The sequence below is a fragment of the Lysinibacillus sp. UBA6686 genome, assembly GCF_002455205.1.
Lineage (GTDB): Bacteria > Bacillota > Bacilli > Bacillales_A > Planococcaceae > Lysinibacillus > Lysinibacillus pakistanensis.
Genome location: NZ_DKJS01000045.1, coordinates 102,349 through 160,019 on the forward strand (window position 1 = coordinate 102,349; position 57,671 = coordinate 160,019).

The 57,671-nt window shown below is 36.3% G+C and carries 36 protein-coding genes (1 of these 36 running past the window's edge); 24 read left to right on the forward strand and 12 right to left on the reverse strand.

Annotated features, from left to right (window positions below; all coding sequences use genetic code 11):
• The first annotated feature begins 148 nt into the window (after positions 1-148).
• Positions 149-1,156, forward strand: a complete 1,008-nt coding sequence (locus B2R82_RS11830) for an acyltransferase family protein (RefSeq protein WP_286925044.1) — start codon at positions 149-151, stop codon at positions 1,154-1,156.
• Between the two features lie 154 nt (positions 1,157-1,310).
• Here the strand turns inward: B2R82_RS11830 and B2R82_RS11835 are convergent, their stop codons facing one another.
• Both B2R82_RS11835 and B2R82_RS11840 read right to left on the reverse strand, forming a co-directional pair.
• Entirely contained in the window at positions 1,311-2,492 is a 1,182-nt protein-coding gene (locus B2R82_RS11835; RefSeq protein WP_286925045.1) for a DHHW family protein, read from the reverse strand.
• A 10-nt stretch (positions 2,493-2,502) separates the two neighbouring features.
• Positions 2,503-3,927 carry an MBOAT family O-acyltransferase gene (locus tag B2R82_RS11840; protein ID WP_286925046.1) on the reverse strand — a complete coding sequence of 475 codons (1,425 nt, stop codon included), beginning with the start codon at positions 3,925-3,927 and terminating at the stop codon, positions 2,503-2,505.
• Between the two features lie 504 nt (positions 3,928-4,431).
• Here B2R82_RS11840 and B2R82_RS11845 point away from each other — a divergent pair.
• The 3 genes from B2R82_RS11845 (at position 4,432) to B2R82_RS11855 (ending at position 11,155) form a co-directional block, all read left to right on the forward strand.
• Positions 4,432-7,566: an S-layer homology domain-containing protein gene (locus tag B2R82_RS11845; RefSeq protein WP_286925047.1), complete on the forward strand. Its 3,135-nt coding sequence runs from the start codon at positions 4,432-4,434 to the stop codon at positions 7,564-7,566.
• A 177-nt stretch (positions 7,567-7,743) separates the two neighbouring features.
• Positions 7,744-9,237, forward strand: coding sequence for an S-layer homology domain-containing protein (locus tag B2R82_RS11850; RefSeq protein WP_286925048.1), 1,494 nt, complete (start codon positions 7,744-7,746; stop codon positions 9,235-9,237).
• Positions 9,238-9,778: 541 nt separating this feature from the next.
• Positions 9,779-11,155, forward strand: coding sequence for an IS4 family transposase (locus B2R82_RS11855; protein WP_286925049.1), 1,377 nt, complete (start codon positions 9,779-9,781; stop codon positions 11,153-11,155).
• A gap of 336 nt (positions 11,156-11,491) precedes the next feature.
• On the opposite strand, the gene B2R82_RS11860 is transcribed toward B2R82_RS11855, so the two are convergent.
• Both B2R82_RS11860 and B2R82_RS11865 read right to left on the reverse strand, forming a co-directional pair.
• A complete protein-coding gene (locus B2R82_RS11860) occupies positions 11,492-12,748 on the reverse strand; it encodes an HlyD family secretion protein (RefSeq protein WP_286925051.1) in 1,257 nt (418 codons plus the stop codon).
• Complete coding sequence (locus B2R82_RS11865) at positions 12,748-13,425, reverse strand: hypothetical protein (RefSeq protein WP_286925052.1); 678 nt, start codon at positions 13,423-13,425, stop codon at positions 12,748-12,750. The genes B2R82_RS11860 and B2R82_RS11865 overlap by 1 nt, the downstream gene beginning before the upstream one ends.
• Positions 13,426-13,833: 408 nt before the next feature.
• Here B2R82_RS11865 and B2R82_RS11870 point away from each other — a divergent pair, with 408 nt between their 5' ends.
• The 10 genes from B2R82_RS11870 (at position 13,834) to B2R82_RS11915 (ending at position 30,893) form a co-directional block, all read left to right on the forward strand.
• Complete coding sequence (locus B2R82_RS11870; protein ID WP_286925053.1) at positions 13,834-17,793, forward strand: cell wall-binding protein; 3,960 nt, start codon at positions 13,834-13,836, stop codon at positions 17,791-17,793.
• 208 nt (positions 17,794-18,001) lie between these two features.
• Positions 18,002-18,658 carry an S-layer homology domain-containing protein gene (locus B2R82_RS11875; RefSeq protein WP_286925054.1) on the forward strand — a complete coding sequence of 219 codons (657 nt, stop codon included), beginning with the start codon at positions 18,002-18,004 and terminating at the stop codon, positions 18,656-18,658.
• A 165-nt stretch (positions 18,659-18,823) separates the two neighbouring features.
• Positions 18,824-19,906 (forward strand): S-layer homology domain-containing protein, encoded by a 1,083-nt coding sequence (locus B2R82_RS11880; protein ID WP_286925056.1) that lies wholly within the window; start codon positions 18,824-18,826, stop codon positions 19,904-19,906.
• 349 nt (positions 19,907-20,255) lie between these two features.
• Positions 20,256-21,188, forward strand: coding sequence for a C40 family peptidase (locus B2R82_RS11885; RefSeq protein ID WP_286925057.1), 933 nt, complete (start codon positions 20,256-20,258; stop codon positions 21,186-21,188).
• A gap of 292 nt (positions 21,189-21,480) precedes the next feature.
• Entirely contained in the window at positions 21,481-23,328 is a 1,848-nt protein-coding gene (locus tag B2R82_RS11890; RefSeq protein WP_286925058.1) for an N-acetylmuramoyl-L-alanine amidase, read from the forward strand.
• Between the two features lie 200 nt (positions 23,329-23,528).
• Positions 23,529-25,454, forward strand: a complete 1,926-nt coding sequence (locus B2R82_RS11895; RefSeq protein WP_286925059.1) for an N-acetylmuramoyl-L-alanine amidase — start codon at positions 23,529-23,531, stop codon at positions 25,452-25,454.
• Positions 25,455-25,840: 386 nt separating this feature from the next.
• Positions 25,841-26,488, forward strand: a complete 648-nt coding sequence (locus B2R82_RS11900; RefSeq protein WP_286925061.1) for a response regulator transcription factor — start codon at positions 25,841-25,843, stop codon at positions 26,486-26,488.
• Between the two features lie 81 nt (positions 26,489-26,569).
• The gene (locus B2R82_RS11905) at positions 26,570-27,889 is read left to right on the forward strand and encodes a sensor histidine kinase (protein ID WP_286925062.1); all 1,320 of its coding nucleotides are present in this window, start codon (positions 26,570-26,572) and stop codon (positions 27,887-27,889) included.
• Between the two features lie 83 nt (positions 27,890-27,972).
• On the forward strand, positions 27,973-28,860 hold the full coding sequence (locus B2R82_RS11910; RefSeq protein WP_286925063.1) for a hypothetical protein: 888 nt from the start codon (positions 27,973-27,975) through the stop codon (positions 28,858-28,860).
• A 188-nt stretch (positions 28,861-29,048) separates the two neighbouring features.
• A complete protein-coding gene (locus B2R82_RS11915) occupies positions 29,049-30,893 on the forward strand; it encodes an N-acetylmuramoyl-L-alanine amidase (RefSeq protein ID WP_286925065.1) in 1,845 nt (614 codons plus the stop codon).
• 75 nt (positions 30,894-30,968) lie between these two features.
• On the opposite strand, the gene B2R82_RS11920 is transcribed toward B2R82_RS11915, so the two are convergent.
• On the reverse strand, positions 30,969-32,894 hold the full coding sequence (locus tag B2R82_RS11920; protein WP_286925066.1) for an S-layer homology domain-containing protein: 1,926 nt from the start codon (positions 32,892-32,894) through the stop codon (positions 30,969-30,971).
• Between the two features lie 346 nt (positions 32,895-33,240).
• On the opposite strand from B2R82_RS11920, the gene B2R82_RS11925 reads away from it, so the two are divergent.
• Positions 33,241-34,521, forward strand: coding sequence for an oligosaccharide repeat unit polymerase (locus tag B2R82_RS11925; protein WP_286925067.1), 1,281 nt, complete (start codon positions 33,241-33,243; stop codon positions 34,519-34,521).
• A gap of 393 nt (positions 34,522-34,914) precedes the next feature.
• Here the strand turns inward: B2R82_RS11925 and B2R82_RS11930 are convergent, their stop codons facing one another.
• Positions 34,915-36,876, reverse strand: a complete 1,962-nt coding sequence (locus tag B2R82_RS11930) for an S-layer homology domain-containing protein (protein WP_286925068.1) — start codon at positions 36,874-36,876, stop codon at positions 34,915-34,917.
• 754 nt (positions 36,877-37,630) lie between these two features.
• Between B2R82_RS11930 and B2R82_RS11935 the strand changes: the two genes are divergently transcribed.
• From B2R82_RS11935 to B2R82_RS11955, 5 genes are all read left to right on the forward strand, one after another.
• Positions 37,631-39,388 carry an S-layer homology domain-containing protein gene (locus tag B2R82_RS11935; protein WP_422655556.1) on the forward strand — a complete coding sequence of 586 codons (1,758 nt, stop codon included), beginning with the start codon at positions 37,631-37,633 and terminating at the stop codon, positions 39,386-39,388.
• Positions 39,389-39,887: 499 nt separating this feature from the next.
• Positions 39,888-41,033, forward strand: coding sequence for a polysaccharide pyruvyl transferase family protein (locus B2R82_RS11940; RefSeq protein WP_286925071.1), 1,146 nt, complete (start codon positions 39,888-39,890; stop codon positions 41,031-41,033).
• Positions 41,030-42,130: a glycosyltransferase gene (locus tag B2R82_RS11945; RefSeq protein WP_286925073.1), complete on the forward strand. Its 1,101-nt coding sequence runs from the start codon at positions 41,030-41,032 to the stop codon at positions 42,128-42,130. Before B2R82_RS11940 ends, B2R82_RS11945 begins: the two co-directional genes overlap by 4 nt.
• Positions 42,127-43,668: a murein biosynthesis integral membrane protein MurJ gene (murJ, locus tag B2R82_RS11950; RefSeq protein WP_286925074.1), complete on the forward strand. Its 1,542-nt coding sequence runs from the start codon at positions 42,127-42,129 to the stop codon at positions 43,666-43,668. Before B2R82_RS11945 ends, murJ begins: the two co-directional genes overlap by 4 nt.
• Positions 43,669-44,128: 460 nt before the next feature.
• On the forward strand, positions 44,129-44,728 hold the full coding sequence (locus B2R82_RS11955; protein ID WP_286925075.1) for a TetR/AcrR family transcriptional regulator: 600 nt from the start codon (positions 44,129-44,131) through the stop codon (positions 44,726-44,728).
• Positions 44,729-44,772: 44 nt separating this feature from the next.
• Here B2R82_RS11955 and B2R82_RS11960 read toward each other — a convergent pair whose 3' ends face one another.
• Positions 44,773-46,158: a S41 family peptidase gene (locus B2R82_RS11960; protein WP_286925076.1), complete on the reverse strand. Its 1,386-nt coding sequence runs from the start codon at positions 46,156-46,158 to the stop codon at positions 44,773-44,775.
• 90 nt (positions 46,159-46,248) lie between these two features.
• On the reverse strand, positions 46,249-47,568 hold the full coding sequence (brnQ, locus tag B2R82_RS11965) for a branched-chain amino acid transport system II carrier protein (protein ID WP_286925077.1): 1,320 nt from the start codon (positions 47,566-47,568) through the stop codon (positions 46,249-46,251).
• 250 nt (positions 47,569-47,818) lie between these two features.
• Here brnQ and B2R82_RS11970 point away from each other — a divergent pair, with 250 nt between their 5' ends.
• Positions 47,819-48,733 carry a LysM peptidoglycan-binding domain-containing protein gene (locus B2R82_RS11970; RefSeq protein ID WP_286925078.1) on the forward strand — a complete coding sequence of 305 codons (915 nt, stop codon included), beginning with the start codon at positions 47,819-47,821 and terminating at the stop codon, positions 48,731-48,733.
• Between the two features lie 47 nt (positions 48,734-48,780).
• Here the strand turns inward: B2R82_RS11970 and B2R82_RS11975 are convergent, their stop codons facing one another.
• Together B2R82_RS11975 and secA2 are read right to left on the reverse strand one after the other, a co-directional pair.
• Positions 48,781-49,683 carry an accessory Sec system S-layer assembly protein gene (locus B2R82_RS11975; RefSeq protein WP_054770184.1) on the reverse strand — a complete coding sequence of 301 codons (903 nt, stop codon included), beginning with the start codon at positions 49,681-49,683 and terminating at the stop codon, positions 48,781-48,783.
• Positions 49,683-52,049 carry an accessory Sec system translocase SecA2 gene (gene secA2, locus B2R82_RS11980; RefSeq protein ID WP_286925079.1) on the reverse strand — a complete coding sequence of 789 codons (2,367 nt, stop codon included), beginning with the start codon at positions 52,047-52,049 and terminating at the stop codon, positions 49,683-49,685. Before secA2 ends, B2R82_RS11975 begins: the two co-directional genes overlap by 1 nt.
• A 224-nt stretch (positions 52,050-52,273) precedes the next feature.
• Here secA2 and B2R82_RS11985 point away from each other — a divergent pair, with 224 nt between their 5' ends.
• Entirely contained in the window at positions 52,274-53,353 is a 1,080-nt protein-coding gene (locus B2R82_RS11985; RefSeq protein WP_286925080.1) for a glycosyltransferase family 4 protein, read from the forward strand.
• A 510-nt stretch (positions 53,354-53,863) separates the two neighbouring features.
• Here B2R82_RS11985 and B2R82_RS11990 read toward each other — a convergent pair.
• Both B2R82_RS11990 and B2R82_RS11995 read right to left on the reverse strand, forming a co-directional pair.
• A complete protein-coding gene (locus B2R82_RS11990) occupies positions 53,864-54,922 on the reverse strand; it encodes an LCP family protein (RefSeq protein ID WP_286925081.1) in 1,059 nt (352 codons plus the stop codon).
• Between the two features lie 147 nt (positions 54,923-55,069).
• Entirely contained in the window at positions 55,070-55,705 is a 636-nt protein-coding gene (locus B2R82_RS11995) for a YigZ family protein (protein WP_286925082.1), read from the reverse strand.
• Between the two features lie 165 nt (positions 55,706-55,870).
• On the opposite strand from B2R82_RS11995, the gene B2R82_RS12000 reads away from it, so the two are divergent.
• Together B2R82_RS12000 and B2R82_RS12005 are read left to right on the forward strand one after the other, a co-directional pair.
• Positions 55,871-57,019, forward strand: coding sequence for a sensor histidine kinase (locus B2R82_RS12000; RefSeq protein WP_286925083.1), 1,149 nt, complete (start codon positions 55,871-55,873; stop codon positions 57,017-57,019).
• 36 nt (positions 57,020-57,055) lie between these two features.
• Positions 57,056-57,671 carry the 5' portion of a response regulator transcription factor gene (locus tag B2R82_RS12005; protein WP_054770182.1) on the forward strand. The gene runs 59 nt beyond the window's last position, so only the first 616 of its 675 coding nucleotides appear in the window; it begins with the start codon at positions 57,056-57,058; the stop codon falls past the right edge of the window.

The following is a 57,671-nucleotide window of genomic DNA, read 5'->3' on the forward strand; positions in this document are numbered from 1 at the left end:
TTATGCCGAGGCATAATTGATTCTCTCTCTATAAAAGTAATCTCTCTAATTATAACATAGAAAACATGCTTACAAGTATCACCATTGCAATCATCGACAAAATATGACATGCTTAAAAGAGAGAGAAAAGAACTAGGAGAATGTTGTAGTGATTAAAGAGTGGGATTACCTACGTGTGGTGGCGTGTCTGTCTATTTTACTATTACACACATCTTCATGGGTTATTATGGAGGTTGGGGTAGAGCCAGAGCAGACGATCTATCTTTTTTTAAGGATTGCATTGTGCTATGCGACACCGACGTTTATTGTATTGTCTATTTTAATATTGGCTAATCGTTATCATGAGAAACTACCGAGGAATTTTTGGTCGAGTAGGATTCAATATATTTTTATTCCCTATTTAGTATGGGCTTTTATCGATGCAGTAGTTGTTGAGTCCATCTATCGAAAGGGTTTATTATGGGAAAAGTATTTTGATAATATTGTTTATGGAGAGTTTGTTGGCTGGTTTGTTGTGGTTATTATGCAGCTATATGTGATCTTTACGCTGCTAACACGTTTTAAATGGTCTATAGTATGGTTTTTACCATTAAGTGTGTTGGTTACGCTTATTCATCATACTGTGATTTTATTGCCCTATCCTATTTTTCAAGAAAATAGTATTTGGCTACGATTTTTCTTTACGGGCTGGCTAGGTTATTTTGCTGTTGCCTATGTAATTGGGATCTATTATGCACAGATTGCAGCATTAGCTCGAAAATATCGATATGCGACGGTTGTATTAGTTGTGCTGTCTGCCGTCTTTTTGTATATTCGTTTGCTTTTAGGTTACGTAGAGGTGCATTCAAGGCGTCTCGATTTAATACCATTTGTGATTAGTATGGTGCTATTTGTGATTGCCTGGGGGCAGTCTTTACCATATACAAAAGCTGTTAAAGTGCTGAGTCAATATGCGTTTATGATTTATCTCATGCATTGGGAGGTTTTGCGTTTATCAACTGGCTGGTTTGTAGAGCATTTCGATAGTACGCTAGTCCGTGTACCATTGTTGTTGCTATGGACGTTAGCTGTTTGTTTACTGTTGACCAAAATCATTTCATTACTGCCATTTAGTCAATTTATTGTGGGGAAAATAAAAAAACGTGCTACACAGTAAAAAGCAGTGATTTCTTTTAAATTAGAAATCACTGCTTTTTTGTATCATCGCCAGTAGCTTCACCGAGATCGCCGCTAGAAGTTTTAATATCGCCGGTAACCTCAACACAATCGCTGGTAAAAGTAAAAATACCGCCGCTAGTTTACAAAGTAAATCATTCTGGCATTAATTTTAAATTTCGATCATTGTATGCTAGTACGACATAATCTGGATGTAGATTTTGTAAATATGGAATAACATCCTTCTCCAAGTATCGTAAATCCAAAATAGTTAGCTTTTTAAAATGGCTAGCTACATGAAATTGAATAGCATTAAAATAGGAATCTTTGATGACAACAATATGCTTATCACTGTCATAGTCTTCATTAACTATTGTCAGCTCTGCAAAGTCTCTGCTATAGGCATCTGCATAATTTACGACTGTGTCAGGGCTCATTTTTTTTGCACGACCATATACAGCTTCGTATGGGGCCGTTACGCCTCCCTCAATTGTACCGTCATAGATTGTGAATTGTGTTGCAAACGAAGGTGGTTCGTTATAGCAAATTTGATCGTGATTGTTGACGGTCATATATAAGATTTTATTCCAGGAGCCAGCAAACTTATTGGGTAAGCAATAGGCGTTGTCTTCCTTGTAGGGAATAGGCTGAATAGCTTCACCAAGTCGCTCGCTCATTGTTTTTATTAGTGCCTCGTAGCCTGTGTATGCACCGCGCATAGTCCAGTGATGATCTGTTTTAAAGAAGTACTGTTCTGCAGAGAAGTCAGTCTTCATTTTATCATAGAGACGGATATTGTCGACGCCAGCAGCCGTAACAAGCTTATGTAAGCGCTCATTATTGGCTATTCCAGCATCCTCTGGCATATAGCTAGGACTTGGCACCCGTGAGTAAGTTGCCTTCGCTGGCAGTGAGTAAAACGTAAACGGAATTTCTTTTTCAGCTAATCCCTCATTGAGCTTTCGCAAATCATTGGCAAAGGCAGCAAGTTCCTCATCAGATTTTGCTGGAGCTGGCTTTGAAATAATCCAGCCACTAGTATCGTCTACTGCGTACTTATCGTTTAAATAGGTTTTGCCAATTGCTCGCTGGAAGTGCACATAATTACGCATCCATGTATCACGGGCAGGAAATTGATCAGAAATATAGAATTCTACCTGTTTTGACCATGCGCCAGAGAAGATTTCCTGTGAGCTAGGTGATAGATTGGCAGTTTCTAATGGACGATTTTCCATTTCTGACTGTTTACGATCCACAGTCAGAGCATGTATGACGAGACCACCGAAAATGATGCAAAAAAAAGTTATTGGTAATAGATACATTTGAATTTTTCGCATGCTGTCCCACCTAGAATCTAAAGTATATAAATGGATTATGTGTTGCGTTGACTAAAAACATGGTGATAAAGAGTAACAGTGCACCATAGTAAATTGTTTGTCCAAGACGTAGGCTCCAGTCAAATGTTAGAGAACTAGTAGCTCTTTGTTCACTCCAAGTTTGATATAGTCGATAGATTGGCATTGCGAAAATAATGGCAATGACAAAATATACTGCATAATCCTTTGTTAGTAATATCGTTTCATAATTATAAAGTGCTGCATCGGATAGTCCAAACATCGTTTTAATAAAGCTAAAAGCATATGTAAAGTCATTCGCTCTAAAGAATACCCAGCCGATCATCACAATAATAAGTATATAAATATGGCGTAGGAATCGAGGTAAACGTTCTAGCCATTTTAAAAGCACCCATTTTTCAAGGCAAATTAATAGTCCATAATAAAAGCCCCATGCCATAAACGTCCAGCTAGCCCCATGCCAAAAGCCTGTTAATGTCCAAACTATTAATAGATTTCGATAAAGCTTCCATTCATGACTAACGCGGCTGCCTCCAAGTGGGAAGTAAACATAATCTCTAAACCAGCTACTGAGTGATATATGCCAGCGACGCCAGAAGTCTGTTACTGATTGGGCAATATACGGATAGTTAAAGTTCTCCTCAAATTTAAAGCCAAATATCCGCGCTAACCCGATGGCCATATCACTATAGCCTGAGAAATCAAAATAAATTTGAAGCGAGTACGCTAGAATTCCTATCCACGCAGTCCCTGTTGTTAAATCTCCGCCTGATAAACTAAAGACATGATCAGCAACCTCGCCCATTGGATTGGCTATCAATACTTTTTTAGCTAACCCTTGTACAAAACGACGGGTACCAATCATCCAATTCTCCGCTGTGGAGAGTCGTTTTTTAATTTGCTCTGCAACAGTTTGATAACGAACAATCGGTCCTGCCACAAGCTGTGGAAACAATGTAATGAAAAGTGATAAATCCAAAAAGTTACGTTGGGCTTTAACATCCTTTCGATAAACATCAATTACATAGCTAAGAGCCTGGAACGTGTAGAATGAAATGCCAATTGGAAGAGGGACAGCCTGCCATTCAATTGCTTCCTCTAAATAGTTGTTTATGATGTCCACAAAAAAGCCGGCATATTTGTAATAGCCTAGAATAGCTAAGTTACTGACAATTACTAACCAAAGAAGGGCTTTTCGTTTAGACTGCGAAATCGTATTTTCAATGACTATGCCCAAAATATAATTGAGTAAAATTGAAATCATCATTAAAAGTACATATCTCGGTTCGCCCCATGCATAAAAGAATAGGCTAGCCAATAGTAAAATCGTGTTGCGTAACATCTTTGGAGAGATGAAGTACACAATGAGCACTAATGGCAAAAAGACATATAAAAATATAAGGCTACTAAAAACCATTCCTTCAAATCCCCATCTCTTATTTATATTGTAAATGCATCTACATGGTCACTGTGAAGATTGCCATATACATTGCTTATACTGCTATAAACGGTTTAAAACATCTAAATTAACTGATAATCTGCAAAACTGCTAGAAAGTTCTAATATAATCAAGGAAATGCATGAATAAATTACCTACCTTATTGTAACGTAAATTCACGAATTGTTCACCAGTGGATTTTTACTAAATAATGGGTAAAAGTCGATTTTTGTCGAATTTTAGTTGGTAAAAATGACATGGGCAATATGGTATATTTTTCGCGTGGCAGTAAGGTTTGTATGTTAATTTTAAGGATGGGTGCTCCCTATCTGTTTAAGTAAAATATGGTTATAAACCCTCTATAAATCTAGATTTACCACATATTTCATTCCAAATCTTGCCCTTTGAAATTTATTATCTTGTAATCTTATAATAGATTCGTAGTCACCAAAAGTGGCTAATTTATCTAGGAGGTTATTGCATATGAAACAAAAATATAGTAAGTGGGTTGTCGGCGCAGCATCAGCAGCCCTAGTAGCATCAGCAATCGTACCAGTAGCAAGCGCAGCAAGCTTTTCTGATATTGAATCAAGTGACCACAAGGAGGCTATCTTAGCATTAGCAGATGCTAAAATTGTAGCTGGCTATCCAGATGGAACATTCAAGCCAAATGCAGTTGTTACTCGTGGGAACGTAACAAAATTCTTAGGGAAATGGTTAGTATCTGAAAACTATGAGATTCCTACAGATTATGCTACAGAAGCACGCTTCACTGACCTACCAACAACAGCTCCAGACAAAGAGTTATTACAATATGCAGCTCTTGTAAAAGATGCTGGCGTATTCAAAGGCTCAAATAACCAATTAATGCATACAAATAACATGAACCGTGAGCAAATGGCAGTTGTTTTAGTACGTGCTATCAAAACGGTTTATAACGTAGATCTAGTGGCAGATTATAAAGAATCTGACTTCAAATCAACAATCACTGATTTAGACAAAGCTACAGCTACTGAAAATCGTGAAGCAATCATCGCGTTAGAATATGCTGGACTTACAAACGTGAAAGCGTTCAATCCTAAAAACACATTAACACGCGGTCAATTTGCATCATTCTTACACCGTACAATTTCTAACATCGGTGAAGAAGCACCTTTAACTGTTAAAGAAGCTAAAGTTGTAGATGCAACTACATTAGAAGTTACACTTTCTGATGACAAAAAACATACAGTAACATTACCAACTCCACTTCCAGAAAATATAGAAACAAATGTAGAGTTTGTAATTGATGGTAAAACTTATTCAGCTGTAGTTACATATGTAACTGAGTTAAAAGTAAAAACTGTTGATGCAGTCAATGCAAAAACATTAGCAGTAACATTCAACAAACCAGTTGAAACAGAAAAAGCTAAATTTGAGCTTAAAAAAGATGGCTTCAAATCTAACTTTACTTCTATTACATGGAACGAAGACAAAACTGTTGCAACAATTGAATTAACTAGCAAAATTACAAAAGGCGAATTCACAGTTAGCGTATCTGGCGTTGCTGATCAAGCAGTAACTGGCACTGTGAAAACGGAAGACGAAAAAGTTGCTGGTATTGAAATTCTTGGTGAAGTAGCCCCATCTACAAGCAACACAACAGCTACAGTTGGCTTCCAAGTAAAAAACCAATATGGTGAAGATATTACAAAGCTTAATGCTTCTGCTTTAACATTAACTGCTGCAGGCGCTGATTCAGCTATTGCTAATGCAGATGGCTCTATCACAATTACAAAAGCTGCAGGACTTAAAGAAGGAGATAAAGTAGTTGTGACTGCTATCCACGGTCAAACTGCAACAACAACTACTAAAACTGTAACAGTTTCTGCTAAAACTGTAGCATCTGATATTACTATTGGCGCTCTTTATAATAAAGATGGCAAAGCATTCAGTGAAGATGTTAATTTAGCAAAAGATAAATTCTATCTTCCTGTTACTGTAAAAGATCAATATGGTAAAGAAATTACAGATCTTAACCGTTTAAATGGAGCAAATTCTGAGGTTCTTGTAACAAACACAAACCAAGCTGTTGCGACATTCGGTGCGTTTGAAAAACAAACTATCGACGGAAAAGATGTAATCGTATTACCTGTTACAAACATCGTAGCAGCTGGTGACACAAACGTAATTGTGATTGCTAAAGCAACTGGTAAAAACGGTCAAACTGCAGTAAAGGTAGCTGAGGGTGTACGTGCTGATTCAGTTACATTAGGAGCACCAACAAAAGTTGTCACTGCGGGAGCGGATATTTTATTCCCGTTATCTGTATTAGATAAACAAGGCAATGTCATTAAAGAAGCTACTGCATTAAACGGCACTAAAGGTATCACAATTACTGGCGGTACTTTATTTGAAAAAGACGGTGAGCTTTATGCAAAAGTAGCAGGAGCTGGCGTAGTAGAAAACACACCAGTAACAGTTGTTGTTACTTCTTCAACTGGCAAAGTGGCTACACAAACAGTTATTCCTAAAGCTGCAACTGCACCAAAAGTAATTACTGGCTTAGATAGCAAAGTAAGCACATCTATCCGTGAACTTACAGGTGCTAAAGTTGACATCTCAGCAAAAGACATCGTAGTGGAAGATCAATTTGGTCAAGTAATTTCTACAGACGAGCTTCTTGCAAAACTTGCAACTGCAGACTACACAATTAAAGCATTTACAGATGCGGATGCACCATTTACTGTAACTGGTGAAATTAAAAATGCTGCTAACAACAAAATTACAGTAGAATACAAAGCAGGCGCTACGAAAACTACTGCAAACGTTACATTTAAGCTTGTGAAAATTGCAGACAACACTGCTAACGAAGCAAGCTCTTACTCAAAACAATTCTCAGTAGTAAAAGATAGCTCATTCACTTCTTATAAAGTAGAAGATATCAAACCTATCTATGTAACTGATGGTGCTATCCCAGCTGGTTATGGTAAAGATATCGTTGTAAAAGCTGTAACAGCAAATGGTGGAGAAGTTACACTTTCAGCTGGCTCTGATTACACTGTAAAATCAGCAGTTCTTACAAGTGTAGCTGATGGTAATATTACGACTACTGACGCTGCGAATGTAGTGTTTGATAAAGATGCAAAAACAGCGACTGCAAAAGTAACAATTACAATCAATGCTACAGGTGAAGAAATCGTTAAAGATGTAACTTTCTCTAACGTTGCACCTAAAGTTGAAAAAGTAGCTGTTGTAGAAAACAACAAAGCTGCTAACTTTATTGCAGGTGAATCTGTGAACCTTGTAACAACTCACTCTTACAATGTAGATACAACATTCAATTTAGATGCATTCTTCGGTTTAGCGGACGTAGTTGTTACTGACCAATACGGTGTAATGGCACAAGTTGATGAGAATGGTGCTAACAAAGGTAAAGCAACATTCAACGGTGTTGCAACTGCTGCTACAACTTTAACTTTATCTAAAGTTTCTGGTGAAGTAGTATTCAGCAATAACGGTACTGATACTGCAGCCGCTACAGGTAAAGCAAACGACGTATTCAATGCTCGTGTGAACATTGGTGGTCAAAGTGCAACACCTGTAAAAGTGACAGCAAAACAGGACTTCAATAAATAAGATAGTTTTTCTAAACAGTGGAGATTCGAGTAAATCGAACACTCCACTGTTTTTTTCTGGTTAAAATACTAGAAAAGCTGGGCTATCAGTGTTGTGTTGGTATATTATGAAACTTTTGGTTTCTCTTACACGTATTATCATAGTAAAATAGATAAAACGTGTTGAGGAGTTGAACTGGTGAAGAAGCATACTTTATTTCAGGGCGCATTAATTGCTGCTCTAACAACAAGTGCTATTGTGGTACCGACTGCACAGGCAGCAGAAAAATTTACGGATGTTGATTATACACAGGAATATGGGGCTGCTGTAAAGGACTTGGCGGTGCAGGGGATTATAAAAGGATATGCGGATGGTACATTTAAACCATTTGCTGATGTTACGCGTGGACAGGCTGCGAAAATTGTGGCCAATGTATTACATTTAGATACAAAGAATGTAGAAGACCCTAAATTTACTGATGTTAAGCCGAGTGACGACTATTATGGAGCTATTGCAGCCTTGGCAAATAAAGGGGCGTTACTAGGCTTGGCTGATGGTAGCTTTGGTGTCAATCAAGCTATTACACGTGAACAATTAGCACAAATGTTAACGGCTGCTTACCAGTTAGAAAGCACTGACGTGGATAATTTACCCTTTACAGATATTGTGAAATATTCCGAAGCTTATTATGCGATAGCGCCATTGTTTGAAAATCAGATAACGAAGGGGATTACGCCAACAAAGTTTGGATTAAAGGAGACTGTAAAACGTTCACAGCTTGCAGTATTTATTCAGCGTATGGAGGCTATGCAGGCTAAACGAGTGACCCAAACGTTTATGGCAAAAGATCTTGATTCTAATTTTATTGAGGCATATGCAACAGATAATCAGTCGATAGATGGTGAGCATGAATCTTTCCGTATGTATCAAACTAATAATGAAGTGAAAATTGAGGCATTACGAGAAGGATCAGGCTACTTTATGCTAATGGGCTACAATATCGATAATGAAGAAAATTTTGAAATGATAGAGATGATGAAATATAAAGTTACTGTTAGCAAAGTAGATGGTAAGCTTCAGATGAATTGCCAGCAATCCGATGAGGTGACTCCAGGCATAGCAATGCTGTTGGAGGAGGATTTAGGTTTTGATCCAAAAAACATTCAGCTAACGACGGCTGGGGGACATGCTGTAAGTGAAAAAGTATACAGCTATCAGCCAGTGAATTTTGAGGGCTGGGAAGAAAAAATGATTCCAAAAGGTGGAAGCTATGAGCTAAAGCTGTTGCAAGCAGGTGATTATATTGCAACATTATCAGACGGTAAAGGTCAATCCGTACGAGTTGGCATTCATGCCGAATCGAGCGGCTATGATATATATACAACGTCCGCAGTTGAAATAAACAGTGCATTTATTTCAATGAGTGATATTGGCTTCACAGTAAAGGATATTAAAGTAGAGCAATATACAGGAGCAAGATATGATCATCAAATCATCGATGCGGAGCTTTCACCAGGGGGTGTTACGATAAAGGGAGTAGCTAAAGAGGATTCGCTTTTCTCTATTCGTCTAACTGGTACAAAAGGTGAGAAGCTTTATGTTCATGGCATGATCTATGAAGTAAGTGGAGTCACAACGATGTATTATGAGTTTGCAACAGAGGAACAAATGAAGAATACACCCTTTTATTAAAAGGTACCACGTTGTTGAAATCCTACTATGTCAATGAAATCAAGGTGTCAAATAAAAAAAGTATAGCCCTTTTTCAAAAGGTGAGGTTTGTCTCCGTACCGACTGAGTGCTTTCCTGGGGGCGTCCGATGAGCCACTCAGTCTACACTTCAACCAACCACTACTCAAAGTATCTACTTTCGGCATTTTTGTAGTGATAAATTGATGACTTAGCCATTTCATTATTTATTATTGAATAAGTATAGTGCCTTGGTAACATTTTTCTATGCAAAAGCAGATTAGCACTTTATGTAAAGTTACGAAGTAGTTTTATGCATAAATTAGGTTGGCGGCTAAAGAATTTTACCCCTATTCTATCCATTTAATGATGATGGGTAACATGCCTTTACTTTACTTTTGAGAGAAGAAAATATTTAAAGTTTTAACTATTGCTGATTGGAGTGGAAGGCTACTCGACCATAGCTGTCAACTTAAGAAATGTGTACTTCTTCTAAAAAGTGGTATAGATATATACAAAACTTTTTTGGGAAGGGGTGCTTTTGATGTCGACACCGAAACATATACAATTACTCCAAAAGCTATTTGAAGTCATTTGTCCTGAAAGAGTAGATGAAATAGCCAAAGAAACGGGTTTTATTCAAAGAAAGCGACTAGTCTCTGCGAGTGACTTCCTATCCTTATTGTTTCATGTCCATGGGAATTTAGCAGATTGCTCAATCCAAGAGTTATGTACAACCTTACAAATGAAACAAGCCATTTCCATTAGTCGGGCAGCCATGGATAAAAAATTTACCCCGGAAGCCACGGCTTTTTTACAACGACTCATTCAAGAATTCGTATGGGCACAACATCAACTATCTTTTTCTTCGCTCTCTCTGTCTGAACCATGGCCATTTACCAGTATTCGGGTACTTGATTCCACCACAGTTAGTGTACCAGATCGTTTTCAAAAGCGCGCTCAAAAAACCAAACAAGCATCCGCCAAAATTCAATTTGAATTGGATCTCTTATCCGGTCAATCGACCTTTCTTCACGTTGCTTTTCACCGAATGAATGATGCGAAAGTAAGTGCCATGCGGATTCCGTTTCTGACAGAACATGAACTTTGTCTACAAGATTTGGGTTATTTTAACTTCGAACAATTAAAAAAAATCGAGGAAAAAAAGGGTTTTTTTATTACAAAAATACGGACAGATGCGTATGCCGCTTTCGAAAATCTATTTCCTTCCTATCACTCAAATGGTGAGGTTATTCAAAGTAGTCTTTATCATCGCATTGATTTCGTGGCACTTTGTAAAAAGTTACTACCAGAGGAACTTTTAGAATTAGAGGGTGTTTATTTTGGACGGGATGCTCATTTTCCAGCTCGTTGTATTATTTTTTCCCATGATGAGCAGGGGAAAGCGCAACACATCAAAAAAATTAATCGACGAGCCCAGAAATCAGGAAAGGTGCCCAAACAAGTGGTACGTGATTTAGCAGGCATTACGATTTATATGACGAATCTGCCAGAGTGGATGTCTGCTCGTCATATCATGGAATTGTATCGCTTACGTTGGCAAATTGAGTTGCATTTTAAAGTGTGGAAATCTGATTTAGGCATCAACCACTTCAAAGTGATGAAGAAAGACAGGTGGCTTTGTCATTTATATGGGACCATCCTAGTTTATTTTATTAGTCAATTGATGGCCTATCAAATAAGAAACTTCATCTGGAAGGAGAAGGGCATAGAAATTAGTGAGATGGTGGCCATTCGTAGTATCGCGACAGAGATTTTACCGAAGCTATATGAAGAATGCATAAAAAAAGAGAAGGGATTGAAAGACTTTATCCATTTGACCACCGAGTTCCTGCTCAAGACGGCCCGGAAATCAAAATCCACCAAAGGAACAGCCTTTCAACGCCTTCAATTCACGTAGAATATCCAAATATAACCAACTCACCTAGAGGGGTTTATTTTGATATGTTTAAAATACTTTTTCCCATTTTAACGATAAATGAAACCTATCATTTCTAATTATGAAATCATTTGATTAGATGTGTAGAAATCTTAAGTTGACAGCTATGGGCTACTCGACTCCCGTGGGATTAGCGAGACAGACGAGACCCTGCACGGAGCGTCAGCGCAGGAAGCGGCTCGTCGCTCGCCCACNNGAACGGAAATCACCTTCATTTTGACTTAGTATTCACGAAATTTCCATTTTGATTTTCAACACTATAAAACCTCCCTAGCTTACAGGGAGGTTTTTGATATGTTAAAAGACAATATATTTTACATAGTCTTTCCATCCTATTTCTTTAAACTGTTGCCATTCAATCCTTTTTACTGGCATAGAACGGAAGGTACGTGCTAAGATATTACGTTTTTCATTATCAATCATTGGTGTCCCAGCTTCCATATAGCCTGTAAAAATTGTAGCATCTGCCGTTTTGAAGACAACATCTATATCCTCAAGACGAATCTTACCGTCTTCACCAATCATATAAACACTCTGTTGGCCCTTCTTTGTGGACTTTACCCAAGTTGAATCAATTTTATAGGCATCAAAGGCTTCATTCACAATAATGGAGGCCTGACCAACTGTAGAGAATGGAATGTTGTCTAAAACGTTGTCCTGCTGCAATATAACCTCATAGCTTGAAGGCTGTGGCAGCTTTACTGATTTAGCTAATTCATTCGCCCAATGCGATTCATTATTAGTCGCTATAAGTTGTTTTTGAAGTACAATGCCAGATAAATCATCCTCATAATGTTGCAAGTCAAAATTAACAGTTTGTCCATCCTTTACCTTCTGCCATTCATTCTCAGATAAATAGGCAAGCATGGATTTTTCTAATGAATAAATTTCAAATGTTACTGCACCAGCTTCTTCTATTATGTTTGAAATAACGCCGTCAACTGGACTGATAACACCTTGACGTGCCTGAATTTGGGCTATTTGCGCATCCATTAATGCTACTTGTCTAGTTGCCTCTGCAATATGACGATTTAATATCGCCACTGCAGATGAAGGCGAATTTTGCTGGCCTAATTCTAATTTAACCGTGACATTTAGCTTATCACTAATTTGATCTGTATCGATAGAGCTTTTAGGATTGCTTTGCCCACCATATTCCGATTCTATCTGTGCTAAAGCGGATTCTAGATCATTTAATTCCGTTTCATAAGCATCACGCTCAGCTTCAAGCTTTGTTAATTCATCGTCAACTTCTTCTGTTTTATAGGTAGCTAGTACATCGCTGCTGCGAACTTCCTGGCCACGTTTTACATCGATCGCAGAAAGGCTTTTTGCATCAGCGGAGATGGTATATGTTTGTGCTGGAGCAACTATAGCATCCTTTTTGATTGTTTCTACACGATCACCAACGGTAGCTCTTTGGAATTCATCGATAAAATAGGAACGAGCAACCTTACTGTCATCTTTAAATACAAAATAAGCATTCACGCCGATTAGTATCGCTAGCACAATCATACTCAAACTAGTCCAAGGTCTGGATTTAATAAAGCGCATCATCCTAACCCCCTTGTAATCCATTCTTGTAAAGGCAATACACTAATCATTCCTACAAAAACAGCCATTAGCACATGAAGAATAATTATTTTTGCTAGCAAAACCTTACGATCTGATTCTTCTTCCCATTTAGAAAGAAAGGTATATTGCACAATTATAGTGAATAAAGTTGCTATAGTTAATTGATTAATAACAAATAATACTACATCTGTCTCTAAGACTTGCTGAACAAGTGGTGCAAGTGATAGGAAGGAGAAGGTTGTTGTATAGCCTACTAAATAGAACACAGTAAATAATATTGTTTTTTCAATTAATAACAATACCATGACATAAAGTTGTACTTTTTGTATCCATTTATATGGTATGTCAGTTAACAGATGCAACAAATATGTAACGCCATAGTAATGAAAGGCATAATAAATGATTCCCCAGGCAATAGCGCCTACCATTGAAAGTAAACGAGCTGTATAGTATTCATCCTGATGATTCATTGCAAATAATGTTGTTAAGCTTTCAGTTCCCATGCCCCAAAATTCACGAACGATGAATAGTAGCATGAAGAGTATAAAAACAGTGAAGGATCGTTTTTTATAGCCTCTTATTTCTCCTTCTTCAACGGCTTGGGTAAAGTTATTGGGATGCGTTAAGCTATGCCAAAACTTATAGTGATAAAACATATAGAGCTCCCTTTCTAGTAAATTAAATAGTAGAGATGTAGTATACACCTGATTACTGGTAAATAACATAGGATAAATGCTTATTTTCCATGGAATTTTCTCGATTAAGAGACATTTCTAATCAAATTTATAAGATGTATCATCAAAAGCTTTTTTTCTAGTAAATTCACTGGGTTGCCAAATTATGTGCAGGATCAATGCACATAATTCAATTATATAGTATCCTAACAATAACTTCCTATAAAAAGCCTATTCAATCTAAAAATAGCAATTATCAATACATTCGTAAAGGACGTAAGAGACTTTGAGAGAATAGCTTGAAATTGAACGGGAAGTACCGATACTAAAGATAGAGAATATGAAGCTATAAATACATATCCATTTTCCTATATAATGTAAAAAGAAAGGGTGGGCATTTTGAAGAAACCAATAAAAGTTGGTGTGTTGACAAGTTTATTACTAACACCGGCAGCACTTGCCAATGCTCAAGAAATACAGCCACAACAAAAAACGGAGCAAGTTGCTTATGTGAATGCAGTCGCGGTTGAAACAAAAGAACAACTGCAAACGATGTATAAAAATTTAACGGATAAATCCTCACTTGATGATATAACGATTGCAGAAAGTCGCTTTAATGGTTTAGGGGCAGCAGGATTTACTGCGGATGAAATTCAATTTATTAAAGCCAAAGTCGCTTACGTACGAGCACAGAAAACCTTGGTAACGGAAATTAAAGGCCTTGGCGAAAGTATTAATAAATTAACTTATACAAGTAGTTCTCTAATTAGAGATGCTAAAGCGACAGAAGGCAAATCTAAAGAATTTATGAATGAAACGAAAGCTGGCTCCTATGCAAATGTGCAAAAGACCTTTAAAGAAGCTGTGAATGCTGCACCACAAACTGCAGTTTCATCAATGCTAGGGCTTGCAGTTCAATATGGCTATGATGAAGCAGCACAAAAAAATTATTTTAAAACAAATGGTGCTGATTTAGATAAGCTGACTACAATGGTAAATGCTGTTGCTGCTGTACAGCCCACTATTGATCTATTAGATGGTTTAAAATTGGATTTATCAAATTCTGACTTTACAGCTATTAAACAAAAAGTGACTGCTATTACATCAGCCTATAACGCTTTATCAGCAGATCATAAAAAAATTGCTACAGCTTTTATTCCTGAAGGGGATACAATTGCTCCTTATAAAACCTATACGGACACAAAGCAAAATATTGATGCTGCCCTAAAGGTGGAAGATAGTATAACGCAATTAATGAATAAGGATGCAGCAAGCTTTGATAAGGCAACTACTTTTATTAGCGCAGTTTCTGCCATTGAAACAGCCTACGGTAAATTAACTAAAGAAGCTCAAAATTATGTTGCTAACTATACTGCTTTTTTACCTTTTAAAGCTGCGGCAGACGTTTCAAAGCAAATTAATACACTAGTTGTTTCTAATAGTGCAGATTATCGTACAACAGTTAATAATCTATTAGATTCCTACAACGGTTTAGATAAAAAAGCATTTGTCAAAAATGCTACAAATCTAACTGCTGCTCAGGAGGAAATCAAAGAAGCTGAAAATATTGAAGCTCTTATTCAAGGCATCGAAAATGCAGGTGCAGCAGAACAGTTTACAAAAATTAAGGGTGCACGAGAGGCATACAATACGCCACCTTCTACTGTAAATGCTGCAAATGTTAAAAAAATTGTCAATAACTTAGCAACATTAGTAGAATGGGAAAAGAAATATAGTGCTTCGACAGATGTAGATAAATTAATTGCTGCCATTGATCCAGGCCTCTCTACGTTTGAGAGTAAAACACTATTAGCACAGTCGGCTTTTGAGAAACTTAGTACTGCAGAGCAGGCAATTGTGCAAAATAAGGATCAACTAGCTATTTATTTTCCATATGCTGATTTATTAAATAAAGTCAATGCATTAAAGACTACATCGCCAGATTATAGCCAGAAAGTTCGAGAATACCAAACGAAGGTAAATGCTTTAGATCCAACTGGTCATGCACAGGAAGCTGCATTAACTACTATTAAGACAAAGCTAAGTGAAAAATTAACTTTGCTATCTAATGAAGAAGATGTATTAGCAGCAGTTATAAGCAAAATAACGGCTTTAAATAGCTCGCAAAATCTGATTCAAGATATGCAGGAAGCACGAAAACAATATGATGCTCTTTCTGCAAATGCAAAAAAACGTGTCTCAAATATTAAAATATTAACCGATTTAGAAAAATCACAAAAAGCTGTTTTAAATGTTATTACGCTTGTTGAAAAGTTAGATCCTGCTGCAAAGGATTATACGAAAAAAGCGAAAGCAGCCAATACAGCCTATTTAAAGCTAGATGCTACAAATAAGAGCTATGTGAAAAACTATAAAACGTTAAAAGATCAAGTAGAGGCAATGGGCATCATTACGCGAATCATGGCCTTAAATACCTCACAAAAAACATACAATGAAACTGTTGATCTGATACTAAATGATTATGCAGCGCTTTCAGATGCCGCAAAACAACTAGTCACGAATTATCAAGATTTACAAACAGCAAAGGGCTATATAACAATTGCTAAAAGCTTTGATGATCATGTCATCTCAATAGCCAATGAGCCTGATACTACATTTGTAGCAAAAGTGGCAGCATTGACAGCTGAGTATAAAACTATGGATAAAAATGCAAAAAAATTAGTTACACAATATAAAACGTTAACTTCCTATGAGAAAAATAATGCCAGTGTCGTAAAAGTCATTAATCTCATTACAGCGTTAAATCCATCAAGTAAGGATTATTCTAAAAAGGTATTAGCAGCAAGAAAGGCTTACAATGCCTTAGACCCTGCTTCGCAAAAACGTGTCACAAATTATGGTCAGCTAGCAGCAGTAGAAGATGTAGCAACATTAATAGGCTTAATTGAAACATTAAAACCTACTAGTAAAACGTTTTTAAATGATTTAGAGACGGCACGTAAAAATTATGATGCCTTACCGCCAGAAAAACAAAGTGCTGTTCTAAATTACGAAAAACTTGTCACAGCTGAAACTGAGCTAAAATCTGCACATACAGTGATCGCCTTAATAGAAGCGGCTGTACCTGACGATGAGGAGTTTTTAACGAAGCTAATGAATGCTCGTGTTGCTTATGACAAGCTCCCATCAGGGCAGAAAAAGCTTGTATCTAATGTGAAATTATTAACAGATCGTGAGAAACAAGTAAAACCTATTTTAAATACCATGGTACAAATTGATGTTTTAGAACCTGGTTCAAGTAAATTTGTTAGTCAGGTAAACGCCGCAAGAAAGGCCTATGATAAGCTAACAAAAGAGCAAAAGGCATTCGTCAAGAATATTGCTATTTTACAGGGCTATGAGCCAACAGCTAAAGTAATTGAAATAATTGGTAAGTTGAAAGCATCCAGTAAAACATTCCATACTGATACAGCACAGGCCCGTGCATTGTATGATGGGCTAAGTAAGGATATGCAGCAATATGTTACGAATTACCATCTATTACAGGCTGCTGAAACAAGTATTTTAGGTGCCGGTAATGTCCAGCGTATGATTGAGGAATTACCTTCAGTAGAAGCTAGCCAATATGTTAAACGTATTGAAGAAATAAGAGCCGCTTATAATGCGCTGCCGAAAGATCAGCAAATGGCAGTTGAAAACTATAAAACATTACAAGAGCAAGAAAAGTTGATAAAGCCTGTTATTAATGTTGTTAATGAGATTGAAAAGCTGATGACGTCTAAAAATATGGATAGCCAATATCAAAAGATTTTAAAAGCCTATGACAATCTAAATGCAACACAGCGAAGATATGTATACAATCAACAGCTCCTTCTTTCATTAGACAGTGTGATTAAAGTGTATCAAAGTATCGCAGATTTAAAGCCAAGTGATCCACTGTATTTTGGTAAGGTTGAATCTGTAAGAAAAGATTATGATAGCTTGAATACAATTGATAAGCAAAGAGTATCCAATTATAATATCCTGCTTGAGGCTGAGAAAAATTTGACGGATGTAAAGAAGGTTGTTGAAATTATAGCTGGTCTTCATCCATCCTCTGGGACCTATATAGAGGATGTGGCGAATGCTGTCGCGGCATATAAAGTATTAGATTCAAAAGTGAGAGGGCAAGTTATCAACTACGATACTTTAAAGAAAGCCGAGAAAGATGTAGCGGCGGTATTAAAAGTAGTGAATGCGATTGGCGAAATAGATCCCGACAATAAACAATTTGAAAAGAAAGTACTGGCCGCACAAAAGCTCTACAGCTCGCTCAGTCTTGAACAACAGGATTTGGTGTATAACTTCCGTATTTTACAGGATCATTTAAGAACATTAGGGTTAGAGTGAGGAAAGAGGGCAAGGGTCCCTCTTTCTTTATCTCTTGATTCAGTTTTTAGGAGCGGATTAACACGAATTTTTGAAGGAAATTTTTTTGAGCAAGCCGAAAAAGTCCAGACGAGATTATGCTGTTCCGTAATTAAATTTATGTGGCAGTTTATGAAAATTTATAAATCCCCTCAAATTATCTATTCAAGCAGGGAAGGAAGAATTTATTTTGTCAAAAAAGTTATTTCAAGCAAGCTGTTTGTCAGTAGCAATAATAGTAGCTCCTTGTGCTATGGCTATTCCAACGGAAGCAGCATCTATGCCATTTAATGATATTAAAAATGGTGGTAATGAGGCAGAATTATATAAGGCAGTCCAAGAATTATATAGTAAGGGTATTGTATTTGGAACAACAAATACTATGTTTAGCCCCTATCAAAGTTTAACGCGAGGGGAAGCAGCTTATTTTTTAGCAAAAGCATTAAATTTGGAGACAAAGAAAGTAGAAAATCCCGGCTTTACTGATGTTCCGACCTCTCATCCATACTACGGTCCAATTGCAGCATTAGCTACAAAGGGCATTATTCAAAAAGGGGCAAATTATCATCCAGATCAATTTATTAAACGTAGTCAAATGGCGAAAATTTTAACACTTGGCTTTGACTTACAAAAATCTACAACATTATCAGCACCTTTTTCAGATTTTACAAAAGATAATGAAACCAATCAGTATATTCAAACGTTATTAGATTATGGGATTACACAAGGAACTAGTTCGACTACATTTTCACCTTATACGGATGTTCGTCGGGGACAAATGGTACTATTCCTATACCGACTATTAGAAAAAAATGACAGCTCTTTTTATGTGATTGGTGTTGAATAATATAAAGAATCACTCTTAGGCAATCCGCCCATAGAGTGTTTTTTTAAAGTTAGTTAGGAAAAAACAGGTAATAATGGTATGTTTGTATACGGTTGAAAGGGGTAAAATGATTAAGTACATAATGGGAACACTGTTTTACATACATGAATGAAGGAGGCGGTCGCTATGTTTAAAAAAATATCAAGTGTTGTTGGTATTTCTCTTACCTTGCTAGTAACATCATACGCTGTGCCTCTAACGATCACTTCTGAAGAAGCTGTAGCAGCTAGTATTGCCAAGGATGTTTCACAATCACATTGGGCTAGTAGCTCCATAGCACATATGCTTGACAAACATTATATGACAAATGATCAGAATGGCTATTTCAGACCGGAGCAGCCAATTACAAGGGCAGAGGCAGCTGCGGCAATAGCACGTTCCATGCAATTGAAATTCGAATCTTCATTTTCACCTGATTTTACAGATTTATCGGATAACCACCCTTATTACAAGGAAATTTGTGCCCTAGTTGAACGAGGGATTTTACAAAATGGTGATTGTTTCTATCCAGATACCCCTTTGAAACGAATGCACATTACTAAAATGTTAACGTTAGCCTATAAGATCGAAGTGGATTCCGAAAATATTAGTAAATTTAATGATGTTACTGAGGGTCACTGGGCGAAGGATTATATTGAATCACTTGCAGATGTGGGGGTCATTAAAGGCATTAATGGACAGCAATTTGGTCCGAATCAATTAGTAACGCGTGCCCAATTTGCCTCTTTAGTGGAACGTAGCCTCGATTTTTCATCTAAAGTAACAAATTATGAAATAGCCTATGATTATTTATCAAAGTCCTATATGTCGACAAAAAATTATTCATCGTCTATGTCTAATGATGTAATCCAATTAATCAACAATGAGCGACAAAAGAAAAAACTACAACCTCTCAGCTTTGATGCAGCCTTAACACAGATAGCAGTTATAAAGGCACAAGATATGGTAAATCGCCATTATTTTGAGCATGAATCACCTTACTATGGAATGCCGTGGGATTTAGCAACCCTATTTGATTACTCTTATACAAGCTTAGGAGAAAACATAGGGAGAAATATTCCATCACCCGAAGCAGCCGTGAAAGCATGGATGGCTTCGCCAGCACATCGTGACAATATTTTACGAGAAAATTACACAAATACAGGGGTTGCTATTGCTATAGACAGCAAAGGAAATTACTATTGGGTGCAATTGTTTTCTAGTCAATAATTCATAGGGAAGGGTTAGCCATGGTGAAAGATGTCGATAAGGCGAGGTGAAAAACCTGCAAATGCTGCAATAGTAATAATTTCATGATTAAAATGCGTTTCTACTAGTCTTAATGATTCAATATGGCAATCTATTATGACAAAATGTCGCTAATATTACAGGAATGTTACAAAACTCCGAAATACCCATTATTTAATACCCATATTTTAGCGTTGATAAACCAGCAAACGTTGGTATATCAGCGTTTTTTTGTATTCAAAATCCGTTACACAATTGAAAAATTAAAATAGCATCTTTTATGATAGTCTATGTATAGGCAAAAAAGTTCTGAGAGGGGTATACCGAAACTATGAAAAAGAAATGGTTATTACCGATTTTTGCATCTTTCATGTTATTTTCAACAACTCAAATAGATAACGCTGAAGCAGCATCTCCAACTGATGTTACTGATACAGCGACAAAATATTTAGGTACTCCTTATGCTTATGGAGGCACAACTACTAGCGGATTTGACTGCTCAGGTTTCACTTCCAAGGTCTTTTCAGATTTAGGGATTAAATTAAATCGTACATCAGGCTCTCAATATCAACAAGGGACTGCAGTAGCAAAAAATGATCTTCAAGTAGGAGATTTATTATTCTTCAACACTAGTGGTAGTGGTATCTCACATGTAGCGATATACATAGGTGACGGAAAAATGATCCACTCTCAAACTGATAAAGGTGTTAGTTATTCAAATGTTAACGATCCATATTATTGGAATTCTCGTTATGTTGGTGCGAAACGTGTAGCAACATTTGATAGTGAACAAGCAGAAGCTGTTAAAGAAGAAGTAAAGAATGCTGCTATCGATTTCACTGTATATGCTTCTCGTGCAGAAGTGGCAGAGCAAATCGCGAAAGCACTTAACTTGGATACATCCGATAAAAACACAAAATTTACAGATGTTAAGCCAACATATGCACATGCTGGTGCAATTGCTGCTGTATCGAAGTTAGGTATTTTTGATGGTGATAGTAACGGTAAATTTAATCCTTCTTCACCAATTACACGTGCACAAGTTGCGAAAGTTTTAGTACATGCTTTCGGCTTAGAGCAAAAAGGCGAATTAATTGCATTTACTGATGTACCTGCTAATCATTGGGCAAATGAATTTATTTCAATTTTAGCTTCTAATGGTATTACAGAAGGTAAAGGTAACGGTAACTTTGGTTATGATGAAATGTTAAAAATTTCTCATCTTCAAGCATTTATTGAGCGAGCAAAACAAGTACAGAAATAATTGAATTCCGTTTCACTTTGAACAGGGCTACGTTTAAAGTGACACATTGCAAGGAAGTTCTTTAAAATATTGTATAAATTGAGGAGGGTTTGCACTTGCAGACTCTCTTCTTTTTATGAAGTAAGTCACAATGATGGAGGTGATGCCGAAAACAGGAGAAAATTACATTCGTATGATAGTTTTGTCAGTGAAACTTTGCTAAAATGAACACGAGAACAGGAAGGGAGGAAATAAGACATTGTACCTCAAAAAGATCAGTCTTATATTATGCGTCTTATTCATTTCAGCTTCTATGTTTACTATACATAGCGCACAAGCAAGTGGCGGTTTTGTAGATGTTCCGAAAGATCATGAAGCTTATGAAGAGATCAATTATTTAGTTAGTTTAGGAGTTATTAAAGGATATACGGAAAATGGCAAAACGTATTACAAACCTTATAACTCAGTAACACGTGGACAAGTTGCCAAAATGGCTGTTGTTGCTTCAGGTAATAAGCCATTAGCTGTCAGTAAATCAAACTTTTCAGATGTAACAGTTGGAACAGAGCTTTCTGGCTATGTAGAACGTGCTGTACAACTTGGTTTCTTTAGAACCAATACAAAGGGACAATTCTTACCAAACAAGCCTTTAACTCGTGATGAAATGAGTTATGTCCTAACGAAAGCGTTTAAGCTGGATACAAGTGAATATGAAAATATTGATTCTCCATTTGTGGATGTAGGGATTACACATGACTACGTTCAATATGTGAATACAATTTACTATAATGGTATTACAAAGGGGAGCGGTCAAAATTATAACCCAAATAGTTCAGTGACACGAGCACAGTTTGCGTTATTTGTCGCACGCGCAAAAAGTGAAAAATATCGCTTAGAACCCCCTGTAAAAGGTGTAGCAGTTCCTGATACATCACAAGTTATCGGATTGATTGCTAGTACAACTGATGGTTTAAATATTCGTAAATCAAAGGATTCCTCATCTTCTACTAATATTGTAGGCACAGTGAATAAAGGAGGTAAACTATCCGTCTATGCAGTAGAGGGAGACTGGTTAAAGATTACCTATAAAGGTGCCTTTGCCTATGTTTATAAAACGTACGCACAATTTTTAGATGCTGATGGAAATGCACTAGGGAATGTCCAAAAACAGGTCACAACAACGCAAGGTATCAATCTCTATGTTAAGCCAACATCTTCCTCAAAAATCATTGCCTCAGTGAAGAGTGATGTGAAATTACCAGTTTATAAGACTACAGGTGGCTATTATTTAACTGTAGTAAACGGTTTACCAGGTTATATTGTTGCTAATAGCACAGTTGATGTTGAAGTTGAGCAGCCTACTACGCCAGATCCAGACCCAACTCCTCCAATAGTGACAGGTGATTTACTTGGTCGTGTGACAGTAGATAATTTAAACATCCGCAAAGAAGCGAATTCTACTTCTACAGTGCTAGGCAAACTTACTAAAGGTGAGTATGTCCAAGTGAACAGCATTAATGGTTATTGGGCACAGGTTACGTATGAAGGTCAAAAAGGGTATGTCCATAAATCATACTTAAAGCTTTTAAATCAAAATGGCAATGCATTAAAAAATCGTATTATCATTCTTGATCCAGGTCATGGTGGTAAGGACCCAGGAACTGTAGTAGGTTCTAACTCTGAGAAAGCTATTACATTAAAGGTCAGCACACTTGTGAAGCAAAAGCTTGAAGCGGCAGGTGCAAAAGTATTGATGACTCGTACAAGTGACACCTATCCATCTCTACAAGACCGAGTAGATTTTACAAATGAAAACTATGGTGAAATCTTTGTAAGTATCCATGTAAACTCAGCAGCGAATACTTCTGCACAAGGCACTGAAACATATTATGCTATTACAACAGGTGATATGCATCAGGAAGATATTGATCTAGCATCATTTGTTAATAATCAAATTGTTAATAACTTAAAAATGAAAAATCGTGGTGTTAAAGAAGAACAATACTACGTTATTCGCAATACGATTATACCAGCTATTCTCGTTGAACTAGGCTTCCTAACAAATAGTGAAGATCGCGGGAAAATGACAGATGATCAATATGTCGAGCTATTTGCTGACTCAATCTACAAAGGAATTTCCCAATATTACGCAAAACAATAACAATAAAAACTACATTGTTCAAAAGTAGAACAATGTAGTTTTTTCTTATATAATTAGAAATAAATTTTGTTAAAATTACGAAATTATGTAACAAAAGGTAGAGATATATCGTTCTAATAAAAGGAGGTTAAAACTCTTTGTTTTTACTAAATCCATAGTTCGAAAAATGAACGAGGCAAATAAAAAGGAGGGAATATGGATTGTATTTTAAAAAAATTAGTCTTATGTTATGTATTTTAATTATATCAACTTTTTTTACCATACATAGTGTAAGTGCTAGCAGCAATTTTGAGGATATTTCTTCTAAGCATGAGGCTTATGAAGAAATCAATTATTTAATTAAATTAGGTGTTATCAAAGGGTATACAGAGAAAGGAAAAACCTATTATAAACCTAATAATAAGGTAACTCGTGGACAAGTTGCCAAAATGGTTGTAATTGCTTCAGGCAATAAACCACTAACTGTAAAAAAATCAAGCTTTTCCGATGTAACTGCTGGTACGGAGCTTTCGGGTTATGTGGAACGTGCTATACAGCTAGGGTACTTTGCAACAAATACGAAGGATCAATTCTCACCAAATAAACCCCTAACTCGTGATGAAATGAGTTATGTATTATCAAAGGCATTTAAGCTTGATACAAGTCAATATGAAAAAATTGATTCTCCTTTTGTTGATGTAAAAACAACACACCCTTACAATCAATATATTAATACTATTTATTATAATGGTATTACGAAGGGAAGCGGTCAAAAATATAATCCGAATGACCAGGTATCGCGTGCACAGTTTGCGTTATTTGTAGCACGTGCAAAAAATGATAAGTATCGTTTAGATTTGCCGATAAAAGAAGTAGTTGTTCCTGATAATTCAGCAATTATAGGGACTATTCAAGTTACAACTGACGGCTTAAATATTCGTAAGTCAAAAGATTCTTCAACTATAGATAATATTGTTGGGAAAGTGAATAAAGGTAGTAAATTAGCAGTCTATGCAATAGAAGGGGACTGGTTAAAAGTTTCATCTAATGGCGGCTATGCTTATGTTTATAAAACATATGCTCAGTTTTTAGATATGGATGGCAAAACATTAGGAAATGCTAAAAAACAGGTTACTACGACACAAAATATAAATCTTTACCTAGAACCAACATCTACTTCAAACGTTATTTCAACTATTAATAGTAAAGTGAAATTACCTGTTTATAACACCGTAAGCGGCTACTACTTAACTGTAGTAAACGGTTTACCAGGCTATATCGTAGCAGATAGTACAGAGGATGTAGTAGAAAAGCCTTCTATACCAGATCCAAAGCCAACTCCAGATCCAACACCAACACCAGATCCGACCCCACCATCAGTTTCAGGTGATATATTAGGTCGAGTAACGGTGGATAATTTAAATATCCGAAAGGAGGCAAACTCTACTTCTACAATTGTAGATAAGGTGAAAAAAGGTGAATATGTTCAAGTAAATAGTGTGAATGGTTATTGGGCACAGGTAACCTACAAAGGTCAAAATGGGTATGTCCATAAATCCTATATAAAGCTATTAAATCAAAATGGTAATCCATTAAAAGATCGAATTATCATAATTGATCCAGGTCATGGCGGCAATGACCCTGGAACTGTAGTTGGTACTATTGCAGAAAAAAATGTTGTATTAAAGGTCAGCACTCTTGTTACACAAAAGCTTGAGGCAGCAGGAGCGAATGTTCTAATGACTCGTACAGGGGATACATATCCTACAAGAGAAGGTCGAGTTGACTTTACACATACTAATTATGGTGAGATCTTCGTAAGTATCCATGCTAATTACGCAGATAATACTGCTGCACAAGGTACTGAAACCTACTACGCTAAAACACCAGGTGATGTGTATGAGGAAGACATTGATCTTGCGACATTTGTAAACAATCAAATTGTTAAAAATGTAAATATGAAAGATCGTAGGGTCAGAGAAATGAAATACATTGTAATTGCTAATACGAATATTCCAGCTATTCTTGTCGAGTTAGGCTTCCTATCAAATAGTGAAGATCGCGCTAAATTGACAGATGATCAATATGTTGAGCTATTTGCTGAATCTATCTACAAGGGTATTGTGGAATATTACTCAAAACAATAATTATAGAGGGCTACATTGTTTACGAACGATGTAGCTCTTTTTGATTTCAGAGGTTTTGGGAATTCCGTCAAGAGAATTTTCCTATAATAAAACTTCTAGATACTATAAATGTAGTGATGTTAAAAAAGCAGATTATTTGATATGAACTTTGCATTATACGAGTTAATTTCATAATTTAATCCTTTAAGTTTCAAGGATTCTAAAAAGGCACCTCCTCAAATTTTGTTGATACAGAAAGATTCCCACGATGGTCCTTGATTCTTAATTCTGTTTGGTTTTCGGATATTGTTTCTTCTGAAGTGTTTTAGTACGGCTGTATCCCATTATTTTAAGGATTTTACAACTCTATTACATAGAAATGCTATGCTAATGATGAGGTGATTCTGGTGGCAACCATTTTAATTGTTGAAGATGAAATTCCAATCAATGAGCTAATTAAAAGAAATCTTCAATCAGTTGGACATAGATGTATTTCTGCTTTTGATGGAATGGAGGCGATGGACAAGCTTGCACAGCAAGAAATAGATCTTGTATTGTTGGATATTATGCTTCCAGAGATTGATGGATTTGAAGTATTTCAGCGGATTCAGGGGACGCCTACTATTTTTTTGACAGCTCGAAGCAGTTTGTCAGATAAGGTAAAGGGGCTGACTCTCGGAGCAGACGATTATCTTGTTAAGCCATTTGAGATGCTGGAGCTGTTGGCTCGAGTTGAAGCATTATTAAGACGCACGAACAAAGAAAAAAGAAATTTTGAATTAGATGGTGTGGAAATCGATTTTAAAAGCAGACAAGTATTCCTTCATAAAAATCTAGTTGAATGTACGCCGAGGGAATTCGATTTGCTGGAGGTATTGGTAAATAATCGTAATATTGCATTATCACGAGATAAGTTGCTGGAGCTTGCTTGGGGCTATGATTATATGGGAGATACAAGAACAGTAGATGTTCATATTCAAAAGCTAAGAAAGAAACTAAAACTAGAATCTAGAATTAAAACTGTCTATAAAATGGGATACCGTTTGGAAGTGTAAAATATGAAAATAAAGACTTTTTTATTCACACTTATGCTATTTCTCTTATTTTTTTACAGTGGAATTATACTCATTTCAGCAATGACGCTTATAAGCAATCTGGAAAGTTCTAAAGATCGCAGTCTAAGAGAGCATTATTTTATCGCATCTTCGTATGCAAAGGATTTAAATGCATTAGAAAATAGAGGTCTTTCTATCGATAATGGATTGGAATCTCTTTATCGCTCTTATTTTAATTTTTATAGTAAACAAAAAGTGATATTGACTATTTCAAAGGAGAACAAGCAACTTTATGCAGATTTAATAGAAGAGTCCTATGAACTACCTGAAATCCCTAAAACTATTAAAACAAGTGAAAGGCTTGTTTCGATTGAAAAGCTTGCAGATAAGGAGTACATCAGAGTGGTAGGCACTCTGCCGGCACCATATGATTCCTATACACTTACCTATTTTTATAATGTATCTGATGTTATTTCTTCATGGAACAAAATGACAGTTTCGCTGTTTTTAATTGGGATGCTAATCTGTGGATTCCTAGCAGTTTCTTTATTATTTGTACTGAATCGTGTGTTTAAGCCATTGCAGCTCATTTCGTCTACTTCTAAAAGTATTGCAAACGGGCAATATGGAAAAAGGATTGAGGTTAAAGGAGATGATGAACTCGCTGAAATGGCACAAAGTTTCAATCATATGGCTGAAGAAATACAAAGTCAGATGCAGCAGCTTGCTATTGCAGCGGAACAGAAGCAACAGTTTGTTGATAATTTAGCTCACGAACTTAGAACACCCTTAACATCGATTTATGGCTATGCAGAATATATTCAGAAGATCGTTCGTACTGAAGAGGATAGAATTTTTGCAACAAATTATATAATGTCTGAATGCCGTAGACTGCAAAATATTGCTAATCGATTACTGGAGATGGCAACTCTTCGCACAAGCGAAAGTGAACGGAAAAAAGTTGAAATGAGCGAGCTAATTCATGATGTTGAGCAATCTTTATCTATGAAAGCAAAGAAAAAACAGATCGAGATATCCTATGAGTATCATTTTAATACACTGTTTTGTGACGCAGATCTCATGCATATTCTGCTAGTTAATTTAATCGATAATGCGCTTAAAGCTTGTAGTTCAGGTGGATTGATTACACTAAATGCCTATATAGAGAATGAACATAAGGTAATTGTTGTTCAAGATAATGGAAAAGGAATATCCAAGGAACATCTTAATCATATAACAGAAGCATTTTACCGGGTAGATTCTTCTCGAAGTCGCTCTGCTGGAGGTGCAGGATTAGGTTTAACGCTTTGCAAGCAAATTGCGATTAATCATGAAGCAGAGCTAAGTTTTTCATCGGAAATTGGTAAAGGGACAACAGCTAAAGTAATTTTTACAAGTTAATAATAAGTTCATGATAGTTTGATAACCTTCTGTCTATATACTCATAACTGTGATCACACCATACAAATGAGAAGGAGAATGACATGAAAATGGCTAAAAAAAATGAAATGAAGAAGCTTGTACTAGGATCTGTAGGAGCAATAGCTGTAACTACAATGGTGTTTAGTGGCATTAATCAAACAATTAAGGCGGCTGAAATTGGAAAAACGCAGATGGTTCCTACTAGCTATAATGTATCTTATACGGAAATCGGAAGTAAAAGCGTACCACAGGATTATGTAAAAAAAGATTATAAAATAAAGTTCGTTGGAGAAGACAAACCGACTGTAAACGACATGAAGATGGAAGAGGCAGCAGAGCTTGCGAGCCAAAATCTGTGGAAGGTTTTCAAACTTGATTTGAATGGTAAAACGGTAGAAATGACGTATAATCCAGTAAACAATGAGACACTGCAACGTGCTACATGGGAAGCAAATGTTAAAATCAATGATATGCTGTCATATGCATTTCAATTAGATGCAGTAACAGGAGAAAATCATTTAATAGCAAAGTGGGTTTACCATAAAGCAAAAATTAGTGCAGGCATGGATAAAAATCTATTAAAGAATAATCAGGAATATCAAATTTTAGCAAAAGAGGCAGTAGAAAAATATCAATTATTATCTGGTAAAATAACAGTTGTTGAGTATAGCGGACAAGGGTATTCAGAAGATAGACAAGGGGGTAAAAATGCGGACATTTTCTTCCGTGTAAGGTCTGATAAAGGTGAGGCTGTGCAAATCGTTTTCTCTAGACATAATAAAGAACTTCTTCAGGTGGGCTATGACAGCTGGATGAAGGAAACGGAGCGACATGAAAAGAAAATAGAGCAAGAATTAAAAGAACTGAATACTAGAGAAGTAATTTTTACAGAAGAGCAGCGAAAGAAATTTGAAGAAGAAGGGCCGATGCTGTTGGAAATAAAAGACTAAACTAGTTTAAATAAAGGAAAACGTTTTAAAGATAAATAACAATAGTAGTGCTATCGTACTTTGTTATAAATACGATAGCACAACAAGATTATTGAAATTTACTAAAATGAACAGTAAAACAGAAGGGAAGAATTAAGAAATTGTATCTCAAAAGGATTAGTTTTATACTATGCATCTTATTTATTTCTATGTTTACTGTACATAGTGCACAAGCAAGTGGTGTTTTTGTAGATATTCCGAAACAAGATGAAGCATTTGAAGAGATTAATTATTTAGTGAATTTAGGTGTTATTAAAGGATATACGGAAAAAGGTAAAATGTATTATAAACCTAATAATAACGTAACGCGTGGACAAGCGGCAAAAATGGTTGTTGTAGCTTCGGGCAACAAACCGCTAGTTGTTCATACATCAAGCTTCTCAGATGTAAAAGCTGGCTCGGAGCTTTCAGGCTATGTAGAACGTGCTGTACAGCTCGGCTTCTTTCAAACAAATACAAAAGGACAATTTTTACCGAATAAACCTTTAACTCGTGATGAAATGAGTTATGTATTAACGAAGGCGTTTAAGCTTGATACAAGTGAGTATGAAAATAGCGATTCTCCTTTTATGGACGTTAGTATTAACCATCCATACGTTACATATGTAAATACGATTTATTATAACGGTGTCACAAAGGGGAGTAATCAAAAATATAATCCAAACGAACAGGTGACACGTAAACAATTTGCGTTATTTGTAGCGCGAGCAAAAAATGAAAAATATCGCTTAGATGTACCTGTAAAAGGTATGGCTACACCTGATGCATCACAGGTTATTGGATTAGTTGCTGCGACAACCGATGGATTAAATATTCGTAAATCTAAAGACACTTCATCTGCTGCTAATATTGTAGGTACAGCCCATAAAGGTGGTATACTTTCAGTCCATGCGGTTGAAGGAGATTGGTTAAAGGTTTCAAATAAAGGCTCCTTTGCTTATATTTATAAAACATATACACAATTTTTAGATGCAGATGGTAACGCATTAGGAAATGATGTTCAAAAGCAGGTTACTACAACACAAAATATAAATCTTTATGTAAAGCCAACAACTTCTTCAAAGGTAATTTCGACTGTAGATAGTAAAGTGACATTGCCAGTTTATAAGACGGTAGATGGCTACTATTTAACTGTAGTAAATGATTTACCTGGCTATATTGTGATGAATAGTACAGAGGATGCTGTAGTAGAAAACCCTTCTAATCCAAATCCAACACCACCATCCGTTTCAGGTGACCTATTAGGCCGCGCAACAGTGGATAATTTAAATATCCGTCAAGAAGCAAACGCTACTTCTACGGTTGTAAGTAAGCTGAGAAAGGGCGAATATGTTCAAGTAAATAGGATTAATGGTTATTGGGCACAGGTTACTTATAAAGGGCAAGAAGGATATATTCATAAATCCTATATAAAGCTATTAAACCAAAGCGATCATCCCTTAAAAGATCGGGTTATCATTATTGATCCAGGACATGGTGGCAAGGATTCTGGTAATACTGTCGGTACCATTTATGAGAAAGATATTGTATTAAAGGTTAGTAAATTGGTGGAGCGAAAATTAGCTGCAACAGGGGCCAATGTTTTAATGACACGTACTGATGATGTGTATCCTACATTACCAGACCGAGTAGATTTTACAAATGTGAACTATGGTGAAATTTTTGTCAGCATCCATGCGAACTCTGTTTTAAATAATACTACTGCAAATGGCACTGAAACATTTTATGCGATGACATCAGGGGATAAGCAAGAGAGTATTGATCTTGCGACATTTGTGAACAATCAAATTGTTAATGATTTAAAGATGAAGAACCGAGGCGTCAAAAATGAACAATTCTATGTAATTCGCAACACAATTATTCCAGCTATTCTAGTTGAACTAGGCTTCCTAACAAATAGTGAAGATCGCGCTAAATTGACAGATGATCATTATATTGAACTATTTGCTGAATCTATCTACAAGGGTATTGTGGAATATTACTCAAAACAATGAGAAAAAGAGCTACAACGCGCTAGATAAACGTTGTAGCTTTTATTCGTTTTATTAAAAAGACTTACTTATCCTATTTTATTTCGAATTTGCATGAAGTGTTCTATTGATGAATTGAGCAAAGTTTTGACGTGTCACAGTAGCATTTGGTTTAAATGTGTGATCCGCATAGCCCGTTGTGATGCCGAGTGCATAAAGTGCTTGTATCTCTTTAAAATAGGCGTGAGCATTAGGTACATCTGAAAAGGTGATTTCTACAATTCCCTGCAACTTGAAGCCATTAACAAGTGCTCTTGCCATAGCAGCTCGAGTCATTGGCTGATGAGCATTTATTTTGCCATCCTCTAAAGTAATAATGCCATAGCGTGCGCCTGTTGCTAATACGGCATAGCCATAATCACCTGCTTTAATATCTTGGGCATTTAATGCAGCTGAGCTTGAAGTAGGAATATTTAGTGCTCGTAGTATCATTTCTGTTGCCTGTAAGCGTGTCAAAGTACCCTGTGGATTAAATTTCCCATTACTTCCTTTGACAATTCCTAATGCTTGTAAATTTTTAATATCATAGTAAGCTCCATTCGATTTGGCTACATCCTGGAAGAATGGTGCAGCCGCAATTGTTGCTTTATTGGAACCTTTTGCGCGTGTGAGCGTTTTAATTTCTGCAATCGTAGCATATTTTTCATCAGCATTTTTACGATCATCACGCCCTTCTATAAAGGATGTACGTATTGTATATGTTCCAGCAGCTAAATTACCAGGCATAAAAATTTGATATTTTTCTGTGTGAGAACTGATGTCTTTTTGATCAGCATTATTTGTTGTAGCATCTGCAGCTAGCCCGGGTATGTAGCGTTCATGCCCTTTGCCTACGACTTTATCGTTTGCATCTAAAATCTCTACTTGCAAGGTACCGCGTGCTGGCACATTGCCATTATTTTTAATCGTGACAGTAGAGTAGAAAACAAACTTTCCGGACGGAGCTACATAACCTTGAACACTATCAGAGTATAGTGACAGATTATAACGACGTGGAACAAAACCATTGTGATTTTCGGATACCCAATTTAAAGCATGCTTCATAAATACTTGGGCATCTTTGTCGCCATGTGTTGTTGAATAGGCAGTCCCATTTTCATTATCCTGCCAATCTGCTTTCGTATCTATATCAATATAATCATAGATTTTAAAGCCGATTTGAACGACTCGGCCTTTGCCATATTCGATAGCATGTGCTGCACCAAATTCATTTTTTTTCATAGTCTTCGGTTTATCTGTACTATTATAATCTGAGAAATATAATAGAGGTGTTGCAGACCCACCTTGCCAAGGTTTTATGATTTCCACCCAATCTTGATCTGTTTTTGTAAGACTAATCTTACTTTTGCCAAGCTCTTTTGTTGTATGTTGAATAATGGGATGAACGGTATTAACATTACTTATTGTTGAATTTCCAAGCATAATATCGTCAATAAAACGTGAATGGAAGACCTCCGTTAAATTATCCCACTCCATAACCCATGAATTTACATCATAAATTAAAGGAGAAAGATCCATTTGACCTGGCTTAGGAAATTTAGTAGATTCGTTCCGTGCTGTTTGGAATGCAAAGATGGCACCGCCACCATTTCTTATGTACATTTTTACATTTTCACGTTGCTGATGATTCATCATAACTGTATGAGCGAAGACGATTGCGTCATATTGACTTAAATTTTCTAGATTATTTAGGTCCTTCTCATAAATTTTTTCTACTTGAAAGCCCTGTTGCTGATAGAGGAGAAAAGCCTTTAATTCTTTATTATAAGTAGAGCTATAATCTACCTTGGGTGAAACAGCTTGTCCTTTATATGTACCACCTGGGTGTGTTGTATTCGCATATTTTTCACTGCTTTCTGAAAAAACAACACCGATTTTTTGTGCTGCTTTTGCTTCCGTAGGTGATAAGGAAGCAATCACTATAAAAGTACAAAGTAAGAAAAATGAAACGCATAATTTCTTCATTAAATCCACATCCTTTATTTGTATATTACATCAACGTGCATGACTATTACTCATCATACATCTAAATAATGGATGAATCATTAATATTTGGCTCTTTTCTAAAATTTTCATCTGCTATTTTTAAATTAAAGAAAGTATGGATATATTATAAAATGGTTTCTAATTCCCATTTGGACAAATAGAGAAATGATCGAATAATTTCATATAAAATACATTCATTCCTTTCTATAAGTCTACCTGTATTTATGATATAATAACCTTTGTTTTGTATAGAAAATGAAAGAATTACACAACGATGATTCACGATAGAGGAGGGCAATCACATCTACTGAGATGTATGACATTTATGAATAAACTGAAACAAACTTTTGAAAAGGTCAACAAGATTGATACGTTTTCACCGTACTTCTTTTTACCTTTTATATTAGTACTCTATTTCTTTACAAGTCTTTTTGATTTCCATCGATTTGAACTATTTAATGTACGTGTGTCAATTTGGCCAGCGGTACTTTTAGCGATTGCTTGCTATTATATTGGGGTCTTTATTATTGATAAATTGCAGTGGACAATCCCATCATTTGGTTTATCCTTCTTTGGGAAGTATGTTGTTCATTTCATTGTATTTTTAACATTACTTGGTCTAGCGTCATACTTTTTAATGATTTTTGGTGGGGGATTAGGAATTGCTGATGAATCCAACCGACGTAACCTCAATCCAAAGTTAAACTTCTTTGCCCAATTATTATGGTTTGGTGTGTTATTGCTATTATCCTATAAAATGATATTAGAAAAGCACATGTCATGGAAGAAAGTTTTAATATATGGTTCCATTTACGCTGGTGTTATGTTCTTATTCTTATTAATGGGATATCGTACACCACTAATTATCATGTTATTTACAGGTATTATTATTTTCCACTATGTTGTAAAGCGTGTGAAACTGACATGGTTCCTGACTGCATTATTGGTGATTGGTGTAGTATTTTCAATGTTCGGCTTCCTCCGTGTTTTAACTGAGGATACAACGAAGGAATTTAATAGCCGTGAACAGCCAGATGTAGAATTAACCGAATCAGAAAAAGAAAAGCTGTTAACTGTGGAGCAAAAAGTTAATTTAACACCTAAATGGATTCGTTCATTAAATGGTGAAAGTGTGACTGGTCATATTGTTTTAAGTAAAATTATGGAGTATACACAGGAGGAAGGTTACCTAAATGGAGAAATTCATGGGGGTATCTTCAGTACGATTTTACCGGGTGAGCAAGTGTCACCACGTATGCGAGTAACCGAGGTTGTCAACTCCCTAAGTGTTGAGGAAGGTAAATATATCACACGTCCAACAAGAACAACTACACCGACATTTATCGGCCAATTATTCTTAGATGGTGGTTATTTGCTTGTGGCAATTGGCTTCTTCTTGTATGGGGTACTAATTTCACTTATTTATAATAAAGTGAAGCAAGGTGGTATCCGTAGCTTCCACTCAGTAGCCTATGCTTTTGTTATTACTTTATTTACAGTATCAATGCACACAGGCTTACTAGATTTAATCTTTATTTTAATGCTTGGCTTTGTGATATTAGCCTCAGCGATTATAAAAACGGAAAACAAAAAACTTCGCTATTAACATCTAAAGGTGTCTCAAATTTTTTTGAGGCATCTTTTTTTATAAAATTATTACCCAAGCAATATTTTTGAGATGTATGGAAAATTATACCGTTTAATCTTTATGAATAAAGGGGTTTTATTCAAAAGTTTTTGGGTCGAATACATTTGGAAATCTTTGTTTTTGAGGGAGGGTTGCTGAAGTGATGAGAAAAAGTGCATGATTGACTCGTAATTGTGCTAGATAGAAGGCTACTTGTGCTAAATAGACTAACAATCTTCAGAGCCCAATAGTTATTATATTTATAAGCTTTTCTGTAGTGTGCTTCGTTTTGCCACAGAGTACTACATGTCAGCGATATAATAGTTTTTCAACAAAAGAAAAGTCGCCCTTGCATGAAGGACGACTTTTCTTTTATTTTACAGTGTTAATCACCTGTACATAGTCCTTACTAATAAAAGCTGTTCCTGAATGAAGCTTATCAGAAAGGACTTCATACCAGCCATTTGTAGCAGAGCTTGTAATGATAACAGGCATACCACTTCTTGCATAAGTGAATAGTGGGCTATTGCTTGTCGATGCATCTGTACGAACATTTAAACCAGTAGTCGTTGTGATACCAACTATATATGGATTTTTGGCATCCTTAAAGCCTAAAGCCTTTTCAGCACGGTAGTAATGACCTGCAATTTTCGCTCCCCAGAATGGATCAGAAGCATATTTCACATTAAAGCCAACAGCCTTTGAACCAACTACTGCACCATTAGCATAGTTTCTTCCAGGAGACCCCCCTGGAGTAATGTAGTTTGGCTGAAGGAACTTTTCAACAAGCTCACTGATATTTGCAGCAACACTATCAAATTTTTTGTTTAGTGGGTTTGTATCATATTCATATAAACCAAATAAATTATTTAAGTTTTGGGCGTTCTTACTCATACCATAAGCACTTTCATGCTGAGCAAGTGATAAAATAAGCAGCGCATTAATTTGTGAATTCTCTTCTACCTCTTTTAATATTTGCCCTAAGCCAATAAGCTTACTTTTCGTTGTAGCATCTTTATAGAGAGTAATCCCTGTGCTTTCCACTTCCGCTAGTTTGTTCATAATATACGCATCAAGTTCCTCTGCTGTATATTGTGTTTTAGCGCGAGCCGGTAAAAATTGATAGTAATTATAGGCCTCACCCTTAGATGAGCCATCTCCATTTGTGAAAAAGATACCATCCCAGCTATAGTATTTTTCGCCTGACTTCATAAAGGAAGGTGCTTTTCCGAAGACATAGCTAGATGAATACTTATTAGTTTTGTAATCGTAAAGCGTGTGCTTAATTTCACCATTTTCATTTGAATAGTAAGAACGACCTTTACTCATTGAAAATGGGATTAATGTCACATCTGCGTGCTTTAAATAGCCTACTTGTCCTGCTAGTCGAACCTTCACCTGCGTAGCATCACTGCTAAGATATTCCATTTCAGTATCCCCAGCAACCCCAATTTGATCCTTAATTGTTTCTGAGTTTAAGACAACATAATTATTTGTCACAACATAGCCAGAGGACATTTTCATAATTTTATTATTTTGAACAATTACCTGCGTATTGTTTGTTATAGCCTTCTCGGCAGCATCAAAGGTAGTAAATTCTTGATTACCAACCAATGTGCCATTGGAGATTTCCTTCACAGCAAACTTAGTGGTATTTGATTCACCTGGGCTTGGAGTACCACTGTTAGGGTCACCAGAGTTTGACTCCCCACCATCACCGCTACCAGTATTTGCATCAGCAAGTGTCATTAATCGATGGATAAATGTAGCCGCTTGACCGATTGTTGCATTTTTTTCTGGCATAAAGTAACCATTCGAGCCCTTAATGATTTCTAATTGAGCACCTATAGCTACTGCCTGGCGATATTCTTTAATAATTGCTGCGTTATCCTTAAAGGTAATAGAAGAAGTACCTTTTGGAATTTCTAAAAAGTTTATTGCTCTTTCCAGCATTATCGCCATATGCTGTCTTGAAATAGCTGCATTCGGTTTAAATGAGCCATCTTTGTAGCCTGTAATAATTCCAGCCGTGGCAGCGAGCTGAATATCTGTCGCATACAAATATGTACTTGGGACATCAGTAAATACGATGTTGTTTGCTTCTTCAAGATTCATAGACTTTGCTAAATAAGATGCGAATTCGCCACGGGTTACATTGGCATTTGGACGGTAGCTTCCTTTGGCATCTGTGATTAATGCATTTTTGGAAATTAAATAACGAAGACCCGGTTCATGGTCATGTCCTGACAGTTCATCGGCTGATGCTAGCTGTGGCTGCATAAAAAGCAAGCCAACTACAGTCATGAGCAATGCTATGATTGATAGTTTTTTCATATTTTTACCCTCCTAAACTTCTACATCATTTTAACAAAGTTATAGTGTCGCGATAAGGGTCAAATGTTAGAAAAATCGTAAAATGAGACTATATAAACAGTTTTCTTTACAATTAAATGAAACTGGAAAATAGCATAAATGTTCCATAGCTATTTTGGCATATTTTTGATAATGTTATAGAAGTAAAATATGTGAGGGGAGAGTGAGGGCTCTAAATTATTTGGGAGCGCAAAAAATGAAAAGAATAGCAAAAAATTTACTAGTTTTAGTTGTGTTATTGTCAATGGTGATGACCCCGTTAAATGCTTATGCATCTCAAACGGTCAAAAAGGATTATCCGCTCTCGAAAGGTGTGCAGTATAAACAATATACATACAGCAATACCTATACAAATTCCATTAATCATATTGCAATTAATGTAGGTGATCCAACAACAGAAGTACAATTAGGTATGCCTGCAGCAGTCAATGGAAAAGAATCGACAACAGCAAATGCTAATCGTCTTTCACGTGAAGGCAATCGTGTAGTGGGTGCTATTAATGCAAGCTTTTTTAATATGTCTGAAGGCTACCCATTATTTTTATTAGCAAAAAATAATGTGATTTTAAATGGCGGGGCTGTGTCAAATGGCTCTGATCAATATATGAATGTACCTACTGCATTTGGGATGGCAGCAGATGGACGCGGTGTTATTGATTATTTTGACTTTGATGTCACGCTTTCTCATAACGGTACAAATTATGAAATGTCAGGTATGAATCGTGAACGTAATATCTATGAATCAATTATTTATACGCCACAATTTTATAGTAAAACAACAGATACAAATGAATATGGTTTTGAAATCGTCGTAGATACGGGTGAACCAATTACTGAAAATAAATTTGGACAAACGTTAACTGGAAAGGTGACTAAAATTACACCTTACGGATCAAAGGAAAAGGTATCCATTCCTGCGACTGGATTCGTAGTATCTTTACAAGGTGGAGATTGGCACAAGAAGCTAAGCCAAATAGCAATTGGAGATGAGCTAAGTGTTAACTTCTCAATTGATAAGCTTTGGCAGGATGCACAGTTTATCATGGCAAGTGGTCCATATTTAGTAAAAGATAATAAGCCTTACATTATGATGAGCACATCTAGCTCTCGGGCGAAAGAAGTTGCACCACGAACAGTTGTAGCTACAAGTAATAATGGGAAAACAGTTCATTTTATTACAGTTGATGGGCGTCAAAGTCATAGTAAGGGAATGAATATGGTTCAACTTGCGAACTATTTAGTATCTCTTGGNNTTGGTGTAGATCAAGCGATTAACTTAGATGGTGGCGGCTCAACAACAATGGGTATTCGCAACTACGGTAGCAATAATGTTGTATTAGCAAATCTACCTTCTAATTCAGGTAATACACAGCGTCTTGTGTCCGCAACATTACAAGCTGTAAGTACGGCACCAACTGGTAAAGCAGCGAAAATTGAATATACAAATAGTACAAACTATGCAACTCTTTTAGCAGGTGCATCGTCTAGTATAGCAGTAAAATATGTTTTAGATGAAAACTATAATACACTTCCACTTGATGGTCGATTATCGCTAACATCTGAGAATAATACTCTAAATATTAACGGCTTGAATTATACTTCAACGAAAGCTGGCAATGATCGTATTAACATCAACTATGATGGCTCACCTGTACAATCATTCCAAGTCAAAGTAGTAGATGCTGCAGCAACAATGAGCGTTGCGCCGAAATCAAAATCAGTGAGCGCTGGCGATACTGTCAAATTTACTATGGATGCAAAGGATGACGAGGGCAAACCTCTAGTTTACAATGCATCACAGGTAAAATGGTCTGTAGAAGGAGATATTGGTACCATTACTAATGATGGTAAGTTTACAGCTAAAAATCCAGGTGCTACTGGTAAGATAGTGGCAACGTTAGGAACAAAAAGTGAAGCGGCTACGGTAACTGTAGCAAAAGCTGCTTTATTTAAAGACATTCCAAATAATTATGTGTACTATAAGGAAATTGAATATTTAACGAAAAATAAGATTATTACAGGGCAAGCAGATGGCACATTTAGACCGAATGATAAACTGACAAGAGCACATGCGGCAGTCATTATTAGTCGAGCACTTGGTTTAAATACGTCAAATGTAAAAAATCCAGGATTGAAAGATATCCCTGCGAATCACGTATACTATAAACAGATTGCAGCAGTTGTAGAGGCAGGTATTATGAGTGGAAAAGGTGACAATACCTTTGATCCGAATGGTACCTTGACTCGTGCACAAATGGCAAAAGTAGTAGCATTAGCTTATAAATTAAATGGGACAAGCAGCATTAACTTTAAAGATGTACCGAAGAATCATTGGGCTTACTCATATGTTCAACAGTTAGCGGCAAATAAAATTACAACTGGCTATAACGATAATACGTACAAGCCAAATGAATCTATTAGTCGCGCTCACTTCGGATTATTCCTATATAGAGCCATTCAGCCAGGGAAATAGTCTTTAAAGAAGGGCATTGTATGTAAAAAATAGCAAACTAGTCACTATATCTAGTTTGCTATTTTTGTTTATCTTCATCCAGTAGAAGACTCCTACCTCTACAGGTGGTGAGATGAATGCGGATTTGGTTCCTTTTCATTGGGTGTCCAAACACCTACTGAAATAGCGGAACTCAGTCTAGGAACGCCACGTCCTGTGGCAACGACTGAGTGACCAACATCATGTTAGCCCAAAGCCTCTGGCAGATGTCACGGATTTTCAAAGGAATGAATTGTGCGGGCACAATTCAAAATCCGGACGCAATTACGCCAAGGCGAAATTGATAAAGACTAGTAGATTCATCATGAGAAGTCGATTCGGACGACTGCTAGATTAACCTCACATTAAAGGGATGAATCAACTAGTATAAAGCTTCTCTTTTTTTTACTATTTTTAAAAAGAATGATGATGAACAATTGTGGTATAATCTCAGTATTAAAAAGTAAAAGGATGTTTTTTAATGAAAATAGGCATTGTGGGGAATTACGGCAATGATAATAATGGTGATGAATCAATATTATACGGCATTCTTCAACAAGTAAAACAAACATTTTCGGTAACTAGTGATGACATTACCGTTTTTAGTAATAACACACAACAAACATCCGAGCGTTATGGGGTACATAGCTATCCATTGTATTACAGAAAGAGTAACTTATTTAAAACGTTTATCCATACTTATAAAAATAATAAACCATACGTATCAAAATTTGACCTCCTCATCATTGGTGGAGGTGGTATTTTAATGGATTTCTATAAACGTGAGGCTCACCTGTATGGAGCATATGCAATGATGGCCAAGCAAAGTAATATTCCCTACATTATTTACGGATGTGGTGCTGGACCACTGGATACATTTTCTGGAAAGATTAGCATACGTGCTATGTGTCGTTATGCAGCAAGTATTTCTGTAAGGGATCCTCAGTCTAAAAAGCTATTGCAAAGTATTGGCGTAAAAAAGCCAATCGAAATTATTGGTGATCCTGCCTTTACATTAAAGGGGGATCGCCATAATTACGCTGAAAAACCGGTTAAAATAGGGGTGTCAGCGGTTCCTTACTATAATGCAAATTATTGGCCAGAAGGAAATGTTGAAAAATACGATGCATACGTGACAAGTATGGCAAAAAATTTAGATCATGTAATTTCTGAACACAATATCCAAATTACTTTTTTTGCTACAAAGTTTCCGCAGGACGTTACTGTGACGAAGGATATTCAGAAAAAAATGCTGCAACGTGCACATACAGAAATTATTGAGGAAAATTTGGTGCCAGAGCGATTACTTGAAGTAACTGAGGAGCAGGATATTATTATTGGTACACGTTTGCATTCTCTTATTTTGGCAACGAATTCAGAAACACCAATTATTGCAATATCCTACCATACAAAAGTTCAGGATTTTATGTCCTTTGTGGGCGCATCAGATCGTTGCTTACAAATGCAGGATTTAGAGGATGATGAGAAGGCCCTATCCACAATGGTTGGCAAACTAAGTAGCGATTGGAAGCAGTCAATTGCAGAGACGAAACAAATTGCTACACAAATTCATAAAGAGGCCATGCATGGTCAGGAATTAATGAAAAAGGCAGTGACACGTCTATGAAAAAAATACTCGTCATTAGTAATATGTATCCAACATCTGATCATTTATCATTCGGTATTTTTGTGAAAAACCAAGTCACAGCACTTGAAAAAGCAGGGCTAGATGTAGAAATATCTGTGAATACTAACCCAGCAACAGGTAAGAAAAACACTATTATGAAATATGCAAAATGGGGTTTTTCAACATTGATGAAGGGCTTTAAATATAGAAAATCCATTGATGTTACACACGCCCATTATGTGTTCCCTTCTGGTATGCTGTCTTTACTTTTGAAGAAAATGTTTGGTATACCGTTTATTGTCACAGCCCATGGTGGCGATATAGAACGTATGGCTAAAAAGAATGCAAGAATTCGCAATTGGACAGCAAGTATTTTGCGTGAAAGTGAGCACGTTATCGCAGTGGGTCCTGTCCTAGCGCAACAAATAGAACAAGATTTTGGCATTGAACAGAATAAAATTTCTGTTGTTAGCATGGGGGTCAATCGAGAGGTATTCACCAAAGAAAGCCAAGCTGCTATACGTACAGAATTACAATTAGCTGCTGAGCCCTTCCGATTTTTATTTGTTGGAAATGTGATTAAGCAAAAAGGTGTTGAAGAGCTATTACAGGCTTTCCAAATGCTTAAAACAAAGGTATCACGTCCTGTAGAGTTAACGATTGTAGGCTCTAGAAGAGACCAGACATTTTACCAATCCCTGCAACCATTAATTAGTGAGGACGTCAAATTTGTAGATCCACTAAAACAACAAGAACTAGTGAAGTGGTTCCAAGCAAGTGATGTCTTTGTATTACCATCCCATTTAGAAGGGTTTGGATTAGTAGCATTAGAGGCATTAGCAACAGATACACCTGTTATTGCATCAAATGTAGGTGGCCTTGTCTCTTTGCTTGGGGAAGGCGCAGGGCATTTAGTGGAGCCCGAAAATGCTATGGTTTTATCTGAGGAGATGCTGCGTGCCGTGAACACGCCAAAAGAACAATATATGAATCGTGAAGCAGTCGATAAAGTATTAGATATTCACGATGAAAAAAATATAACAGCTCGCTGTATAGCGATTTATAAGTCGGCCATTGAAGGTGGGGATGACTTATGAATAATTTCTTAAAAATAATCGGGGCAGTTACGATTATTAATATTGTATCTCGTGTTTTTGGATTCTTACGCGAAGTAATTATTGGTTATCAATATGGCAGTAGCCATATTGCTGATAGTATTTTTACAGCTTATACAATTCCAAATTTTTTATATCTAGTCGTAGGTGGTGCATTTACTACTGCTGTTATCACTATTTATAATCGGGAAACAACGGACCGTGCCCTATTTGTTAAACAGTCATTTACAATTGTATTGTTAACTGTTTCCATAATGACCATTGTAATGTTAGCATTTACTAATCCGATTATGGACATGTTTAATCAAGCTAAAGACGAAGATGGGAAATTAAGTGAAAGCGATTTAGAGTTAGCTAAAAATCTGTATTATTGGATGATGCCTTCGTCAATCTTACTTGTATTATCCTCATGGTATAGTGGGTTGCTAAATGCAAATCACAAATTCCATTTGTCTAGTTTTGCCATTTTAATTTATAATGCAGTTTTTTTATTAATTGCTGTAGTTTTATCTAATATTGAAGCTATCGATGCAGTGGGATATGGGATTAGTGCATTAGTAAGTGCGATAATAATGATATACTTCTTAATTATCGGTTATCGTAAAATGGGTTCATATAAGGTTGGTTTTTCATTTGAACGTAATATGGCATCTAAGCAATTGTGGGTAATAATTTTACCGATGATGCTCGGTGGCGCTACAATTCAACTTTATGCATTATTACAGCGTGTTTTTGCAGGGATGTTATCTGAAGGGGCAGTAGCTGCTGTAAACTATGCCTCAAGACTTATGCAATTCCCGCAAGCAATTTTAATTACAGCTGTAACGACTGTTATCTTTCCAATTTTGAGTAAAAAAGAGGCAGAGAATGACCATGCTTCTATTAAAAGCTTATACTCCAAAGGTTTACATTATCTATTGTTGTTGCTTTATCCTGTAACAATCTACTCATATTTTTACGCAGAGAATCTTATACAGGTTGTTTATCAGCGTGGTAATTTTGATGAAGTTTCAACTGCAATTACTACACCAGTAATGGCAATCTTCTGTTTATCGATGTATTTTTTAGCCGCAAACATGTATATAACGCGCTTTTATTATGCAAAGGGTGACTCAATAGCACCGGTTATCTTCAGCTTAATAAATGTATTCGTTGTTAACATTGTCGTTATTATGCTGCTTGTCGATAAATATGGAGCAGAGGCAATTGCATGGGGTACTTTAGTGAGTTCAGTAACAAACTTTATTATGCTGATTGTTTATGCAGCCTATAAGTATGATTTGAAAATGGGTATTTTTAGCAAAGAGCTTCAATTTTTCAGAGCAGTTCCGCCAATGATCATCATCACAATTGTTTTGTATTTTTCAAGTAAGTTTTTAATATTTGACAACAGATATATAACGTTCATTGTAAGCCTTGTTATTTTTAGCGCAGTTGTCGTAGGATCGTATTTATTATTTGGAGTGAAGGAAGTCAAAGAATTTAGTGATAAATTAAAAAGAAAATTTTTAAAGCAATAAAGTAATGGGTATCCGAGAATTCATTTAGGATACCCATTTTTGTTTGGTCTTTATTAAAAAGCTTATCCTCTATACTTGTTAATCATTGTTCTAAAAAATTGTCATATTCATAATGTTTTATAGTAAAAAAATAGGGTCTGTATTATAATTAATTTTATCTCCATTCAGCAGAAGACACCCACCTCTTCAGGTGGTGAGATGAATGTGGTTTTGTTTCCTTTTCAGTGGATGACCAAACACCTACTGAATGAAGATATAGCCTCCGGCGGATGTCACGGATTTTCAAAGGAATGAATTGTGCGCGCACAATTCAAAATCCAGACGCAATTACGCCAAGGCGAAATTGATCCAGTGTCACGGATGTTTTGCGAACATTCAAAGAAGTTTGTATTTAATATAGGGCATATATTTAATATTGCTCAGAGATTATATCTACACAAACAAAGATAAGGTGGAAAGCATGGCAAGAGGTAGAAAGATTAATTCGAATGGTGAACGGAGTAAACAATTATTGCTTGAAAAAGCGATGGAGCTATTTTCTATGAAAGGCTATCATGAGACAAAAATAAGTGATATTGTAAAAGCAGCCAATGTCACACAGCCTACTTTTTATTTATATTTTGAAAGTAAGGATTCTCTCTATAACGATCTGAATAGAAGATTTTTATATGAATTTGATCAAATCATGAATAAATCATCAGGGCAAGTTGAAAAGGGATTCGCAGGCTTTATAAGAGCATTAGAGCAAAAAATAACGCTGATCTTTATCTACATAATCGAAAATCCAACTTTAACGAAAATAGGCTTTTTAGAATCGACCCAGTCACATTTAGTTAAATCTCAACTTTCAGAGCATTTTCTTCATCTTATAAATCTATATGATTGTATGCATATATTACAATCTTATAAAGTTGATAGTCTAATAATGGTAGATAGTTTTGTGGGGTCTTTAGAGCGGTTAATAGTCACCCATTTGTTTGAACAAAAAAAACAGCCAGTTGATTTAGCAAAAGATGTGATTCATTTATATTTTTTGAGAGATTATTCTGGAAATACATAAAAAAATTCGCCTCATCTATAAATAAAAAGAGATGAGGCGGATTTTTAGTTTTTCACTGAAATATGCAAGTATATTCCTTTTTGAAGCTTACTGCCTGTTTGTTGCTGAACAGACGGATGTACAAGAAGCATATATTCCTGTCCGCTGTTTAGTGGTTGGGATGGCGTCACAAGTAATGAATGGCCATCAACCTTAGTATTGGTCGGTACCTCATCACCACCTAAAGCAACAAGTTGTACACTGCCATCAGCGATTTTAGATGTGAGCGCTTGTGAAAATATCACCGTAAATGTTTTAGTATTTGCTACATTTTTTAAGCTTGTAAGCTCTTTGTAATCCTTATATTGTTCCTTTAGTGCGTCATAATGAGCCTGGAAAATAGGTGCTGTCTTTGTCGTGATGTTTGGCTTGACCCCTACTTCATTTATTGTTTGACCTAAGGGACCTGTAAATTTCCCTACAGTTAGCTTTAAATAGCTACCATCGTGAAGTTCAAAAAAGCCTTGCATAGCTCCTTTTCCATAGGTTGTTTCCCCATACAAAATAACAGCTTGTTGATCTTGTAAAGAAGCGGCTAGCATCTCAGAAGCACTTGCACTATAACGATTAACTAGAATACGTGTATTCGCAGGAAACTTTTCGTTTTGGCGGACTGCTCGAACTTCATAAGAGGCATGTGCTTCCTCAAGTAAATAGGCGATTTTTGCATTTGAGAAAAGGCCCGTAATTTCCTCTGCCGTTTCTACATAGCCACCACCATTGTTTTGTAAATCTAAAATAAAGGAAGTTGCACCTCGCTGCTTTAATTGAATAAGTGCATCTTTTACAAGTTTCGCCCCATCCTCTGAGAAAGAAGACATGGCAATATAACCAACATCTCCGAATAATAATTCCGATTCCACATTCGGTAGGGTGAATTTTTTTCTTGTAATAGATTTTGTGGAAGTCTTGCCATCTGCATTTTGCAATGTGATATCGACCTTAGTACCTTCATCGCCAACTAATAGGGATGAGGCTTCTTGGGTAGAGCGTCCTACAATAGATTGACCGTTAATTTCGGTAATGATGTCACCAGCGATGACACCAGCTTCAGAAGCACCGCTATTGTCAATTACCTGTAAAATATGAATACCATCCTCATGTTCCTCAATGATAACGCCAATACCAATTGTTGCTAGGTTAATGCTATTCATAAATTCTTCAAATTCCTGTTTCGTAAAATACGTGGAATAAGGGTCTAACATATCAATCATTTCGGGAATTGTTTTTGCGTTTTGCAAATCACCTTTAATCGTACCAACATAATTTTCTTTAATAATTTCTTTGATTTCCTTGACAAGCGGCTGTTCATTGCTAGCTGCTTGCGTGTTGGTAAATGGAATGATGAAAAAACTTAACATAAATATGAAAGACCACACTATTTTTTTCATAGGACACCTCTTTTCTAATACTATTAGTATACATGAATTTCCATATAACCGCGAATAGGAAAGAGGCATTTTAGTAGTACGGGAGAGATTCTATTTTTTAAGAATTTTATGAATTATTAAACCAATAAAAGCACCTATTAATGCGGGTACAAGCCATCCAAGATTTTGCTCATACAAAGGTAGAATTTTTAAGATTCTCTCGTATAGTGATATTTTTATATCCATTTCCTTGAAACCATCATACAAGCTAACAAAAAATGTTGGAATTAATGCTAGAATGTAAACAATTTGTCCACCTTTATAGAAGTTATCGAAAAGTGATAATACCATTAACACCATTGCCAATGGATAGATCATTAATAAAACTGGCAGAGATGCACTAATAATTGTGGAAAGACCAACGTTTGTAATTGCTGTACTAAAAATAGTGAAAACGATTAGGAATGTTTTATATGAGATTCTTGGGAATAACTTGTTAAAATATTGAGCATTTGCAGTAAGTAAACCTACCGCTGTCGATATACAGGCTAGTAAAATAGTAATAGATAGAATTACGTTTCCTAGTCTACCAAATAGTGCTTCTGCTGATTTTGCAATAATATTTCCGCCATTATCCAAGGCACCGATTGCATCAATACTAGTGTTTCCAATATGGCCAAGTGAGATGTAAACAAATGATAAACCAAGAGCAGCTACAACGCCTGCAAATACTGTTGTATTGACCTGCTTTCTCCTATCGTACATACCCATGCCCTGCAATGCTTGCAAGATAACGATACCGAAAACAAGCGCACTTAGTACATCCATTGTTAAATAACCTTGTACAAAGCCTTCAGCAAAAGGGGTTACTGTGTATTTTCCAACAGCATTGCCTGCTTCACCCATTGGCGAAATAAAGCTTTTAACTGCTAATAATAAAATAACAGCCAAGAGTGCTGGTGTTAGTATTTTACCTACTCGATCTACAAGCTTTGAAGGATTGATGGCTAAATAGAGTATTAAAGCAAAAAATAAGACAGAGGTGATGAATAGCGGTGCCCAATGATCTATTGCTGCCTCTGGAAGAAAAGGGACAATCCCTATTTCATACGATACGGATCCTGTCCGTGGAACAGCGAAAAATGGCCCAATCGCTAAATAAACAATGGACGTAAAAATAACGCCAAATGTAGGGCTCACACGGTTAGCGAGCAATTGCAAGTCGCCACCCGCTTTTGCCACAGCTACTATTGCAAGTAAAGGTAAACCAACACCTGTTATTAAAAATCCAATCATTGCTGTTAGGATATGCTCTCCAGCCTGTTGACCTAATAACGGTGGAAAAATTATATTCCCAGCTCCTAAGAACAAGGCAAATAGAAGTAAACCCACTGCTAAATTTTCTTTGATGAAAAGCATGATGTTTTTCATAAAATTTAAAACTCCTTTAAAATTGAAAAAATAAAACTTTCTAAAAATTTTAAATACAGAAGTGTATGTTACCATATGAAGTCTAATCTTGCAATTATAATACTATTGTAATATAGTCGGAATCTGTCATTTCCTATAAGTTTGATAGATTGTTTGAAAAATAGTCAGTATTTCCGATTTCTGAACAATTAAATATCTAGTATGATAGACACACAAGGAATTATTTTAGCATGAACGGAGGCAATTGGGTATGCAAAAATCAAAAAAGTGGAGAATCCTTGCTTTAAGTACTATCGCTACTTCATTTTTCGCATTACAGACTGCAGAAGCAGCAACTTATACTGTACAAAAAGGGGATACCCTATCTAAAATCGCCCAAAACCATCAAGTAACGATACAAGATATCAAAACATGGAATAATCTAACGAAGGATACGATTTATGTAGCCCAAAAACTAGAGGTTACAAAGCAACCTTCGAATCAAGAAGTGAAACCATCAAATCCATCGACATCGACAACAAAACCAGTAACACCATCAAAGCCTATTAGTACTTCCTACACGGTCGTTAAAGGTGACACATTATCCAAAATTGCTAAGCAATATAATGTGACACTAAAAGAGCTAAAGGATTGGAACGAATTAACAACAGATGCTATTTACATTGGACAAGTATTAAAGGTGTCTCCTGTTGCATCCATCCCTGAGGGTGAAACAATACATAATAATGTGACTTCAAATACGGGAACGCCTTCAAAGGTAACGACAAAGGATCCAACATTGAGTGGACAAGCTATCTATAAGAAAACAATTGAGGTAGCTAATTTGTTGGTAGGGACACCCTATCTTTACGGTGGTAATACTCCTGAGGGGCTTGACTGTAGTGGCTTTATTTTCTATGCCTTTAATCAAAGTGGGTTGAAAATTGGAAGAGATAGTAGTGAAGGGTATTTTTATGGAAATACATCACATGTAAAGACCCCAGTAGCTGGAGATTTAGTATTTTTTGAGAACACATATAAAGAAGGAATATCCCATATGGGTATTTATCTTGGGAATAATAAATTTGTCCATGCAGGAACAGATGGAGTTGAAATTTCTGATGTGACATACTCTTACTGGTCAAGCAGATTGGTCGCTTATAAACGATTTGATCTATTGAAGTAAAAAAATCCTCTTATTCTTTGCTGAAAGAATAAGAGGTTTTTTGCTTTTTATTGCGTTACGCGTGCTGTCCAGCGGGAAAGATCTGCACCTTTTGGATTGACTAGCTGTGGTGGGAAAATGAATGTCCATGGCTTTGTAGAGTTAGGCTGAACAGTTAAAACAGGGTCCATATTAAAGGAGCCTTTAGCGATTTGTTTACCTCTGGCATCAATTATTTCTAAAGGAAGCTGTTCAAGATTAATAGCTTTACTATGGCCATTACGAATAAAGATAGAGACGTTTAAACTTCCGTTGTTAGCAAACTTGGCTTGGAGTCCAGTAAAATTGACTTCTGTTTCGCCTAGCTTTGGCAATGTTTTGACGATTTTAGCAAGCTCTTCTTTTTGTGCATCTGGCAATTGTTTTTCCCATGTTGGGTCTAATTCTAGCTGATGTTCACGTAATGATACTAGATTAAAAGCTAATTTCCAGCCTTCTTCAGGTATTTCATCGACTTTGATTGTTGATTTTTCAAATTCAAATACCCATGGGCGAGCACTTTCAGCAGGGATTGTACCCAGTGCCTTAAAGTCGAACCTTTTCGTTGCTACTAGCTCATCATTTTTATCCATGATGAATAGCTCAATTTCACCTAGTTCAATTTCTTCAGCTAATGAAGAACGGAAAAATGCACGTACTAACCATTTCCCAGTACGTGGGTCTGGATCAATACTAATAGAAGAAAGAGATAATTGGTTAGGCTTAAGCGGCTCTAGTTCATTTGCAAGGAAGTTAAAGATATATTTCTGCTCTTGCGGAACATCCCAATCTGGATGAAATGACAATTTCGTTTCAACATCTCGATCATCGTCTGTATTTTCTACCTTAATATTTTCTAGTAAATCTTTAGAATCAATTGTATTTTCTTGTCCAAGCTTATCGGACTTTTTAAAGAATGAGAATAGACCCATTATTGTTGTACCTCCTGTTCAGTTTCAATCATTTTCATAAAGCCTGTGATTTCAATAATTATAGAACGACGTAATTCTTGGAAGTTTTTAGCGAATAGCTCTAAACCTTCACGCTGATAGATACGCATAGGATCTTCTTGTTGATAATGGCGTAAACCAATACCTTCTTTTAAGTGTGCCATTGCCTCTAAATGTTTTACCCAGCCACTATCTAAATAACTCAGCATTACTTGAGGAATGATTGCAATAACTCGGTCGTTTTCTGCGAATTTTTCCATTTTTGCTGTTAGCTCATCTACGGGTTTTTGTAGTGAATCTAGAATTGGGATCACCTTTCCAACCTCTCTATCGATTGTGATAGGTGTAAGGAATAGACTGTTTAATGTTTTTTCCATACCATCATAATCCCATTCAGTTGAAGGTAATTCCTCTGGTGAAGCATCACGTACTGCAAAATCTACTGTTTCGTAGAACATTTGCTTCAATTGTTCTAATAAATCCTCGCCAGCTAAAATTTTGTCACGTAGACCGTAAATAACTGTACGCTGATCATTAATAACATCATCCAATTTTAAATTGTATTCTCGCATTCCGTATTGGGAGCCTTCAACAATTCGTTGTGTGCGGTTAATAAGCTCTTGTACATCTTTGTTTTGGATAATACCTTTTTCATCAACAACCATTTTTGCAGAGAATTTTTCAACTTCTTCTTTTGCGTAACGTCGGAACATATCATCTTCAATAGAGAGAATGAAGCGGCTTTCACCAACATCACCTTGACGACCTGAGCGGCCACGAAGCTGATTATCTACACGACGGCTTTCATGCTTTTCAGTACCGATAACATATAAGCCGCCAAGCTCATGTACTTCTTCACCTAGCACAATATCTGTACCACGTCCGGCCATATTTGTCGCTACTGTAATACGTCCTTTTTGACCTGCTTGAGAAATAAGTTCAACCTCTTGCTCAACTGTTTTTGCGTTAAGCAATTGGAATGATAAGCCTTCTTTTTTCAAGTAATCAGCAACTGTTTCAGACTGTAAAATAGATGTTGTACCAATTAAGACAGGTTGTCCCTTCTCATGGCGTTGTTTTGCTTCAGCTGCCACGTATTTATATTTCTCTTCCTGTGTGCTAAATATAATATCAGGCTTATCGACACGTTGGCGTGGACGGTTTGTAGGAATTTGAATAACTTCCATGCCGTACACTTCTCGTATTTCTTTTTCTTGTGTTTTCGCTGTACCCGTCATCCCAGAAAGCTTCGGATACATGCGGAAATAGTTTTGAATCGTTATTTGTGCTTGTGCTTTGTTTTCTTCAGTAATCGTCACACCTTCTTTAGCTTCAATGGCCTGATGTAAGCCATCCGAAAGCGAGCGACCTTCTAAAATACGACCAGTGAACATATCTACAAGCTCGATTTTGTCATCTTTAACAATGTAATCAACATCACGCTTGAACATGACATGAGCACGCACAGCTTGGATAACATAATGATAAAGTGTTTGGTGTTCAAGATCATATAAATTCTCAACATTGAAGGCAGCCTCAACCTTCTCAATGCCCTTGTCTGTTAATGAAGTAGCCTTTGTTTCATCATCAAAGTCATAATCTACTTCAGCTTTGAAACGTTTCGCAAGCATAGAGGCAATACGATGTAGTTCATCATTCGCAGCCATTTTTCCAGCAATAATGAGTGGCGTTTTTGCCTCATCAATTAGTACACTATCTACTTCATCAATAATGGCAAAGTGATAAGGACGTTGAACTTTCTCTGCTAAGCTATGAGCCATGTTGTCACGTAAGTAGTCAAAACCAAATTCAGTCCCGACTCCATAAGTGATATCTGCATTATATGCTTCTTTTTTTGCATCTGGCTCCATCATTGGAACGTTTAAACCAACTGATAAGCCAAGGTATCGATGAATTTGGCCAACTAGTTCATAGTCGCGCTTCGCCAAATAATCATTCACGGTGATGACATGAACACCTTTTCCTTCTAATGCACGTACATAGGAAGGAAGGGAGGCGACAAGCGTCTTACCTTCACCTGTAGGCATTTCTGCAATATTGCCTTCCGTTAAAACAAGGCCGCCAATAAGTTGTACATCGAAATGACGCATACCTAATACACGTTTTGAGGCTTCGCGTACAACAGCAAATGCTTCTGGGATGATTGATGTAATCGGTTCGCCTTGTTCTAAACGATTCTTGAAAACAACAGTCATTTCTTTTAATTCTGCATCTGACTTGTTGACATATTTTTCTTCAAGATTATTAATTTGATCTACTATTTTATAGTAGCGTTTTAATTGACGAGCACTAGTTTGCTCATCGTTACGTTTAAAAATTGAGAACATGAAATATACGCTCCTTTTAGGTTGTCTAAATGCTAGACACTTCATTATTCTATCAAATTTTACGAATGGTGACTACATTTGACATACAGTAATCTACCATATTAAAAGTAAGGAATAATTTTTGTGAATTGGTGGAAAATAAATAGAAAAAGTATATTTCGTTGCCGGTTCGTGCTATAATCAATTTGGATTCCAATGTAGATTATTTTTTGAGGAGGAGAGACATGATTTACGTGTCTTTAATAGTAGCATTTGTTGCTTCCATATTGTTAACTCCACTAGTTAAACGATTAGCGTTCAGAATAGGTGCGGTTGATGCACCAAACTATCGAAAAGTTCATGCACGAATTATGCCAAGACTTGGCGGATTGGCGATTTTCCTTGCTTTTTTAATAGGTGTTGCCATACTGTATCCTTATTTAACTTCAAACGGTGTACTACCATGGAATGTTAGTAAATATAGTTTATTGGCTATCATAATTGGTGCCTGTATTATTGTAGCAACAGGTGTTATAGATGATATGCGTGAGATTTCTGCAAAGGCCAAAATGCTAGGTCAGCTTGCAGCAGCACTTATTATTATTTTTGTGGGTGGTATTCAAATTGACACAATTAACTTACCATTCGTCGGAGTTTTAGATTTTGGATTACTAAGTATTCCTTTAACAATTTTGTGGATTGTCGGCATTACAAATGCTATAAATTTAATCGATGGCTTAGACGGTCTAGCTGCAGGTGTTTCAACGATTGCCCTTATAACATTAGCAATCATGGCCTTTATTATGAGCAATATGTTTGTTTTGGTTCTTGCGGCTATATTAGCAGTAGCATCATTCGGCTTTTTATTTTATAATTTCCACCCTGCCAAAATCTTTATGGGTGACACAGGAGCACTGTTCCTTGGATTTATGATTTCTGTCCTTGCATTACTTGGATTTAAAAATGTCGCATTCGTGGCTTTAATTATTCCAGTAATCATTTTGGGAGTACCAATTTCTGATACATTCTTTGCAATTGTTCGCCGTGTACGGATGAAGAAGAAATGGTCTGATCCAGATAAATCACACTTACATCACCGTTTACTGGATATGGGCTTCACACATCGCCAAACAGTGCTTATTATTTATGGAATTGCCATGATGTTTGGTTTAGCAGCCATCATTTTCTCCATGGCAAAAGTATGGGGCGCTATTTTACTAATCGCTGTCATCTTAACGGCTCTTGAAATCTTTGTCGAAGTCATTGGACTAGCAGGGAAAAACTACAAACCATTACTGAACTTTGTTCGGATATTTAATAAATAAAATATTAAGCAATCATACATGTTTATGTGTGGTTGCTTTTTTGGTGGTTGAAAATAGCGAAGGTCTAGCTATGAAATTGAATCAAGAAGTAGCCTCGAGGCGTAGAAAAAAACTGCTCTAATAGGGTAATGTTCAGGTCGCGAGGAAAACTGTTGATCAGATAGCGAGGGAAACGACTCAGGTAGAGGGGAAAGCTGCTCAAATCCAGTTGGGAATTGCTCAGGTAGCGGGGAAAATTGCTCAGGTCCGGTTGGGAATTGCTCAGGTAGTAAGGAAAACTGCTCAGGTTCAGTTGGGAATTGCTCAGGTAGTAAGGAAAACTGCTCAGCACCAAGTGGAAATCGCTCGGTAGGTGAGGAAACTGCTCAGGGATAGATAAAAACCGCTAGGATTGCCAAAATCAAAGCCCCTATAACCCAAGATAGCGAGATACAATGAATCGACACAAAACAAAAGTATCTCATATAAAAAGCCTTTCCACAAAATATCGTGGAAAGGCTCTTATTTTAGTTATTGGGCGTTTCTATTATCTGCTTCCTCATCTCCAGCCGCGTTCACTTTATCATGATTATTATTCGTTAAGCTAGAGGACGTTTTATTAGCATCAAGATGGTTGTTAAGTATTTCAGATACTTCATCAACCGATTGCTGATTTAATTGATAGTAATAAACACCAGTAGACATATCATCAACACCATCTAATGTTAAAGAATCAATACGCGGCATGCCTTGTGTTAAATAGGATAGGAATGACTTCATTTCAGTAAATGTCATATTGGTCTTCATGTTATCACCCAGTGCTCTAATAACATCATCGTATTTTGTAATGGAGCTAACAGAAGAAACTTTATTGATAATGGCTGTTAATATTTCTTGCTGACGTTTGCCACGTTCAATATCACTATCCTGCTTACGTGTTCTAGCTAGAGCTAGAGCTTGGCTACCATTTAAATGCTGTAGACCAGGCTGTAAATTAATAGAATTTCGGTCGAATTCATCCTTTTCGTGTAGCTTATATGGTACTTCCGCTTCGATGCCACCTAATGCATCCACCACATCGATAAAGGCATTAAAATTCATACGAACATAATAATCGATAGGAACATTTAATAGTTTTTCTACTGTATCGATTGTTGCCAGTGTGCCGCCGTATGCATGAGCATGAGTAATTTTATCCTCATAGCCTACTTTTGGGATAAAAACATACGAATCACGAGGAATGCTTAACATTTTAATCGTTTTTGTTTTATTGTTTAGTGTTGCTAAAATAAGTGCGTCGGAACGAGATTTATCAGAACCTTGACCTCGGTTTTCACTATCATCAACACCGACAAACAAGATGGATACATTATCATGTACAGGCTCTACTTTTTCTTCTCGCAGTGTAGAAACATCTCGACCTTCTAATACTTCAAGTGCTGAATTTGCTGCATGCTCCGCTTGCTTTGTGATATAAACACCATAAGCTGATACGCAAATTAGTAAACTAGCCACAAGAAGAAGGGCAACTTTTATTATTAAAGAAGTTTTAGAGCGCTTCTTGTTTTTATTTTTTATTCTATTTTTCATATTTAGTATATTCTCCTCTGAATTTTGGGAATAATAGAGCGATGAAACTAGTTTTTTATCAAAGAACCTAAAAGAATGTATGATTGATAAAATAGCTCAATATTAAAATTATACTATGGATATTAAGCTTTCGACAATTAAAACTATTTATTTCACAACAAATTCGATAAATCTAGCTTCTTCAAAAGAAATATTCGCCTGCCCATTTGTCATTTCTGTTACCCAGTTTCGGAACTGTTCTTCCTCTTCTTTTAGCACAGATACAATAATTTCTACGCCTTCCAAATATCGAATTTCTTCTAACGTATACGAAGAACCTCGAATTTCGTTTTCTACTTTACCTAGCCAAGTATAGTCTATGGCAATTTTCATAAAATGATGAAGTTTGCGCTCAACAACCTGTGCAGCAAGTAATCCTTCTGTTGTTGCTTTACCGTATGCACGAATAAGACCGCCACCGCCAAGTTTTATGCCTCCAAAGTAACGAGTAACCACAACGACTGTATCCTTTAAGCCCTGTTTCTTTAGGACCTCTAACATAGGGACGCCAGCTGTACCACTAGGTTCCCCGTCATCATTCGCTTTTTGAATATGATCATGCTCACCAATTAGATAAGCAGAGCAATTATGTGTCGCATTATGGTGCAATTTTTTTATGCGATCAATAAAAGAAATTGCATCCTCTTCCGTTTCTGCACGTTCTATATAAGTAAGGAAGCGTGATTTAGAAATTACAATTTCGCTTTCTCCATATCCTTTTACAGTTAAATAATTTTCTCTCATATGTGACATTCTCCTTTAATCTAGGGTTTTATTCTATAATTTTCATGAAGAAAAAGCATTAATTTTTATCATTGTGATGCTATAATAGGTGTAGACTGTAGAATATATGAAATTGGTCTATTAGAATAGTAAGTAATCATAAGACATTAGACTGGGGAGTACACTATGTTTTCAAATGATACCTTCGATTTAAAGTCGCTTGATGACGTATTTAATCGAATGTTAGAAACAATCATGAGCTCTAAAGATGATATCTTTATTATAAGTGAACAAAGCCGAAGAAGCTTTGAAGATATGCAAAAAGAGCTAGAAATTGTTAGAAAACAAATTTCAATTATCATTGATGAAGGCGATGCTTTAGAAAAAAGTACACAGCTTGCAAAGCAAAGACTTGTGTTAGTGAGTAAAGCTTTTGATAATTATACCGAAGAACAAGTTAGAGATGCATATGAAACTGCGCATGATTTTCAAGTAAAGCTCTCCGTTATTAAAACACAAGAAAAGCAGCTACGTGATAAAAGAGATGATCTCGAGAGAAGATTGAGAGGTTTACTCGATACGATAGAACGTGCAGATCATATTGTCAATCAAGTAAATGTCGTTTTGAATTACTTAACGTCAGACTTAAAGAATGTTGGACTAGCGCTTGAGCAAGCAAAGATGAAGCAAGACTTTGGTATACGTATTATCGCTGCGCAGGAAGAAGAGCGTAAACGTTTATCAAGAGAAATTCATGATGGACCTGCTCAAATGCTGGCAAATGTATTAATGCGTACGGATTTAATTGAAAGAACATACCGTGAAAAGGGTATTGAATATGCTTTGGCTGAAATTGCCGATTTAAAGAAAACCGTGCGTAATGCATTATCCGAGGTACGACGTATCATCTATGATTTAAGACCAATGGCACTTGATGATCTTGGAATTGTTCCGACATTAAAAAAGTATTTATCGACAGTGACAGAATACAATCCTGGTGTTGAAATTCATTTCCAATCGAGCAGCACTGAAAAGCGTATACCTTCTAATTATGAAGTCTCTATTTTCCGATTAGTGCAGGAATGTGTCACTAATGCCATGAAACACGGAAAATGTAAGGATATTTGGGTGAAACTTGAGTGGCTGAGAAATGCCGTAAATATTGTCGTCAAGGATGATGGGATAGGGTTTGACCCACAAGTAGTGAAAGACCATTCATTTGGGATTTTAGGAATGCGAGAGCGTATCGAAATACTGGATGGTACAATCTCAATTAAAAGTGAAATAAACCGCGGCACTACGGTACTATTTAAAATTCCGTTAGAAGTCGAATAAAAGTAATTGTTGTAGAAATCTAGGGGGTAAAGACAAATGACGAAGATTATTATTGTAGACGATCACCAGCTATTCCGTGAAGGAGTAAAACGTATTTTAGATTTTGAAGATACGTTTGATGTAGTAGCAGAAGGTGATGATGGCACGGATGTGGTATCCTTATACGCTGATAACCAACCAGATGTTGTACTAATGGATATTAATATGCCAGGCAAAAATGGAGTAGAGGCTACAGCGGAGTTAATTAATGAATTCCCTGATGCAAAGGTAATTATGCTTTCTATCCATGATGATGAAACTTATGTAACACATGCACTTAAATCAGGTGCTCTTGGCTATATGCTAAAAGAGATGGATGCGGATGAAATCGTTGAAGCAATTAAGGTAGTAGCAAACGGTGGATCTTATTTACATCCGAAAGTTACTAAAAATTTAGTAGCAGAATTCCGCCGCCTTTCTGAGCATGAAAATAAAGGAAACTTCCATCAAGCAGAAATTCGCCGTCCATTCCACTTATTAACAAAGCGTGAGTGTGAAGTATTACAGTTATTAACAGATGGTCAATCAAACCGTACAATTGGTGAAACACTGTTTATCTCTGAAAAAACTGTTAAAAACCATGTTTCTAGTATATTACAAAAAATGAATGTCA

What these genes read in the sequence shown, in the direction of transcription:
- B2R82_RS11835 (WP_286925045.1), bottom strand. Translation starts at nt 2,492, where the DNA reads ATGCGAAAAATTCAAATGTATCTATTACCAATAACTTTTTTTTGCATC.
- B2R82_RS11840 (WP_286925046.1), bottom strand. Translation starts at nt 3,927, where the DNA reads ATGGTTTTTAGTAGCCTTATATTTTTATATGTCTTTTTGCCATTAGTG.
- B2R82_RS11845 (WP_286925047.1), top strand. Translation starts at nt 4,432, where the DNA reads ATGAAACAAAAATATAGTAAGTGGGTTGTCGGCGCAGCATCAGCAGCC.
- B2R82_RS11855 (WP_286925049.1), top strand. Translation starts at nt 9,779, where the DNA reads ATGTCGACACCGAAACATATACAATTACTCCAAAAGCTATTTGAAGTC.
- B2R82_RS11860 (WP_286925051.1), bottom strand. Translation starts at nt 12,748, where the DNA reads ATGCGCTTTATTAAATCCAGACCTTGGACTAGTTTGAGTATGATTGTG.
- B2R82_RS11865 (WP_286925052.1), bottom strand. Translation starts at nt 13,425, where the DNA reads ATGTTTTATCACTATAAGTTTTGGCATAGCTTAACGCATCCCAATAAC.
- B2R82_RS11880 (WP_286925056.1), top strand. Translation starts at nt 18,824, where the DNA reads ATGTTTAAAAAAATATCAAGTGTTGTTGGTATTTCTCTTACCTTGCTA.
- B2R82_RS11885 (WP_286925057.1), top strand. Translation starts at nt 20,256, where the DNA reads ATGAAAAAGAAATGGTTATTACCGATTTTTGCATCTTTCATGTTATTT.
- B2R82_RS11890 (WP_286925058.1), top strand. Translation starts at nt 21,481, where the DNA reads ATGTTTACTATACATAGCGCACAAGCAAGTGGCGGTTTTGTAGATGTT.
- B2R82_RS11905 (WP_286925062.1), top strand. Translation starts at nt 26,570, where the DNA reads ATGACGCTTATAAGCAATCTGGAAAGTTCTAAAGATCGCAGTCTAAGA.
- B2R82_RS11910 (WP_286925063.1), top strand. Translation starts at nt 27,973, where the DNA reads ATGAAAATGGCTAAAAAAAATGAAATGAAGAAGCTTGTACTAGGATCT.
- B2R82_RS11915 (WP_286925065.1), top strand. Translation starts at nt 29,049, where the DNA reads ATGTTTACTGTACATAGTGCACAAGCAAGTGGTGTTTTTGTAGATATT.
- B2R82_RS11920 (WP_286925066.1), bottom strand. Translation starts at nt 32,894, where the DNA reads ATGAAGAAATTATGCGTTTCATTTTTCTTACTTTGTACTTTTATAGTG.
- B2R82_RS11925 (WP_286925067.1), top strand. Translation starts at nt 33,241, where the DNA reads ATGAATAAACTGAAACAAACTTTTGAAAAGGTCAACAAGATTGATACG.
- B2R82_RS11930 (WP_286925068.1), bottom strand. Translation starts at nt 36,876, where the DNA reads ATGAAAAAACTATCAATCATAGCATTGCTCATGACTGTAGTTGGCTTG.
- B2R82_RS11940 (WP_286925071.1), top strand. Translation starts at nt 39,888, where the DNA reads ATGAAAATAGGCATTGTGGGGAATTACGGCAATGATAATAATGGTGAT.
- B2R82_RS11945 (WP_286925073.1), top strand. Translation starts at nt 41,030, where the DNA reads ATGAAAAAAATACTCGTCATTAGTAATATGTATCCAACATCTGATCAT.
- murJ (WP_286925074.1), top strand. Translation starts at nt 42,127, where the DNA reads ATGAATAATTTCTTAAAAATAATCGGGGCAGTTACGATTATTAATATT.
- B2R82_RS11955 (WP_286925075.1), top strand. Translation starts at nt 44,129, where the DNA reads ATGGCAAGAGGTAGAAAGATTAATTCGAATGGTGAACGGAGTAAACAA.
- B2R82_RS11960 (WP_286925076.1), bottom strand. Translation starts at nt 46,158, where the DNA reads ATGAAAAAAATAGTGTGGTCTTTCATATTTATGTTAAGTTTTTTCATC.
- brnQ (WP_286925077.1), bottom strand. Translation starts at nt 47,568, where the DNA reads ATGAAAAACATCATGCTTTTCATCAAAGAAAATTTAGCAGTGGGTTTA.
- B2R82_RS11970 (WP_286925078.1), top strand. Translation starts at nt 47,819, where the DNA reads ATGCAAAAATCAAAAAAGTGGAGAATCCTTGCTTTAAGTACTATCGCT.
- B2R82_RS11975 (WP_054770184.1), bottom strand. Translation starts at nt 49,683, where the DNA reads ATGGGTCTATTCTCATTCTTTAAAAAGTCCGATAAGCTTGGACAAGAA.
- secA2 (WP_286925079.1), bottom strand. Translation starts at nt 52,049, where the DNA reads ATGTTCTCAATTTTTAAACGTAACGATGAGCAAACTAGTGCTCGTCAA.
- B2R82_RS11985 (WP_286925080.1), top strand. Translation starts at nt 52,274, where the DNA reads ATGATTTACGTGTCTTTAATAGTAGCATTTGTTGCTTCCATATTGTTA.
- B2R82_RS11990 (WP_286925081.1), bottom strand. Translation starts at nt 54,922, where the DNA reads ATGAAAAATAGAATAAAAAATAAAAACAAGAAGCGCTCTAAAACTTCT.
- B2R82_RS11995 (WP_286925082.1), bottom strand. Translation starts at nt 55,705, where the DNA reads ATGAGAGAAAATTATTTAACTGTAAAAGGATATGGAGAAAGCGAAATT.
- B2R82_RS12000 (WP_286925083.1), top strand. Translation starts at nt 55,871, where the DNA reads ATGTTTTCAAATGATACCTTCGATTTAAAGTCGCTTGATGACGTATTT.